Source organism: Paraglaciecola sp. 2405UD69-4 (genome assembly GCF_047525415.1).
Lineage (GTDB): Bacteria > Pseudomonadota > Gammaproteobacteria > Enterobacterales > Alteromonadaceae > Paraglaciecola.
Genome location: NZ_JBLIXM010000001.1, coordinates 403,699 through 449,089, shown reverse-complemented (window position 1 = coordinate 449,089; position 45,391 = coordinate 403,699). Strand labels below are relative to the sequence as shown.

General features: G+C 39.8%; 32 protein-coding genes (1 of these 32 cut by a window edge). 20 read left to right on the top strand and 12 right to left on the bottom strand.

All coding sequences use genetic code 11. From position 1 onward, the window contains the following. A partial coding sequence (locus tag ACMUMK_RS02010) for a PKD domain-containing protein (RefSeq protein WP_414699456.1) occupies positions 1-2,425 on the bottom strand: 2,425 nt, incomplete at its 3' end. 414 nt (positions 2,426-2,839) lie between these two features. On the opposite strand from ACMUMK_RS02010, the gene ACMUMK_RS02005 reads away from it, so the two are divergent. Then, the gene (locus ACMUMK_RS02005; protein WP_414699455.1) at positions 2,840-4,861 is read left to right on the top strand and encodes a tetratricopeptide repeat protein; all 2,022 of its coding nucleotides are present in this window, start codon (positions 2,840-2,842) and stop codon (positions 4,859-4,861) included. Between the two features lie 46 nt (positions 4,862-4,907). Here ACMUMK_RS02005 and ACMUMK_RS02000 read toward each other — a convergent pair whose 3' ends face one another. Beyond that, positions 4,908-5,840: a helix-turn-helix domain-containing protein gene (locus ACMUMK_RS02000; RefSeq protein ID WP_414699454.1), complete on the bottom strand. Its 933-nt coding sequence runs from the start codon at positions 5,838-5,840 to the stop codon at positions 4,908-4,910. A gap of 142 nt (positions 5,841-5,982) precedes the next feature. Between ACMUMK_RS02000 and ACMUMK_RS01995 the strand changes: the two genes are divergently transcribed. The 4 genes from ACMUMK_RS01995 (at position 5,983) to ACMUMK_RS01980 (ending at position 12,847) form a co-directional block, all read left to right on the top strand. After that, positions 5,983-7,503 carry an aldehyde dehydrogenase family protein gene (locus tag ACMUMK_RS01995; protein WP_414699453.1) on the top strand — a complete coding sequence of 507 codons (1,521 nt, stop codon included), beginning with the start codon at positions 5,983-5,985 and terminating at the stop codon, positions 7,501-7,503. A 260-nt stretch (positions 7,504-7,763) separates the two neighbouring features. Then, a complete protein-coding gene (locus ACMUMK_RS01990) occupies positions 7,764-11,054 on the top strand; it encodes a winged helix-turn-helix domain-containing protein (RefSeq protein WP_414699452.1) in 3,291 nt (1,096 codons plus the stop codon). Positions 11,055-11,069: 15 nt separating this feature from the next. Then, positions 11,070-11,423, top strand: coding sequence for a DP-EP family protein (locus ACMUMK_RS01985; RefSeq protein WP_414699451.1), 354 nt, complete (start codon positions 11,070-11,072; stop codon positions 11,421-11,423). A 431-nt stretch (positions 11,424-11,854) separates the two neighbouring features. Next, positions 11,855-12,847: a GGDEF domain-containing protein gene (locus ACMUMK_RS01980; RefSeq protein ID WP_414699450.1), complete on the top strand. Its 993-nt coding sequence runs from the start codon at positions 11,855-11,857 to the stop codon at positions 12,845-12,847. A 73-nt stretch (positions 12,848-12,920) separates the two neighbouring features. On the opposite strand, the gene ACMUMK_RS01975 is transcribed toward ACMUMK_RS01980, so the two are convergent. Continuing rightward, a complete protein-coding gene (locus tag ACMUMK_RS01975; protein WP_414699449.1) occupies positions 12,921-13,259 on the bottom strand; it encodes an FKBP-type peptidyl-prolyl cis-trans isomerase in 339 nt (112 codons plus the stop codon). 174 nt (positions 13,260-13,433) lie between these two features. Here ACMUMK_RS01975 and ACMUMK_RS01970 point away from each other — a divergent pair, with 174 nt between their 5' ends. Further along, positions 13,434-13,886, top strand: a complete 453-nt coding sequence (locus ACMUMK_RS01970; protein WP_414699448.1) for a hypothetical protein — start codon at positions 13,434-13,436, stop codon at positions 13,884-13,886. 81 nt (positions 13,887-13,967) lie between these two features. Here the strand turns inward: ACMUMK_RS01970 and ACMUMK_RS01965 are convergent, their stop codons facing one another. The 5 genes from ACMUMK_RS01965 to zntR form a co-directional block, all read right to left on the bottom strand. Further along, a complete protein-coding gene (locus ACMUMK_RS01965) occupies positions 13,968-15,260 on the bottom strand; it encodes an outer membrane protein transport protein (RefSeq protein ID WP_414699447.1) in 1,293 nt (430 codons plus the stop codon). Positions 15,261-15,491: 231 nt separating this feature from the next. Beyond that, entirely contained in the window at positions 15,492-16,400 is a 909-nt protein-coding gene (locus ACMUMK_RS01960; RefSeq protein WP_414699446.1) for a hypothetical protein, read from the bottom strand. Further along, positions 16,397-17,257 (bottom strand): ABC transporter ATP-binding protein, encoded by an 861-nt coding sequence (locus tag ACMUMK_RS01955; RefSeq protein WP_414699445.1) that lies wholly within the window; start codon positions 17,255-17,257, stop codon positions 16,397-16,399. Before ACMUMK_RS01955 ends, ACMUMK_RS01960 begins: the two co-directional genes overlap by 4 nt. Before the next feature lie 199 nt (positions 17,258-17,456). Beyond that, positions 17,457-18,512 (bottom strand): SO_0444 family Cu/Zn efflux transporter, encoded by a 1,056-nt coding sequence (locus ACMUMK_RS01950; RefSeq protein ID WP_414699444.1) that lies wholly within the window; start codon positions 18,510-18,512, stop codon positions 17,457-17,459. Between the two features lies 1 nt (position 18,513). Further along, positions 18,514-18,915 (bottom strand): Zn(2+)-responsive transcriptional regulator, encoded by a 402-nt coding sequence (zntR, locus tag ACMUMK_RS01945; RefSeq protein WP_414699443.1) that lies wholly within the window; start codon positions 18,913-18,915, stop codon positions 18,514-18,516. A gap of 181 nt (positions 18,916-19,096) precedes the next feature. Here zntR and ACMUMK_RS01940 point away from each other — a divergent pair, with 181 nt between their 5' ends. The 4 genes from ACMUMK_RS01940 to ACMUMK_RS01925 all read left to right on the top strand — a co-directional run bounded on the left by ACMUMK_RS01940 (position 19,097) and on the right by ACMUMK_RS01925 (position 23,084). Further along, the gene (locus tag ACMUMK_RS01940; RefSeq protein ID WP_414699442.1) at positions 19,097-20,368 is read left to right on the top strand and encodes a GGDEF domain-containing protein; all 1,272 of its coding nucleotides are present in this window, start codon (positions 19,097-19,099) and stop codon (positions 20,366-20,368) included. A gap of 164 nt (positions 20,369-20,532) precedes the next feature. Next, positions 20,533-21,816: a GGDEF domain-containing protein gene (locus tag ACMUMK_RS01935; protein WP_414699441.1), complete on the top strand. Its 1,284-nt coding sequence runs from the start codon at positions 20,533-20,535 to the stop codon at positions 21,814-21,816. Positions 21,817-21,830: 14 nt separating this feature from the next. Beyond that, entirely contained in the window at positions 21,831-22,268 is a 438-nt protein-coding gene (locus ACMUMK_RS01930) for a nucleoside deaminase (protein ID WP_414699440.1), read from the top strand. Positions 22,269-22,880: 612 nt separating this feature from the next. Next, on the top strand, positions 22,881-23,084 hold the full coding sequence (locus ACMUMK_RS01925; RefSeq protein WP_414699439.1) for a helix-turn-helix transcriptional regulator: 204 nt from the start codon (positions 22,881-22,883) through the stop codon (positions 23,082-23,084). A 123-nt stretch (positions 23,085-23,207) separates the two neighbouring features. Here the strand turns inward: ACMUMK_RS01925 and ACMUMK_RS01920 are convergent, their stop codons facing one another. Next, complete coding sequence (locus ACMUMK_RS01920) at positions 23,208-24,773, bottom strand: GNAT family N-acetyltransferase (RefSeq protein ID WP_414699438.1); 1,566 nt, start codon at positions 24,771-24,773, stop codon at positions 23,208-23,210. A 125-nt stretch (positions 24,774-24,898) separates the two neighbouring features. Between ACMUMK_RS01920 and ACMUMK_RS01915 the strand changes: the two genes are divergently transcribed. Both ACMUMK_RS01915 and speA read left to right on the top strand, forming a co-directional pair. Next, positions 24,899-26,239, top strand: a complete 1,341-nt coding sequence (locus ACMUMK_RS01915) for a magnesium transporter (protein ID WP_414699437.1) — start codon at positions 24,899-24,901, stop codon at positions 26,237-26,239. Between the two features lie 138 nt (positions 26,240-26,377). Beyond that, a complete protein-coding gene (speA, locus tag ACMUMK_RS01910; protein ID WP_414699436.1) occupies positions 26,378-28,303 on the top strand; it encodes a biosynthetic arginine decarboxylase in 1,926 nt (641 codons plus the stop codon). A gap of 64 nt (positions 28,304-28,367) precedes the next feature. On the opposite strand, the gene ACMUMK_RS01905 is transcribed toward speA, so the two are convergent. Then, on the bottom strand, positions 28,368-29,516 hold the full coding sequence (locus ACMUMK_RS01905) for a serine hydrolase domain-containing protein (RefSeq protein WP_414699435.1): 1,149 nt from the start codon (positions 29,514-29,516) through the stop codon (positions 28,368-28,370). Between the two features lie 260 nt (positions 29,517-29,776). Between ACMUMK_RS01905 and ACMUMK_RS01900 the strand changes: the two genes are divergently transcribed. The 3 genes from ACMUMK_RS01900 (at position 29,777) to ACMUMK_RS01890 (ending at position 32,597) form a co-directional block, all read left to right on the top strand. After that, entirely contained in the window at positions 29,777-31,123 is a 1,347-nt protein-coding gene (locus ACMUMK_RS01900) for an Ada metal-binding domain-containing protein (RefSeq protein ID WP_414699434.1), read from the top strand. Beyond that, complete coding sequence (locus ACMUMK_RS01895; RefSeq protein ID WP_414699433.1) at positions 31,120-31,596, top strand: methylated-DNA--[protein]-cysteine S-methyltransferase; 477 nt, start codon at positions 31,120-31,122, stop codon at positions 31,594-31,596. The genes ACMUMK_RS01900 and ACMUMK_RS01895 overlap by 4 nt, the downstream gene beginning before the upstream one ends. A gap of 116 nt (positions 31,597-31,712) precedes the next feature. Then, the gene (locus ACMUMK_RS01890) at positions 31,713-32,597 is read left to right on the top strand and encodes a DMT family transporter (protein ID WP_414699432.1); all 885 of its coding nucleotides are present in this window, start codon (positions 31,713-31,715) and stop codon (positions 32,595-32,597) included. Here the strand turns inward: ACMUMK_RS01890 and ACMUMK_RS01885 are convergent. Next, entirely contained in the window at positions 32,589-34,013 is a 1,425-nt protein-coding gene (locus tag ACMUMK_RS01885; protein WP_414699431.1) for a diguanylate cyclase, read from the bottom strand. The genes ACMUMK_RS01890 and ACMUMK_RS01885 overlap by 9 nt on opposite strands. Before the next feature lie 247 nt (positions 34,014-34,260). Here ACMUMK_RS01885 and glmU point away from each other — a divergent pair, with 247 nt between their 5' ends. After that, positions 34,261-35,619, top strand: a complete 1,359-nt coding sequence (gene glmU / locus ACMUMK_RS01880; RefSeq protein ID WP_414699430.1) for a bifunctional UDP-N-acetylglucosamine diphosphorylase/glucosamine-1-phosphate N-acetyltransferase GlmU — start codon at positions 34,261-34,263, stop codon at positions 35,617-35,619. Positions 35,620-35,978: 359 nt separating this feature from the next. Here the strand turns inward: glmU and ACMUMK_RS01875 are convergent, their stop codons facing one another. Beyond that, positions 35,979-39,653: a VCBS domain-containing protein gene (locus tag ACMUMK_RS01875; RefSeq protein ID WP_414699429.1), complete on the bottom strand. Its 3,675-nt coding sequence runs from the start codon at positions 39,651-39,653 to the stop codon at positions 35,979-35,981. 439 nt (positions 39,654-40,092) lie between these two features. On the opposite strand from ACMUMK_RS01875, the gene ACMUMK_RS01870 reads away from it, so the two are divergent. The 4 genes from ACMUMK_RS01870 to glmS form a co-directional block, all read left to right on the top strand. After that, positions 40,093-41,028, top strand: coding sequence for a polysaccharide lyase family 7 protein (locus ACMUMK_RS01870; RefSeq protein ID WP_414699428.1), 936 nt, complete (start codon positions 40,093-40,095; stop codon positions 41,026-41,028). Positions 41,029-41,270: 242 nt separating this feature from the next. After that, on the top strand, positions 41,271-42,785 hold the full coding sequence (locus ACMUMK_RS01865; RefSeq protein ID WP_414699427.1) for an acetyl-CoA hydrolase/transferase family protein: 1,515 nt from the start codon (positions 41,271-41,273) through the stop codon (positions 42,783-42,785). A 244-nt stretch (positions 42,786-43,029) separates the two neighbouring features. Then, the gene (locus ACMUMK_RS01860) at positions 43,030-43,797 is read left to right on the top strand and encodes a DeoR/GlpR family DNA-binding transcription regulator (protein WP_414699426.1); all 768 of its coding nucleotides are present in this window, start codon (positions 43,030-43,032) and stop codon (positions 43,795-43,797) included. A 16-nt stretch (positions 43,798-43,813) separates the two neighbouring features. Beyond that, positions 43,814-45,391: the 5' portion of a glutamine--fructose-6-phosphate transaminase (isomerizing) gene (glmS, locus tag ACMUMK_RS01855; RefSeq protein WP_414699425.1), read on the top strand. It continues 255 nt past the right edge of the window; only the first 1,578 of its 1,833 coding nucleotides appear in the window; the start codon lies at positions 43,814-43,816; the stop codon falls past the right edge of the window.

Sequence of the window (45,391 nt, the reverse complement as noted above, 5' to 3'; positions counted from 1 at the left end):
CTACATTTTCTACTGGTAGCGCTGATGTATTCCCCACCGTAATTGTATAAAGCACACGGCCATCACTTACTACTGGATCCGCACTGGTGCCTATATCAACCTGTATCGGTAAAGCATCTTCTGTGACGCTCACTGCATGTTCAGCACTATTATCTACTTCAAGACCGTCATCATGGCTTAGTGCCACACTCGCTACTAACGTAAACCCAGGCGCTAAATCATCACCAACGACTACCTCAACACTACGACGAATAGACTCACTGACAGCTACTGAGCCTTCAGTCCACACCACTACACCTGCGCTTTCCTCAACCCCTCCATCACTTATACTACTTACCGTTACTCCAGCTGGAAGTTCAACTCGCAACTCAGTCTCATCCAAACTACTTGAGTCAATGTTCCCTAGGTCAACCACATAACTGAAGCTTTCACCTGCTATCACTACATCCGTTGATGCACTAAGTGCTAACTCGGCCGATGGCTCGTTATTGATCGTTATAGTTTTTTCTACATGAGCAATATCAATATCTGTTCCTGAAATACTCGTGACTAAGGTAACTGTCTCGCCATCCAGCATAGTATTGTCAAGATTCCCATTTATTGTAATTGTCTGGCTTTCACCAGCTAGCATAGTGCCCAAACTCCAACTTACATTTGAGGTTGAAGTGACTGAACAATTGTCATTTAAGCAATTAGATGAGTTTGGTTCTACATGAGCAGAGTCATGAAAAGACAATCCATCAGGCACTACCAATGAGACCACCACATTATCAATAGGGATCGCAGATGTGTTACCAACCGTAATGATATACAGAATTTGTTTTCCGGCTACAGCATACCCCTTAGAAGTTACATTCATAAGCAAGTATGAATCGACTACAGATAAGGTTAACGATTGCAATACTGGGTCTGCATCGCCATCTTCCACTGTTAATATTGGCGAATAATCCCCCACCTGCGTATAGGTATAAGTTTGCGTTGTTGTAGTGTCGCAAGCATCGATTGTAATATCATTAGTCAAGTCACCATCAACATCTAGGTAACAAACTAAGTCATCACCATCAATATCACTTACATCCCAACTAAAAGTGACTTCACTATTTAACAGTGCAGGATTCGAGGAAACGTTAAACACAGAGATAACTGGAGGGTTATTTATATTAATTCCTGTTACCTCTGATGCTTCGCCACCTACTCCATCAGATACAGTAAGTTTTGCGGTATAATTATCACCTACATCATAGGTATGATTTTGAGAAATAGCGGTTAAACAATCAGTAAAGGTATATTCAGCAGAACCGTCATTATCAACATCCAGCTCACAATTTAAGCTATCACCATTAGCATCGCTAATATCCCAATTGAACATCACTTGAGTCTGGCTATCTCCAGTATTAGGAGTTGCGGCAAAGGTATTAATAATTGGAGCGTCATTATTTGCAGCGTTAACCTGAACCCTTACCTCAGAAGACGAGGTTAACTCACCATCACTCACAGTTAAATTTGCAACATAAACTCCTGCACTATCTACGTTTAAATCAGGGGTTGATAAAGTCGCATCACTGAATGTCGCGAGTGCTCCACTGGGTATTGAAGAAAGGGACCAATTAAAAGTTATGGTGTCACCATCAGGATCGCTTGAAGCCGAACCATCGAGCGTTATAGTATCTCCAAAATCAACAGCCTGATCAGTACCAGCGTTAGATACAGGTGCATTATTTGGTATGTCTACTGCATTAACTGTTAACAAAACGTAATCGACACTGGTGGCCACGCCATCACTAACTGTCAAACTTAATTCATATTCACCAACAAGGTCTACAGTAACTAGGGTGTTAACAGAGGTAGAATCTGAAAATGTTACACTTGCTCCATCTGGGATACTTGAAGCAGCCCATAAATAGGTGAGTTCATCGCCGTCAGAATCACTAGAACTACTACCATCTAAAGTAATTGACTCACCAAGACTTATTTGCAAGTCACTGCCTGCATTACTTGTAGGAGATGTATTTGGAATAACAATCTCCTCAATAGTGAGTGTTAAACTATCTGAATCAGATAGCTCGCTATCGCTTACAGTCAAAACAATAGTATACGAGCCAGACATGTCTACTGATAAAGTCGTAGTTTCACCAGTAATGTCACTAAAGGTTGCAACTGCACCTTGTGGCTGCTCAGTAATACTCCACTCATACGTTAAAGTATCTCCATCAAGGTCGCTAGACCCGCTACCATCTAAATTAATTGTATCGCCTAACGTTAAAGTTTGATCGACTCCAGCCACACTAGACGGCGCTCTATTAATACCACTATCGTCATCATTATCTGGACCTTTGCTGCATGCACTGACCAAAAAGCCAATAATTAAAATTTTAAGTGTAAGTAAGCTTTTCTCTAACAGAAATTCAGTTATCGAATATTTCATGACGTTCCTCTATCTCCAATAAACTCGCTTTTAGTTCAAAAACCTTTGAGAGTTTGCTCATCACGTTAAAACCCTAAAAAAGGGCTACGGACCACACCAGAACCAAGCTGACAAAGAAATTATATTGCTCAATTACAATTCCACTTGAAGCACATAATTTCATCTCATTTTAGAGTTTCAGATAGAGAGTTAACGCTACTTAACGATATTTATGATTTACTATTTTCAGATTACTTCGAATGAACATGTGTCAAATAATCGTATTATCTCTGGTCATTAAACAGCTTTTGAATTGAATAAATAATCGACAAAAATGGAATATTGAGGTAACTTTGAACTGCAATTTGGAAGCAAATTTAACTTTTTATATATTATTTTTTTCAAAAAATATAAGAACAACAAAAAGGTGTAAATATGTCTAGCGAAGCCAAGACAGTAAAGAGAAAAAGAGGGATTAAAGCATCGCGACAAAAGCTCGAAAAAGCTCTAACAGACTCTGGGTTCAACACTCAAGCCGCTTTAGCAGAACATATTGCCGATATTGAAAATTTAGAGGCTGCGCCTAAAGACTTAGTAAACCGAGTTTTTCGAGAAAAGTCTGTATCACATGGCTCCATTCAAAGAATTGCTAGGGCCCTTAACGTCGAGGCCTACACCTTATACAAATCAAACAATGACACCAAAGTAACTCCAAGCACAGATAACGATATTGAGCCAACTTCGAATACCGCTGAACCATTATTAAAACATCAGAAAAAAAGCATACTATTAGTGGCATTATTTTTTTTAATTATTGCTTCCCTTTTATATCTTTTGCTTCACAGCGAAACTACAAAAGAGTCGCCATCCCCAAACCTAAATGACTTAAGTTTTGCCGTGATCGACTCACCTAATCCTAGCATTGCTCCCTTTACTGAAGAGCTTAGAGCATATTTAAGTAAACGCTTTAAAATGGCAACTGCAGCATCTAGTGCTCTTGTGAGTAATGACCCTACATGGCAACAAGTTGATAAATTAGGGGTGGATTTTACGCTAGTTGGAGAGGTTATCGAAAAAGAACGTCATAAAGGTTTACTCGTCTATCTGGCTAGCTCTTCTAGTAGGGAGCTTGTAGCTTCTTTTGTGGGCCTAGATTTAGTACCCACTGCTCAGAATATAAGCAAATTTTCTCTTTTAGTCGAACTAGGTATTGAAGCTAGGCTTCAGCACAAAGCTTTACCCCTTGAAACCATGCTTACAAAAGAAGCGTTACCTTTTTACTTAGATACTTTGGCACACTTAGATGGTTCGAACATCACTCATACCATTCAGCTTGCCAACGATTCTTTACACAGAGTATTAAGAATAAGTCCACAATCTGCCAAAGCAAAGGCACTAGAATGCGATTTGTTAGTAAGACAAAGCATTGTTAACCAAAACAAAGAAATACTTGAAGATGCAATGAATGAGTGTGACCGAGCAAATATCCTTGATCCATCGTTACCTGAATTGAAATTCGCTTATGGCCAAGTGTACAGAAAACTGGGCCAAACAGATGAAGCAATTAAACGTTATCTAGAAGCCATAGCAGAATATCCAAACTATATCGATGCTAGGCTTGGGTTAGCTGAGTCGTACCTGAATAAATTTCAACAAACAAAAGACCACTCATACTTCGAACTTGCGCTAAGCCAAATATCAGAGGCTGAAAAACATCAGCCTAATTTTTGGAAAGTTTACCTAGTTAAATCCCGAATCCAATATTACAAAGGAGAGCCTGATAAAGCCATTGCATCTCTCAACCTTAGCCTGGAAATTAAAGAAACATATGCAAGCCTAGCAAACCTTGGAACTCTTTATTTTTGTAAAGGAGATTTAAAGAATGCTGAATCAAGCTATAAACGATTGGAAATCATCTCTGACCCAAGCGCTTATACTGACCATCTTTTAGGAGTGATTAGCTACTCATTGAGAAATTATGATGATGCAGCAAAATATCAACAAGCAAGCCTTAACAGAATAATGATGGATGGAAGCAGCGGGCTTTATATGGAGTGGATTAATTTAGGAGATTCTTTGTATGCGCAGGGCAAAATAGCAGAGGCTAAAGGCGCTTTTCAAAAAGCTATACTGGCTGCTGAAAACTACAGATTACATGGAGAAAACGACAACAACATTCAAGTTCATATATTCTACTCGAACCTTCGGCTACATCAAGTAACAGGAAAACCCTTAGATGAGAGTTCTAAGCGAAAATTTATCAAAGATTTTACTCCAATTGCTGAACACGCAACGGACCCAGAAGCTAAATTAAGGGAACTTCTAACGTGGACTGAATTAGGAAACGTTGAACAAGCTAATGAGATTTTTGATAGCTTTTACGATAGCTGCAAAGGTTATGTAACTTACCCTCAACTAGCTAAGTTTTATAAGCTACGTAATGGCTCTAGATTGTAACCCAAGAACACACGCATGCTAAAAATGGTAAACAAAATTCACTAATTTAGTGGGAAATATCTTGTTTACAAAACAAGGAAGGAGGCATATTAAATTGAGCCTGAAAACGGCGGTTGAAGTGACTCAAATTAGCATAACCCAACGAAAAACATACCTGACTCACAGACTCCCCAGCCTTTAGCCGTTCTGCGGCATTGTCTATTCGTAGCTGCTGCTGTAACGCTAAAGGAGTACACCCTAATTTCTGTTTAAAGCTTTGATAAAAGCGACTGCGACTCATACATGCCATTTTACACAAGTGTTCAATATCTAAATGCTCACTTAAATGAGTCTTTATGTAATGTACTGCGGCTTGCAAGCCACTGTTATCGGAATATTCCAAGGAGTTTTCTAATACTAAACCTCGAGCTTGATGCTTAAGTATTCTCGCCACCAGCTCAGAGACACCAAAGTCGATAACAATATTTCTCTCATTTTCGTTTTCTACAAAGCTGTTAAATAAACGCTCTAAAAGCATTTGAGTACCCTGGGAGTGCTGGGTATGTAAATGGGTATCAGATAACTGCTGCCAACTATCTAATGCTATTGGAGCCCCTAACTGAGCATCTAAGCGCTGGGCTAAATAGGCTATACGCTCTCGACTAATTTCAATTGTTAAACAACGTGTGGGCTTTTCCATACTTGCCTCAGGAAAATCGATAGCAACTGAGGTGTTAGCAGACATAACAAAAGATTGGTGGGGGATAAACTCTTGGGACTGCAATGTCTGTTGCTGAGGGTGCATCCCATGCAACACTTTTTTGCCCTGAATCATACCGCAATACAATAAGCCTGAGGATTTTAGCAACACTTTCTCTGCAGGTAAGTAAGTGTCGTAAATACTCAGCTCCGAATTAGGACCTGCAAAGCTGACCCTATTTTCTATTAATTGCTTAGGCTTATTTAAACCAATTCTACTGACAAGTGCATCGTTACTCATAGCGTTTTCACCCAAAATTAATCATGGATTTTCAGGTAAGTGATATGTACTCCCAGACAAGTACTACTCAATGACCTTGATTTATATTAACAACTGAAGCGATACAATTTAAATATTTTTTAACATAAATTAAGGAAACATTATGATTTACGCTAATCCCGGCACAGCCGGCTCACTTGTAACCTTTAAAGATCAGTATCAAAACTTCATAGGTGGAGAATGGGTGCCACCGGTTAAGGGGCAGTACTTTGATAACAGGAGCCCTATTGATGGTGAAAAATTCTGTGAAATCCCACGTTCAACTAAAGAAGACATTGATCTGGCATTAGATGCCGCCCATGCAGCTAAACAGGCTTGGGGCAAAACCTCTGTTACAGAGCGTTCTAATATCTTACTGAAAATAGCGGATCGCATTGAACAAAATCTAGAGTTACTAGCGGTTGCCGAAGCATGGGATAACGGCAAAGCTATTCGCGAAACATTAAACGCAGACATTCCTCTTGCTGCAGATCATTTTCGTTATTTTGCTGGCTGTATGCGAGCAGAAGAAGGCACACTAGGTGAAATAGATGCTAACACTGTGTCTTACCATATTAACGAGCCCCTTGGTGTTGTAGGGCAAATTATTCCTTGGAACTTCCCTATTCTCATGGCCGCCTGGAAACTAGGCCCAGCACTGGTAACAGGTAATTGCGTGGTATTAAAACCAGCAGAACAAACCCCTGCCTCTATATTAGTGTTGACTGAGTTAATTGCAGATTTATTACCACCTGGGGTGCTGAATATTGTCAATGGCTATGGCATTGAAGCAGGCAGCGCTTTAGCAACCAGTGACCGTATTGCCAAAATAGCATTTACAGGCTCAACCCCTGTAGGGATCCACATTTTAAAATGTGCAGCTGATAACATTATTCCTTCTACAGTAGAGCTTGGCGGTAAATCTCCAAACCTGTACTTCAACGATATCATGAATTTTGAAGACAATTATTTAAGTAAGTGTGTGGAAGGATTAGTACTGGCATTTTTCAACCAAGGTGAGGTTTGTACTTGTCCGTCTCGGGCTTTGATTCAAGAAGACATTTACGATTCTTTTATGGAGCTTGTAGTTGAGCGAACCAATAGCATTGTCCGCGGTAACCCACTAGACACAGAGACACAAGTGGGTGCTCAAGTATCGAATGAACAATATGAAAAAATACTAGGCTATATAGAAGTAGGCCGCAAAGAAGGTGCAAAAGTATTAACAGGTGGTGGCCCTGCCAATTTATCTGGGCCTTACAACAAAGGTTACTATGTGCAACCCACTTTGCTTGAAGGTAAAAACACTATGCGGGTATTCCAAGAAGAAATCTTTGGCCCGGTTGTCGGTGTAACCACCTTTAAAGATGAGGCAGAAGCCATCGCTATAGCCAACGATAGCATGTTTGGGCTAGGAGCGGGATTATGGACCCGTGACATGAACCGTGCTTATAAGCTAGGTCGTGAAATTCAAGCGGGACGTATTTGGACTAACTGTTATCACGCCTATCCAGCACATGCTGCATTTGGAGGGTACAAAAAATCAGGCATTGGACGGGAAACCCACAAGTTAGCCATTAGCAACTATCAGCAAACAAAAAACCTATTGGTAAGCTACGACACTGATCCTCTAGGCTTCTTCTAGTAAGCCCTGACTAAATCAAAATTGGCGAACTCCCATTCGCCAATTTTCTTTATAACTCAATCTATTAGCGACAAATACTTTATAACATTTCAAAGCTTATAAGTTTTACCTCCAAGGATGATAACACCACCACAATCAGTTATATTCGCTGTATACATGTTTAGAAATATTGTTGATTAATCCAACATCTAACCCCCAATGAATTTAAACATACCTGTTTTACAACATGCTTTGGCTGTTGATATTAAGTGGAGTAGAGCGTGTTAAAAAAAGGCCAAGACCTTTTCTTTTTGCAAGATTGGCAAGTAAACCCTAGCACCAACACTTTGCAACGGGGCGAGCAAACTAAGCAGCTTGAGCCAAAAGCCATGGATGTATTGTTACTTTTATGCAGCCAGCAAGGTCACGTATTAAGTGCCGATGAAATCGCCACACAATGTTGGGGCGGCGTAGATATTGGCGATAACCCAGTCCATAAAGCCGTAACGCAACTTCGAAAAGCTTTGGGCGACAAAGCCAGTGACCCAACCTATATTGAAACCATTCGTAAACGTGGTTACCACATTATTGCCCAGCTAGACTTTCCATTAGATGAAGAATTAAAAGCAGAAACATCAAGTTGGCATGATGCTTCTCCATTCCCCGGTTTAGTGCCATTTTCAGCAAAAGATGCTCAAGTCTTTTTTGGCCGAAATGAACAAATAGCGACTTTACTAGAAGTCATTTCAAATCAGGTAACGGCTAAACATGCGTTTACCTTAATTTTAGGCCCAAGCGGTACGGGTAAATCTTCTTTAGTTAATGCGGGCTTATTACCAAGGTTAATCAGTCAGTATGGTTACAATGGTATAGGGGTGGTATCCCATACCAGTATCGATTTTGCCGATATTAGCCAAGAACGACTTTTTATTGATTTAGCATCAGCCATGCTTGACTGGGATGTAAATGACCAGCCCGTTTTCGATGGCATGAGTGCAGAAAAGCTAGCAGAGCAATTACAAAATAATATCGCTGCATCCATACAGCAATGCGTCAAAGCCTTACAAGGAGCTAAAAATGGATATGGCACGTCGCAATTTTTGCTATTTATTGATCGCTTAGAAGTACTCTTATCTTCGCCCATATTTAGCAATAACGAACGCCAAGGATTCCTTAACTTAATTGAAGCCCTCACTGTCAGTGGGGCAATCATAGTTATCAGCGCATGTCGTAATGATTTTTACCCGTTAGTGGTTAACCATCCAAGCTTAATGGCCAATAAAGGAGATGGCGGACATTTTGACTTACTAGCCCCCAGCCGTGCAGAGTTGATGCAAATGATCCGCCTGCCTGCGGTCGCTGCCAACTTAACTTGGTCAATAGACAAAGATACAGCCATTCCACTTGACCAAATACTGTGTGACGAAGCTGCCAATAACCCAGACGCTTTGCCTATGTTGCAATACACGCTTCAAGAACTGTACTTACAACGCAGTAGCGCAAATGAACTTCAAATTGATGTATATAAAGCCCTTGGCGGAATTGAGGGGGCTATAGGTAAAAAAGCAGAAGAAGTTTACCAACAATTACCAAGTGAACATCAACCACATTTAGCCACTGTACTATCGCGCCTCATCACCTTAAGCCCGGATGGAGAAACCATCACCAGCAGGGCTGCTCGCTGGGCTGAGTTAACCGAGCCTAGTCAAACCGCTTTTATCGAAGCTATGGTAGACAGCCGCTTATTTGTATCCCATTTACAAAATGGTGAACCCTGTTTTAGTTTAGCCCATGAAGCCCTATTAAGAAGATGGCCCCGTGCAAACGAATGGATAAATCAACACAAAGACAGCTTAACCATAAAAGGCCGCCTGCAACAATTAACCAAACGCTGGGTTAATGAAGGCAAGAGTGCTGCTTATTTATTGCCTAAAGGTAAACCCTTAGAAGAAGCCATCAGTTTACGAGCAATGCCAATGTTTACGCTAGATTATGATGAACTAGACCTAATCAAAGCATCACAGCAAAAAATCACAACCAAACGTTGGTTAAACCGCTCTATTACAATTCTGCTTTGTTTATTGACCTTTACCGCCATATTTATGAGTGTAAAAAGCCAGCAAGCCGAAGCTCTAGCCCAACAAAAACGCCTTGAAGCAGAGAGCCTTTTAGGTTTTATGGTGGGGGAATTTGCAGACAAATTGCGCAGTGTAAAACGCATGGATTTGCTGGATGGGATCAGTAATAAAGCGCTAGAGTATTTTAGTCAGCAAAATGATAGTTATGACAGTGGTGGGCTTTTTTCTTTAGCTGATAGTGAACATAATTTTAAAGCTCAATTTCAGCACGCTCAGACCTTAGGAGCGATGGGCGAAGTAGCTTATTCTCGGGGTAAAAATGAAGAAGCTGCAAAAGCATTTTCGGCAGCTAAATTAATATTGAATAAACTTTATCAACTTAATTCCAATAATTTAGAGCTGCTAAAAACCTTAGGCGCAAATGCCTTTTGGTTGGGTCAGTTAGCTTATGACCAAAGTGACTACGATAGGGCACAGCCTTTGTTCGAGTTGTATCGGGATTATAGTACCCAGATGAATGAATTGGAGCCGAATAACGTGGATGGATGGGTGGAGTTGTCATACGCGCAAAACACCTTAGGCTCTTTATATCTGAAGTTACAAAAATATAATTATGCTAAAGAAGCGTTTACATCCTCACTAAAATTAAAAGAGAGAGCTCTGGCTCAAAACCCTGAAAGTAGTTATATATCAATTGATATTGCCGATACTTTTTCATGGTTGGCTGAAACCGAGTTACATTTTGGTAAGTTATCTGAATCATTAGAAGCAAGAGAACAAGGGCAGCGAATTCTAACTAAGTTACTTCAAACCTCACCGAACAATGCAAGAATAATGGAGCTACTTGTTCAGTCCCATCAAAAGCTAGCTTCCATATTTGAAATAAGACAAGAATATAATGACTCCCTATCAAATTTGTTAGTGGCCAAACAATTAATCCAGGCATTACTAGAGCAGGACCAAAGCAATGAGTACTGGCGTGATGACTTATTATTCATTGAACCAATGGAAAAATTTCTTAGAACCAAACTAGGTTTATACGTGAATAAAGGGTTGTCAGACCATGAAAACTTAACGAACGAGATTTTAAGTGATAAAGCTATTTCACTAGAATTACTCGTTAAAATCATTCGCTATTTACAAGTAAGTCATCAATGGAGTGAAAGTGATAGATATATTAGTTTAACAAACTCACAATTTTTAATTACTGAAAATATAGAAACCGTAAACCAAAAACGTGGGCGGTTTTTAGCGGAGTTGGAGATGTTAAAAGCTAAAAATTTCAGCTACAAAAATAACATCAAAAGTACACACAATGCCTGTCAAAAGGTTATTGAGCGCTTGGCTCCCATGGTTTCCAAAACCAATCATCCAAATTACCTTTTACCCTTTGTACAAGCTCATAGTTGCATCGGACAGCTAAGTAAAATAAACACTGAGCAAGGCAATTTGCAACGTATGGGTATCACAAACTTCAATTTTACTGTCCCTTAATAAGAAGGAAAACGAATGAGCAGCTCACCTATAAACGTTAGTGTAACAGTTACCATTAAAGAAGGAGTAGTAACCTTTAGTTATGACCCAGTAGGGCCGTACCAGGTTACAGTATCGACAGACGTGGTATTTACTTTAAGTAGCACTTGTAACCCTAACTTGTTATTTTTAGAGCCATTAATCTCTTATGTACCCGTTGATGCTCCTAAAGATATTAATCCAAGTATAACCCCAGATAAACAAACACTGACATTAAGTGATACTGATGTCGATGAAGAGACCATAGGAGTTCAGCTTGTGGTGCAAGACAGCCACCAGAATACTTACGCAAGTCCAGATCCTCAAATAATTAACCGAGGTAGAGACTAAAAAGCTCTAGTTTCTGTGGGGGCAAAGCTATTGATAGATCAAGGTATCAATAATCAAGCGTAAACGTTGGCACTTAAGCGCCGGCGTTTTATTGTCTACTAACATGGAATAATTTAGATTCTCTGTCGCCACATTGTGACAAGAAACTGGCTCTTCAACAAATGACTCACTAGCTCATTGGTAAGCAACTGCTATAAACCCACCACCAAACCGATTAGATATTTAACCCTAGCACTTTTTAAAGCCCCCAAATTAGTTACATAGTAACGCTTAAGTCTTTTTTAACATAAAAACACGACACTGCAGAAACCCAATAAAACCAATTAATTCAATAAGTTAAAATCAGAAGGTTACCAGAAGGTTCACACCAACCTTTTTCATTAAAGTATTTGACATCTATCGCACACCATTATTAAACATACGGTATACATATGTCTCACTCTAAGAAAATTAGGCAACTGAACACTCCAAACACAGAGATGTGCTCCATAGTCGATAAGTTTTCAATTCCACTCTCTAATGAAAAAATGGACGCCTTAGTAAACATGATAAATATCATCGCCGAAGGTATTTTTGTTGTTAATGGTGATGGAGTAATCGAGATAATTAATCCGATGGCCGCTAAATTTTTTGGTGGCTCGCAAGAGTCTCTTGTGGGTCAACGCTGGTTCAATTTTCTGCATGACCGCTATCGTGAACAATATGAATACATTTTCCTAAATTGGAAAGATAACAAAAAGCCTGCCCTCTCCCATGGCCCCAAAGAAGTACTATTAACCCGTACCGACGGGACATGGTTAGAAGTGGATTTATCAATATCATGTTTACCTGAATCACTGACTGATGGTAGCCCTATGTTTATAGGAGTGGTGCATAACCTAACAAAACACAAAACCGAATATAGTGAGTTACGCAGACAAGCCAGTACAGATCATCTAACCGGTTTAGCCAATCGTTTCAACTTAGAGAAAACCTTAAATAAAAGTTGGCACGAAAGCATAATCAACAGCCAACCAATCAGCTTGATCTTAATCGATGTGGATTACTTTAAACAATTTAACGACCAGTTTGGCCATGTTAACGGGGATAAGTGTTTGCAAAGAATAGCGAAAGTGATTGAAAGTTGCTTACCCTCAAATGAAAGTTTAGCAGCCCGATATGGGGGGGAAGAATTTGCGGTTATTATGCCGCACATGCACTTAGAAGACGCAAAAGCAGTGGCTAAAGATATTCAACGGCAAATTGGCATTATTAACTTTGCGGATTTACATTTACCTACTACTTTTAGAGTAAGTGTCAGCCAAGGAATATCTTGTGAGCATGATGGACAATATCGTACTCCAGAAGCACTTATTTGCGCAGCCGACACGGCTTTATACAGAGCCAAAGAAGAAGGCAGGAATAGAATTAATCTAAGTAACTAATTTCAATAGTTTTACTCCAAGAAGCGGACAAAAAAACCTCGTATTTCGCTTCTTGGCTTTTTATATTTCTTAATTAATCTCGAGTCAAAATCTCTAGTAACTCTATTTCAAATATCAAATTAGCATTTGGCGGTATCATAGTTCCTATTTTACGCTCACCGTAAGCTAAACTTGCTGGAACCCAAAGTTTACGCTTGCCACCAACCTTCATGTCTTTTAGCCCTAAAATCCAACCTTGAATAACTCGCTTATTGCTAAGCACAGTTTGAAAAGGAGCTCCTTTTTTAAAAGAAGAGTCGAACTCGGTACCATCTTCTAACCAACCTCTGTAATGGGCGGTTATCAGTGCGCCTCGCTCTGCGGTCTTTCCGGTACCTATTACCATATCCTCAATTCGTAACTCTTGTTGCATCTGTAAACTCTTATATTTGCTACTTATTATTGAATTATAACCTTTTACAAAACCTAAATAAGCCATTGAGAAGTAAATTTTCCATATCAAATAAGCATTTGTTTTTTCCAACACCAGCACAAAAAGGGTATATTAACTACCCTTAAAGATTTGATATTTTAGTAGGATTAACACTTGGGTGAACATGGGCAATATGTAAGCAATCGCTCTAAACAATTAATGCTGTTTTCAGGTAGAGGGCCATGGAACGATGAAGCACTTTATTATGGAACTCAAAGCACAGAGCGAGATATTCAAGCAATAAAACAAAGTAAACCTTGGGGGCAAATTGGCTTTTTATATGGTGAAAGCTTAATGCCTCCCACTGCCTTTAAACTATTCTCAGATATTATCTGTTATCGACAAACCATAGGTTTAAAAGCTATTGCTATTATGATCCAAGACTCAGATATAACTTTCACCATAAAAACGCAACTCAAAGTAGCCTACAACAAAGCTGGTATTGAGAGTGATTTTTTTGATGATTTCGATACGGCTATAAATTGGTTAAAAAGCTTTGATATTGAATTTGATTATCAGGAAGTCCATAACTTCTACACAAATCATCAATTTATTGCAAAACAATAAAACTTTTTTCAGGTAAGGATTAACCGCCTTCAAATAAAAAAGCCAGCACTAGGTGCTGGCTTTGAAAGAACATATACTTACTTAGAAAACGTAATTGTATTGTGCTCCAGCTAAAGCGGCATCACCTTGGCTAGTGTATTCCCAATCTCCACCAAGATCGTCAGACTCCACAAATGTGCGCTCTTTACCTTTAATAATAGTAACGCCAACATCAATAGTAGAATTGTCACTAAAAGCGTAAGTAGCACCAGCACTTAACCAAACTCTATCGGTATCAGGAATAGAAATAGATAAATGGTTAGGGTCGGTTGGAGTTTTATCGTATGCAATACCTGCACGCAGTTTAGTTTGCTCGTTTAACTGATAATCACCACCAATTGAATAGCGGAAACTATTAGAGAAGTTCTCTGTTTTTGAAAAAACAGGAGTGTCACTTCCTTCAACATAAGCTTCTAACTGTTTAAAGCTACTCCACTCAGTCCAATTAATACTGTAGTGAAGGCCGTATTTTTCATTTAATTGGTGGCTACCTGAGAACTCTGCCATAGCTGGCAACTCTAAGTCTAATGAGCCTGGTAGCACTACACCTTCTAATCCACCAAGGGCTGCGGGCAACTCGTTGCTATATTCACCGTCAAAAGCAATATCAGTTGAGCTACGGTAATGGAAACCAAAACGAGAGTTTTCATCCAAATCATAAGCTACACCTATGTTCCAGCCAAAACCAGTATCGTCACCTTCTAGGTAAACAGCTTCTGTATCACTGGTTACACCTAAAGTAGAGCCAAAGTTAGCTTGTAAATAGGCAGGCAATCCAACACCAGCATGACGCGTAACTTGTGCTTCTGCATAAATAAAGTTTAAGCCTGCAGCAACAGTTAGCGCATCAGTGACTTTGTAAGATGCACTAGCGTTAAGGTTTACGGTAACAATTTCAGTTTTACCGGCAATTTGACCTGCGTCGTAATCTTCTGGGAAGTCAGTGGCTAAGCCAAAGTTAGAGAACAAACCAAACCCTACTGCAACCTTGTCGTCTATTGGCATAACGTAATACGCAGCAGGGATAAAGGCATTAGGAGCGATACTATCATCATCAATGGCTTCGGCTGATGAATAAACTGGGGCGCTTTCACCCTCAAGGCTTACATCAGGAAGAACAAAGGTACCAACGATTGATAATTGGTCTTCAGTAAATTGCGACATCAATGCAGGGTTACGAGCCACTACAGAGGCGTTTTCTGCGATCGCAGCATCACCAGCGAAAGCACGACCTAAACCTGAGGCACTATGCTCAGCTAATTGAAATGCGGCAGAAAATGCATTAAGTGAAAAAACGCTTAAGCCAGCTGCAATAAAAGTGCGATTTAATTTCATGGTATCTCCAATACGCTCAGCCAAACATAATAAAATACTGCATGGCTACTTAAATAAACTTGTTGTTAAAGTACCCAACACACGGGCACAAAAACGGGCAGCGCATAATATAGACTTACAAGCTAAATACCAGAAAAAGTTACAAAAAATGCAAAAAATTCACTAAAACCACACCAAATTAACATTATAAAAACCAAAACCTAACAAAAATTGAACACTCGTTATTGTTAGTTACGAATGGCTTCTACTTATCCTTAGCCAGTAAACTAGGCTAATAAAACCTACACCTAGCAAGGTACCCACAATGGATATTTTACTCCATAAAGCGGCGAGCAAAACCTCTTTAGATGAGTTTATATCTTGCATACTATCGGGGATTAACTGTTTCGCTAGGGCAAAATAATCCCATAAGGCTTCCCTTAGAAAACGCGACTCAATGTTTGCATAATCCATAATGTAAGTTTCAAGTACCAGTAACATGGCAACCGGCAAGACAGCCCATAAAAAAGGTGCCTTATTGGCAAACATTGATGCCAGCATTAACCAAGAAAATAAAGGAAACATCCACAAAGCATAAAACAACAAGTTCAACCATATTGATGCCAAAGAACTTACTATGTCAGCACTCCCCCACAATCCCCAGAGCGAAATATCATATCTAATGTCTAAAATGCCACTACCGATGAAAGCCAAAAATAAATAAACCAAAACAACGGCAGTGGCCGCAAGCATAAATACCGCAGGCACAACTAGCGCTCCCGTTAATAGCTTTATTAAGATACTTTGCGCGTCAGAGACAGGTAAAGAGCGCCAAAAATAAATAGACTGATCTCGCCTTTCATCGAATAAACAGGTAGTGAAGTAATATAGTTGTAGAATCAAACCTATTAAAATAAAAGGTGCAAACACCCCCATAATGGCGCTCAGAAAAAGCCTAGCAAACCCTTGAATCCCCGAGAGATTATCATTATTGGACAGGCCTTGAAGTAACATTTGAGTTTGCTGACTCTCTAATAATAGCAGCTTCAGTAAAGGCCCAGCAATCATAAATAAGGCTATAACAACGGGCACCCAGAACAGGGTTCTTTTAAATTCCCATAACTCTTTTCTAAACCCCATAACAACTTGAGCTGGGTTCATTGGCCTTTCTCCTTGCTCATGATCCCCACGAAAACGTCAGCTAAACTTGGCGAGCTAACCTCCCCTAAGGACTGCAACTCATTAAGATCCCCATCATCAAATAACATACTGGTTAAGCCCATTAGTTGATTCGAAAAAACAGGTTGTAAAGCACTGGCAGCGGCAATATTTTCGTTTGCCACCGTTAGTAATTTAAAACGACATCGCACCCCCTCAACACTTTCATCGATAACTATTTCGCCGTCTCGAATAAATGCTACATGGGTAAGAATGTGTTCAATCTCTTCAATCTGATGGGTGGTGATAACAATACACCTGTGATCGTTATGAAAATTCTCAAGTAAATGGCTGTAAAACTGACGCCGAGTTAAAATATCTAACCCTAAAGTGGGTTCATCTAACACTAATACTTTGGCATCCACTGCCAGTATTAAAGCTAAATGTAATTGCGTCACCATACCTTTCGATAAGGTTTTTACCTTGGCATTAAGGGGAATATTGGTTTTAGCTAAAAGGGTATGTGCTTTTTCGGCATCAAACTTAGGGTGCACTCCCTGCATGTAAGACATTAATTGCGAGACTTTTATCCATTTGGGTAAAACAGCAACATCAGAAATATAAGCAACGCTCTCAAGCATTTTAGCTCTGTCTTTAGCCGGATTATGCCCCAGAACTCGAATATTCCCTTGATAACCCGTTAGTCCTAATAAAGCCTGCAAACACGTGGTTTTACCTGCGCCATTAGGGCCAACAAGTCCAATAATTTGCCCAGGCTCTACAGTTAAATTAATATTTTTGAGAACCTGCTTTTTACCATAAGCCTTGTTTAACCCTGAAATAGATATTAATGCAGACAATACTTGTTTTCCTTGTGCCCAAGTGGGAATTTGGTAACAAGGTTACACTCATAGAAATAATATTCTATGAATTAAATTTAATAGCACACTGGCACTAGTTAGCTATAACCGTCCTAAAACGTCAATAGAAAAACGCAGCATTGTTTGGGTGTTATACCCATCCATCTTGATAATTGCTCTCTCGCTGAGTCACTACTTATTAATCTTGATTGGTATTAGCTAGCTTTACTATCCAATACTTAACACCAAGCTTTTTAAAATATTGAAACAGTATTAACGTCATTAAAATAACACCGCACCCTTGATAGACCCAGCCCATCATCTCTGAGTGCTCACCATGACTTAAAGCCAATTGCCAATCAAACATTGTTAGTATTTTGTCAAATACAACACCAGATACTAGCGCAGCGCTGATAATGCCTAATAGATAGAGGAAGAGCTCCTTTGTACCTAGTTCATTTTTAATCACCATAAGGGTAGCAATATTGGTAGCAGGTCCAGTTAACATAAAGACCAGAGCTGCACCTGGGGTTATCCCAGACATCAACAAACCTACCGCAATGGGTGTAGAAGCAGTGGCACATATATACATAGGAATTGATACTAAAACCACTAAAAGCATAGTGCCCACACCTTGGGCATGCTGGGCTATAAAGTCTTGTGGTAAATAAGTGGTAATCAATGCTGCAAAAAATAACCCAATTAAAAACCACCCCATAAAATCCCTAAGTAACTGCCCATACCCAAAGGTAAATGCCGCAGTTAGTTTTTCATTAAAGGTCAGAGTTTTAGGTTTAGCATGACTACAGCAAGAAGGCGCAGCTGCGCTCTGTGCTTCTGTGGTGCTAACGGCAGTTTTGTTGTCACTAAACAAGGCAATTAAACTACCGGTAAAAATTGCAGATGATATTGCGGCTATCGGTCTAGCAATTGCCATAACCGGCCCCATCAATGCGTAAGTAACACCAATGGAGTCTATACCTGTCTCTGGCGTCGCTACCAAAAAACTAGCCGTACTTGCCTTAGTTGCTCCGCTTCGCCTGATCCCCATTGCTACCGGAATGACGGAACAAGAACATAAAGGAAGTGGTGCACCAATAACGGCAGCATTAACGACAGAGCTGTTTTTACCAAGTGTTTTTTCAACCCACGTTTTAGGAACCAGCTGGTTAATTACCCCGGCAATTAGCATTCCCAATAGCAAAAAAGGAGCTGACTCCACAAAAAGGTGAATAAAGTTAACGATTAAATCCACATTACACCTCGCTCTCTAAGGTTGAAATAATAGAGCAAAATACCGCGCTCTCTTGCCCGCCGCAACAATATTGCGCTAACTGCATCAAGGTGCCCTGCATTTTCTTTAGCTGTTCTATTTGCTCGTTAATTGTTTCAATTTTTAAATTAGTAATAGATTTTGCTTCAGCACAAACATGTTGGCTTTTGTCATTTTTTATAGCCAGTAATGAGGCAATCTCTGACAAACTGAACCCACACTCTTTACTTCTTTTAATAAACTTGGCAGTAATTAGATCATCTTCAGAGTAGACTCGGTAGTTACTTTCACTGCGACCTGATGGAGTTAACAAGCCTTCTTTTTCATAATATCGTAAAGTATGGGTACTTAAATTTGATAACTTAGATAGTTTACTTATCTTCATTTTATTTAACCCTATATTGCTTAGAGGTATCATGATAAACCTTAATGTAACATCTAAGGTCAATAGGTTTGTAAGCAATAGTTCTAAAATTTGTAGATAAAACGACCGATGGTCACTATTATACCCAGTTGTAAGTTACGTTTTGAAAGCTAGGTATAAGATTTTCGATCATAAGGCCGTAATGACAATATTCTCCAGAGTCTTTTTTATAGTAAAGTTGTGCGCATCTATTGCGACGCTTGGTGCTCTATTATTTTATGACTCCATTCCCAAACGCACACTTCAGCTTTACCCCCAGCCCAACCTTTACGTAAATGATTTTGTCGATTCAGCAAAAAACGGCTTATCAGAGATAACCTGGATTAACACAGACAAACTACATTGGGTCTGTGAACTAAAAGAAAGCAGTGTTTATCGTTATTGTGGGGTATCTATATCTTGGTCTCCTCCTCCTCATCAAGCTTTAGACTTATCAATTTACGATGGCTTAAAGATTGGTCTGCAATACCGAGGCAAATCAGACTACGTCAGAATATTCATCCAAAACTCCCATCCTCAAATGAGTGCCAAGAACAACCTAGAGTTTGCCAAATTTAACAGTACTACCACTGCAGTCCCTAACGATAACAACACAATTGACATTCACTTTAGAGAGCTACGTGTGGCTGATTGGTGGGTTGATAACTTTCAAATCGCACCAGAAAATACTAAACCTGATGTTAGTGAGGCTCTTTCGGTAGGGATTGACCTACCATACTTGGCACCACTGGGGTTTCATGAATTTTCATTGCAATCAATAACCGCAGAAGGGGTCATAATTGATAAAGAGTCAATGTACCTAGCAATAATATTAATCTGGGCTGCCCTCATTTCATTAGAGGTCGTTAGCAAAAATGTGCAACTCAATAAACGTTTACAAGTAGACTCCCAAAAATTTAGCGAAATGAAACAACAAACAGCTATTTATAAAGAGAGGGCAGAGACAGACATGCTAACAGGAGTCTATAACCGCGACGGTTTGAATCAAGTAGTCAATAATCTCAAATCAATCAAGCTACTGCACCAATACGCACTAGTCGTGTTGGATCTCGATCACTTCAAAGCGGTAAACGATGAACATGGGCATACTAATGGTGATCGTGTTTTACAAGAATGCGTACAAACTTTAAAACAACACATGCGCTCATACGATATTTTAGCTCGCTGGGGAGGCGAGGAGTTTGTCATCCTATTTCACAACCAAAATAAAGTCGACATAATCTCATTTATTGAAAAGACTCGAATTAACATCGAACAAGAAAGATTTTTAAACGGAAAATGTGCAAGTACAACAATAAGCATAGGCGCCACCCAAATATGCAAATCAGATTTATTCGAAAACGCTTTTTTACGTGCAGACAAAGCCTTATATCAGGCTAAAGAAGAAGGTCGTAATCGATTTATCATTCTATAGCTCCCCACAACTCGATTTCATCCCTCTGATTTTTGTAAATATCACTCACCATAACGGCAAAAACCTAAAATAAATTTATTATTCTTGTATCCACCCAAGTAAAGAAGAATTAGACTAAAGTAGTAATTTTACTTAAATGCTGATCTTAGAGAGCCCATGATTTGATGATAGCTTTTACAAAAATAACGTTATTAAAAGGAATTAAAGCATTAGCTTTTGTAATAACGATAGCACTATTAATCGGGTACGAAGCTCTTCCCAAACGTACTTTAGATATACACCCCAAATTAACCAGTTATATATACGAATCTGTTGATAGCGAAATTGGCGGGGGCTCAGAACTAACTTGGATAGACAAAGATAATTACAGCTGGGAATGTAACCTCGCCGAAGGCACAAGTTATCCTTATTGTGGTATTTCTGTTATCTGGTCAGAAAAAGCACCATACGAACAAATTGACCTATCCATTTATGACGAGATAAAAATCGACTTAGATTATATTGGTGATGCCACGTACCTACGTGTTTACCTGCGTAACTATTATCCAACTACGGATAATAAAAATATAATAGGCAAAGCCAAATTCAATAGCATGTCCAAAGTTATTGATGACTTTAATGTAGTAACAAGCATTCCCTTCAACAGCTTGACCGTCGCTGATTGGTGGATAAATAACAACCGCATTCCTCCTGATGGCGTTACTGTGGATGTGAGTAAAGTAATTGGCATAGGGGTAGATATTCCCTACCCTAGCCCCTTGGGGCCCCATCAATTTTCACTTAACTCAATAACAGCTTCTGGGCATTACTTTTCTAAAAATACCTTATACCTATCGATCATTATTTTCTGGACCACACTGTTATTTTTAGAAAGCATTATTCGCCAAACTAAGCTATTAACAGAAGTAAAATTAAGTGGTGAACAATTAAAAGAACTGAGAGCTAAAAACGAAATATATCAGAAAAAAGCAGAACACGACCGACTGACAGATATATTAAACCGAGAAGGCCTAAACAGGATTATCGAAGACCTGTACGCATCGAAAACCCTAGAAAGCTATTCATTGCTAGTGCTGGATTTAGACTACTTCAAAACAATCAATGACAAGCATGGCCATGCAACTGGGGATTTAGTACTTAGAGAAGTGGCAAATACCCTTAAAACCTTTATTCGCTCCTATGACATAGCTGCCCGCTGGGGAGGCGAAGAGTTCATTATACTGTTTCATTGTGTAAGCAATGAAAACATCCTACCTTTTGCAGAAAAGCTCCGCAAAAGAATAGAGTCCACCTCATTCGAAGAGGTAACAGTAAACAAAATTACAATGAGTATTGGTGCCACCAACATAATGCGAAACGAATTATTTGAAAACGCCTTCATTCGCGCCGACAAAGCCCTTTACAAGGCCAAAGAAACTGGTAGAAATAAGACAGTAGTCTATTTATAACCTAAGGAAAATTCATGGATAAGTTTATGGCTGCAGCTATTGCAGAAGCACAAAAAGGTCTTGAAGAAGGCGGCATTCCAATTGGTTCGGTGATTGTTCACAACAACAAAATAATCGGACGTGGGCATAACCGGAGAGTCCAAAACGGTAGCCCTATCTTACATGGAGAAATGGATGCCTTTGAAAATGCTGGACGCCAAACCGCTGCCACCTACAAAGATTCCACTATATATACAACCTTGTCTCCTTGCTCAATGTGCTCTGGCGCTATTTTGTTATATGGAATACCTAATGTAGTCATTGGTGAAAACACAACATTCATGGGAGAGGAAGCATTATTAAAGTCTAAAGGTGTTTCAGTTAACGTTTTACAAAACCAAGAATGTATAAATTTGATGAAAACCTTTATAGAAACTAACCCACACCTTTGGAACGAAGACATTGGCGAATAACGCCAATAAAACACAACTTTAAGTTAACTATCATTTACATAAAGTAATAAAATTTAAACCATAAGATATATTAACCTTCCATCATCTGCTTTATAATTTAGCCTCAGAGTGACGCGAATATAAGCTGTCATTGATTTAACAGCACTGTAATACAGTGCTATTCACAAGCTTATAGGCTCAATTTACACCTATCAGGGATTCGGAAGCAGCTAAAGCCCCTAAAATCTCATGGTACTAAAGGGTACTGTCTCTGAAGGTGGTTATAGCAGGGTTAAACTCATGTCTGTGTAAACAATATGAGTGATTTACCCAATAAAGATATAAATGACATCTAACGGTGTTCGTTGATAGGAGTTTTTAACAAGATAGCTACTCGAATAAGTTAACTGCCTGCTGGAAACAAACAGTGGCGCTGTTAATTTGCTACTAGTTGTTTTTATCAATCCTGCAGATATAAACTAAAAGTTAAGAGTGAAAACTGAATTAATTACCAAGTAAACACCTGTAATGCAGAGAGTAAAATTTATAGTTAATGAGTGATTTTATTGGTGTAATAGTCAGTGGTTTTTTCTTGATAATGTTAGCAATTAATAAACAATTTAAGTGAAGTAAATGATTAAAAATAAAATCAGAGAACTACGTTTTTTTGCAGACGAAATGACGCAAAAAGAGTTGGCAGAATTGCTTGGAGTGACACGACACACAGTAATGGCAATTGAAAAAAGCAAGCACTCACCAACACTTGAAATGGCATTTCAGATTGCAGAAATTTTCGGCCAACCCTTGGAAGATGTTTTCGAATACCATAGCTCATAACATCACTATTTTTACTTCAAAAAAAATGACGTAATAGTTTTCCTACTACGTCATATTCAATCATACAAAGATCTTTTTTATTTAGTTTAAATAAAAGCCAAAAAACAAAAAGCAAATACTTACTTACTTCTCACCTATCCATTCTACTCGGTATAAATCTCGTCTTCTATCTAAGTAATTCCTCACTGACCCTTCGTTTTGAAGCTGCGTTAATTTGTCAAAGTCTAAATCTACAATCAAAGTCATTTCTGTATTTGGGGTGGTTTCAGACACGATAGCATCGTGAGGAAAAGCAAAGTCTGATGGTGAAAATACAGCGGTTTGACCATACTGAATATCAACGTTATCCACCTTAGGTAGGTTACCTACACTGCCGGCAATTGCCACATAACACTCGTTCTCAATAGCTCTCGCTTGGGCGCATCTTCGCACTCTAAGATAACCATTTTTAGTGTCTGTCCAAAAGGGAATAAATAAGACTTGGATCTCTTGCTCGGCGAGTAATCTTCCTAGCTCAGGAAACTCAACATCGTAACAAATTAAAATTCCAATTTTTCCAAAATCAGTATCAAATGCTTGGAGTTTATTACCTCCTTGCATGATCCAATCTTTCTTCTCATGGGGTGTTGGATGCAACTTGTATTGACTATCAATTTGACCATCTCTATGACACAAGTAACTAATGTTATATAACTCACCCTCTTCAACAACAGGCATAGAGCCAACAATCACATTGATATTATATGACACAGCTAACCTAGACATTTCGGTAAGAATTTCTTCACTGTAAGTTGCTAAGTTCCAAATCGCATCTATCGAGGTTTCTGCTGATTTGATCCCCATTAAAGGGGCATTAAAGAACTCTGGAAAAAGCGCCACATCACATTTGTAATCAGATAAAGCATCAATAAAATATTCCGCTTGTTGTAATAGCTCAGCTACATCATGGAAATATCGCATTTGCCATTGCACACACCCAATTCTTGCAGTGTTTCTATGACCACCAAATAGCTTTGGAGATTCTGCGTTGTAGTAAATGTTGTGCCATTGCAAGAGAGTCGCATACCCCTTCGAAGCTTTGTCTTCTGGCAAATAAGCCTTAAGAATTTGCTTAACTTCAAAGCCGTTGGATATTTGAAAAGTTAAAATGGGATCATATAAATCTTTAGACTTAACTGCCTCTACATATTCATAGGGAGTCATATCTTTAGCATGGTTGACGTAATTAGGAATGCGCCCACCAGCCATAATCGACTTAAGATTGAGGTTTTTGCATAACTCTCGTCTAGCTTCATACAGCCTGCGGCCTAATCGCAAACCTCGATATTCTGGTGAGACAAACACATCAACACCATAAAGCACATCTCCATTTGGATCATGGGTCCCTAAATATGCATCTCCTGTTATCTCGTCGTAGGTATGCTTATCGCCAAATTTGTCGTAATCAACAATTACAGACATGGCAGCGGCAATCACTTTGCCTTTGTCTTCAATGCAGATTTGCCCCTCTGGAAAGGTATTTAACTGAGCCTGATAATTCTTAAGAGGCCAGGCTCCACCTACCTGTGCATACACCACATCCATCAACTCTTTAACGTCTTGATAATCCTGTATTGTTAAATACCGCAATTCAAAAATATGTTCTGGAGTATCAATCGCTGGCGCTGGGTTTGTTTCTCTATCTTGCATATAATTTATCCTATCCATTCAACTCTACTTAGACTAAAGCCACTGTATAAAATAAATGAGTAATGTATAGATAAATTTTCATTTATATCTATTACTATTAAGCCCTCGTTTACTGGAGGGTTAATATGGTTAGTCAAGAACAAAGAGAAAGTGCATTTTTATGGATGCTCGACCTATTAAATGAAGGCACAGTTGCACTTCCTCTAATATCACAAGGCTTTTCCCCTGAAGATTGGGCATTTGTGTTCGAAGGCTTACCCCAAGATTTACGTTTATCGTTATGGCAAACCCTAACAGACGACAAAAAGTCATCTATTTTAGCCGCCATGCGAGATGATTCTAGAGAACAGTTAATTTCTTTATTGTCTAATCAAAATATTGAAGATGTAGCACTCGCCAGTAGCACAGAACATTTAGTCGAAATTATTGATGTATTACCTAAACGTTTAGTAAAAGGATTGATTAAGAAGCTCAATCCTGAAGACTCAGGACTTTTAGAAGATGCATTAAATTATACTGACGACCAACTGGGGCGCTACGTAAACCATGAAGTGTACAGTGTTAATAAGTCAGCCTTAGTAGGTGATGCATTACAAGAGCTGCAACTAGAAGACCTGCCGCCTTTTACCGATAGTATTTTAGTGGTAGATGACGCTGACCACTATCTTGGCCAAATAGATATTAACCGTTTGTTCAACAGCCCCCATGATTTAAACGTCATGGAATTAGCAGAGTTTTCAGACAATGTGCTTGCAGCCGACATGACCTTACTAGATGCCTCTGAGTCTGTTAAAAGCTGTGGGCGCTCAATGCTACCCGTATTACACAAGGGCGGTAGACTGTTAGGTAGATTTAGCATTAAAGATGCCATAGACGTGTACCAAGAATATTACGAAGAGCAGCTATCGCACATGGGACGAGTTAGCGACGAGGATTTGTTTGCCCCTGTTCTGATTAGTGCTAAGCGCAGAGCAAGCTGGTTGGGTATTAATCTGATTACAGCCTTTGCAGCCTCTTTTGTTATCGGGATATTTGAAGAAGTCGTCATGCAGGTGGTTGCGCTAGCTGTGCTTATGCCAATAGTAGCCAGTATGGGAGGCATAACAGGTAGTCAAACTTTAACCCTTACGATTAGAGGACTTGCAACAGGGCAACTCGCCAGCTCCAATCTTAAAGCCTTAGGTAATAAAGAAGTCAGAGTGGCTTTTTTAAACGGTATTTTATGGGCCTTGGTTGTGTCTGCAATTACCTCAATATGGTTTGATAACCCTTGGCTATCAGTCATCATAGCCGTCGCCCTTGTGGTTAACATGTTAATAGCAGCTCTATCAGGCATTTTTATCCCTGTTCTACTAGACAGAATAGGCATAGATCCAGCACTTGCAGGCTCGGTCATACTAACCACAATAACCGATGTAGTGGGTTTCTTCGTGTTCTTAGGCTCGGCTTCATTTTTACTGGTTTAAGACGTCATAAAACAATTAGAAATCATTACCCTATTTTGTACAAAAATATGCCACTAAATTGCAATTTATTGTTAGCTAGTTGAATAGTTGTTAATTATACTGCGGGACTTTCAGACCCCCTTAAATTGGTAATCCAAAATGCCTAAATCAAAAAAATGGACTATAGAAGATTCAGAAAACCTGTATCGTGTAAATCGATGGGGAGCAGGCTATTTCGAAATTGGTGAAAATGGTAATCTACACGTTACCCCAGACCCTTCTAATACTAATATGCGCATTGACTTCAAGGCGGTATTAGACGAAATCAAACAAGAGGGAATTCAATTCCCGGTTGTAGTGCGTTTTCATGACATATTACGTACTCAAGTATCTATGCTTAACAGCACTTTTCAAAACACCATAGCTGAAGCCAACTATCAAGGCCAGTACATGGGGGTTTACCCGGTTAAAGTTAATCAAATGCGTGAAGTGGTCGAAGAAATCGTAGATGCAGGCACGCCTTTTAACTATGGCTTGGAAGCTGGCTCAAAAGCAGAATTACTCACAGCTATGGCCATGAATACTAATCAAGACTCATTGACAGTATTAAATGGTTACAAAGACCAAGAGTTTATGCGCCTTGCCTTACTTAACCTAAAGTTAGGCCGTAAAACCATAGTGGTTATCGAGAAATTTTCTGAACTCGTGTTACTGGTAAAAATTGCCAAAGAATTAGACATAGCTCCTCTTGTTGGTGTGCGCTCTAAGATGACAGTTAAAGGCCGAGGTAAATGGGAAAGTTCAGGCGGTGATAGAGCCAAGTTTGGACTTACAATTAGCGAAATCATTGGGGCTGCACGTTACTTAGAAACTCACGGTATGGCAGATAGTCTTAAGCTATTGCACTTTCATATCGGCAGCCAATTAACAGATATACGCGCCGTAAAAGAATCCATTAGTGAAGGCGCAATGATATATTCAGAACTCCATAAAATGGGATATAAATTAGAATATGTCGATGTAGGTGGCGGACTTGGAATTGACTACGATGGCAGTCAATCAACCAATGACTCATCTCGTAATTACAGTATGCAAGAGTATGTTGCCGATATCGTTTACGGCATGCAACAGGTCTGTGATTTAGAAAAAGTTCCTCATCCTACGTTAGTAAGCGAAAGTGGCAGAGCGATAACAGCTCATCATAGCTGCGTGATCACTCAAGTAGTTGGAGAGATAAAAGCTCACAGCACAGGGATCCCCACAGATAAAGAAGCCGGTGAGCACGTATTACTCACCGATATTCGGGAGCTTTCGGAGTTAATTGAAACCCATGACAATCTTCAGGAAATATTTAACGATGCTTCGCAATTTAAAGAGCAAGCCCTAAACGCCTTTAAACTGCGAGTAATTTCCTTAGAAGAGCTAGCCAAAATAGAAACCTTATATTGGAAAATAATGGAAGAATTACAAGTCAGGCTTAAGACTGCCGAGTTCATTCCAGAGGAAATGAAAGAGCTATCTTTTGATTTGTCTTCACAATATTTGTGTAACTTTTCGGTTTTCCAATCTGCAGCTGATACCTGGGCAATTGATCAAGTTCTTCCAGTTGTTCCATTAACTCGAATGAATGAAAAGCCAACTATTAACTGTTCTTTAGTGGACATTACTTGTGATAGTGACGGTAAGTTAGACCAGTTTATTAGCGAAGAAGGTATTTCAAATGTTATCCCTATGCATAACATTAAACCCGATGAAGACTATTACGTTGGCCTATTTTTAACGGGAGCTTATCAAGATGTAATGGGAGATATGCATAATCTATTTGGACGTTTAAATGAGGTGCATATTTTTAGTTATGACGACGATCCAGAAGACTTCTATATTGAAGAAATAGTAGCAGGCTCTTCAGTAGAGGACGTACTGTCAATTATGCAGTATAACCCAAGCTCAATGGCACAAAGTATTAAAAAGCTAATAGATAGTCACGTTTCTAAAGGGGAAATTAAACCCAGAGAAGGGGTAAGATGGACCGACTTTTACGAGAACTGCCTAAAAGGTTATACCTACTTAAAAACATCTGACTAATAGCAATATTCGTCACTCTCAATTTAAAAGGTAAGTATCAGCTGAGATTTTGATGCTTACCTTTTTAGTTTTTCTGTTGTGCTTTTGCAGTTAATTGCATTTTCTCTAAATGCTCGAAACACCTAGACCAAAAATCTGGGGTGAACTCATTGATTAAGTTTGACTCAGCATTCATCAACATCACATAACCCACACCATATTCAGGAGAAAAAGCAACTTCAGCACGGTAGCCTTTTACCCACCCCCCATGATAATTCAACTGATGACCATTAAAGTCATATATGCGCCAACCTAGACCATAATGAGCGTCTGACAAATATTTACGCCACTGGCGCCTGTAAAGCTCTTTTTTACTTTTTACTCTAGGCTCAGTAACTTGCTCAATTAAGCTTGGCGCAATAACATTTGGCTCTTCGCCTAATAAAGCACGCATCCAAACAATCATATCTTCAATACTTGCATTAACACCAGCTGCTGGCGAATACCGGTAATAATCATCTCTTACTTTAGTGGTATGCCATCTATTTCTAGAAATCGCCACATGGGGCTTAGCCCATTTTTCAGAAGCCATCAATGCTTGTTTACCAACACTGGCATGGGGCATACCCAAAGGCTCGATAATGGCTTTGTTCAATGCTTGTTGATAGGAACTACCTTGATGTGAAAAATACTCTTCAATCACAGCAAACAAGGTATTTTGGTAGGTGTAACATTTACCTGGAGAGCACAACGGCTCTAAGTCTGACAACATGTTGAGCACACGTTTTACTGAATAATTTGCTTCTATTAAATTATCATAGGCATTAGGGGTATAACCACTTGACTGGCCCACCACATGCTGCAATAACAAAGGCGCTTCTGCAGTTTTAGAAAAAGGGTATTCAGGAACTAGATTATCAACAGGCATTTGCCAACTCAATTGATTTTGTGCAACGTATTTTGCCATCAACATTGAGGTAAATGTTTTCGACACAGACGCCAATCTAAATACAGTATCAAGCTCAATAGCAGGGCCTGTTTTACTTTCTTTTCCGTATAAGACGACAGACGCAGGGCCATCTTTTTCAATATACGCAAATGCATAACCAGGCAAGTTATTAGCTTGGGCTTTGGCCTGAATGTCTGCTGCATAATCTGTTAGCCATTTATCAGCCGACCAAACAGGGCTACAAGCTCCATAAGCTGCAAAGCATAAACAGATAAACCTAAACATAGTCAAACCAAGCTAAAAACATAAACCTCTTCACGCTACCCTCTAAGCAATGTACAAACTTCAGTATTAAAGTAGTACATAAATATAATTTTTATTGTTAAAAGACATTATCCTCTGACCTGTATCTTAGAATCAACCTAGATAACTAAGTAAGTTGTTACATTTAATAAATGGCAGGCCAAACCATTGGGTTCCGCTTTTGTCGTATTTCCCTTAAAAAATTCATTACAATAGAGATACGAATTACACTAAAAGTTCCTATGCACTCTATTAGCTACCAACAAGCGAGAATGTCCCGAGATCCAAGATTTGATGGAATGTTTTTTATCGCGGTTAAAACCACCAAAATTTTTTGCCGGTCGATATGCCCTGCTAACCTCCCCCATGAAAAAAACGTAGAGTATTTTCAACATGCCCAACAAGCTATGGATAAAGGTTACAGGCCTTGTTTACGCTGCAGACCCGACAGTGCTCCCCAGTCCTATGCTTGGAAAGGAACAGACACCACAATACAAAGGGCGATTACTTTAATTAGAGAGTACAACCAACTAAATATTAATGAGATCACTACAAAATTAGGAATTTCAGACCGTTACTTACGTCAACTTTTTGCCCAGTACTTTGGCTTATCTCCAAAGCAGTACCAGTTGTTCAGTAAGGTTTTATTTGCAAAAAAACTATTACACCAAGGTGCGTTGCCTATTGAAGAAATAGCCATAGCTAGTGGTTTTTCAAGCGCTCGTCGGTTGCAAGATAACTTCAAAAAAGTCACTGGATTAACACCCTCTCAAGTCCGAAAAAGTAAGCTTGCCAGCAATCAGAATATCTTTCTAAAACTACATTTTAGGCCGCCATTTAACTGGCCACATATGCGGGAGTTTTTGGCCAAAAGAGCCATAGAAGTAGTCGAGCTGGTAACACCAAGGGGTTATTCTCGCAGCTTTAGCATCAATGGTAACCAAGGATGGTTTGCCGCGACCTATGAACCCAATGAGCATTGTTTTTTATTAGAAATTGACCTACCTAAGCTCGAAGATTTAAGTGCAGTACTTTGTAACATAGAAAGAATATTTGATGTAAATGCCCATTCTTATCAGATTCAGCAACAACTCATTAAAAGCGGAATACCTGAAATAAATGTTGTAAACGGTATTCGGCTGCCTGGTGTATGGGATACATTTGAGGCAGGCTGTAGAGCTATTCTTGGGCAACAAATTTCAGTTAAAGCAGCCATTTCTATCTTGTCTCTATTGACTAGTACTTTAGGTGCAAGGGAAAAAGATAAGCTTTATTTTCCAACACCAATCTCCATTGCCAATTCAGATTTAGACTTTTTACCCATTCCTAATAGTCGTAAACAAACCCTAAGGGACTTCGCGCAATTTATGTTGGCTAATCCTAAGCACTCACTTGATGCTTGGCTAACAATAAAAGGCATTGGCCCTTGGACTGTAGCCTACGCAAAAATGCGTGGCTTATCAGAGCCTGATATCTTTCTAGAAAAGGATCTCATCATCACAAAACAACTCACCAAATACAAAATTGAGTCTGCCAATTCAACGCCTTGGCGCAGTTACCTAACCTTGCAATTATGGAGTATGTCATGAAAAATCAATTGGCAACTGAATACCTAACCACAGCTGTTGGGATCTTAAAAATAGAAGCGGACAATGTGGGTATTACCGCAATAGGCTTTGTTTCTCAAACAGATAAGGTCTTTGTTGCAAACCAACATACACAACAAGCTGCATTGGAATTATCTGAATACTTTGCTGGAAAACGAACTGAATTCAATGTCGCCCTTAACTCTAAAGGGACAGAGTTCCAGCAACAGGTTTGGTTACAACTTTCAAAAATTCCCTATGGACAAACCTGTAGCTATGGCGATATAGCTAAAAATATAAATAACCCTAAAGCCGTAAGGGCGGTAGGAGCAGCCAATGGCCGCAATCCTATTACCATAATTGTCCCCTGCCATCGTGTTATTGGTAGCAACGGTAAACTTACAGGGTATGCTTGGGGAACCTCAATAAAATCAGCTTTATTAACCTTAGAAAGTAACCCTAAGTGTAAACCCTAAAATAAAGCACAAGACAAGGCAGGTACAATTTCGTTATGCTTAAACAGGTAAACTCTTGTATCGCAGTCGACAAATAATCTAACAAACCAAAGCCCTATCAAAAGGAAAGGTAAGCTATGCCCTTTAAATATTTCTGTGAGCTCGTTTTACTGTCAGCTTTATGGGGCGGATCATTTTTATTTATGCGAACTACAGTCGAAGAGTTTGGCCCCGTAATGTTAGTCACATTAAGGGTTGGTATAGCCGGTTTGGTTCTACTTCCATTATTATTCTATAAAAAATTAGGTAAAGAATTGCTAGAAAATTGGCGACCCATCATGTTTGTTGGTATCACCAATAATGCTATTCCCTACTTTTTGTTCAGTTATAGCACGATTTATTTAAGTGCTGGCTACGCTTCAGTATTAAACGCCACAGCTCCAATGTTTGCCGCCATCATTGCCTTTTTCTGGTTAAAAGACAGATTAGTTCCTATGGCACTAATAGGGTTAGTAGTAGGTTTTTTAGGGGTGTTTGTACTTAGTATGGCCAAACTAGTACTGCAAACTGAAAATACGTTTCAAGCCATATTAGCAGCACTTGTTGCAACGTTTTTTTATGGCCTTGCAGCGTGTTTTACAAAACGTTCATTGCAAGGAGTCAAACCCTTAACGGTAGCTGCGGGAAGCCTAATGTTTGCCACTGTATTTTTATTTCCCATTAGCCTTTTTTACTTACCAAATACATCCCCCAGCTTAGATAGCTGGCTTAGTGTTTTGGTATTAGGGGCGTGCTCTACTGGCTTTGCCGCCCTATTGTTCTTCAGGTTAATTGCAAATGTAGGAGCCTATAAGGCAATTACCGTGACGTATCTTGTACCCGTATTTGGCATTATTTGGGGCATGATTTTCTTAAGCGAGCAATTAACACTTAATATGTGGATTGGTGCAGCTATGGTGTTAATTGGAGTTGCACTTACCACTGGCGTCTTCAAAAAACGTATGGCAGCAAAGCTAGGATGACTCAATCAATTTTGTTCTCACCAAATTACGGCCGTCCCTTTTGGCAAGGAATAATGCATCGTCAGCTGCAGTGATAACCTCTGACATTGTTCTGGTAATAGCAGTGTAAGATATTCCAAAACTTGCAGTGATTTGAATAGAAGTTGTACCCGTTGTAATAGTCATATTTGCCAACTTTTTACACAGCTTTTGGCACAACTCAGCGGCCTCATTCGGTCCGGTTTCTGGCATAAGCAGTATAAACTCTTGGCCCCCCCAGCGGCCTAGGGTATCACTATCCCGAACCTCACTTTGCAACATACTCGCAATTTGCCTCAATACTATGTCGCCGGCTTTTCTGCCATGGGTTTCGTTGATAGGTTTGAAGTTATCTAAATCAATCAAAACTAAGCTGACACTTTTGTTTTCATACATGATTTCTTCAAATTTTTGCGTCAAATTACTTTTATTTGGTAACTCTGTAAGTATGTCTATTTGCTTATTTTTTTGCATGTCCTTCTTGAAGTAATACAAGAGGTTGTAAATCATAATAAACAAACCAAAAATAACAGTTAGCAAAGTAACAATACTAATTATAAAACCTCTACTTATTTCTGTTTGTCGAGATTGTAGCGGTGTAATAATGTACATGGTCCAGTCAAACGGCTGAATATTTAGCTCTGCGATTAACGCCTCTTGCCCTTCAATGGGTAATAGCAGATTGTTTAAAGAAGACGCTTGTTGCTCGGGCGTTAAATCTTTAAACCAAGCAAGATCCTTAAGGTTTTTAAAGGTAACCCCTTTTATTAATAATTCAGGATCGGACGTTAGCGTAATATCTTTATTTTGGTCTACAAAAATAAAATCATAGCCGTAGGTTTTCTTGTATTCACCAAATACCTCTGTGAATGCTTTCAGGCTTTTACCAACACCAAACACCCCTAAAAAATTGTCATCCGCATCGTAAATTTTTAAATCGATATAAAACTGGGGGTTTTGCCACTGGCCTATATCAGCCATGGCCTTTTCTGGTTGCGCTTTATAAGAAAAGTACCAATTAACTTTTCCCTCTACCAAATCTAACTGTTGTCTTTCTGAATTATATTGTTTTCGACTGATATCACTTGCGATAAAAAAGTTAAGGTTAAACTCTTTGTTTAATCTCTCTAACGTTAAAAATATTTGCTCTTCATTTTCTTCTGGATATTTCATTAGCTCTATTAACTCTTGCGCTTTGGCAAGGGTTTGCGCTATGTGCAGAGGCTGCATCAACTGTTCTACAACCAATTGAAAAGCCGGTGAATTGGACTGCTGTTGAGCGCGACTTTGCTCTGCGACAATATTAGAAATACTGATATGAGTTAAAGTGACAATAGCGACAACAACGATCGCAAACAGTAATAAAAAACTTCTGTGCAAAGTACGGAAAATATTCACTAGTAGCTTTATTCCTAGTCAAGATTCGATCTTAAATTTAATGCCTCATAATAGCTGAAAAAGCACTTTTTAGTCATTACAGATAACAATTATTTTTATTTAACTTTGCTTTTACTATGTAAAGTACTACTAAAGTTTTAGTGCTAAATATTTGAAATTAGCCGATTGAAATACTGGTACTGTTTGAGCTTATAAGTAGAATAACGGCATCATTAAGGTCAATGACCCACATTTTATAGGACAATATATGACGTTTTCAGTAGTTGTATTAGCTGCAGGCAAAGGCACAAGAATGAAATCAAGCCTACCAAAGGTGTTACACCCTATTGGTGGTAAACCTATGGTGCAGCACATTATTGATACGGTTAATGGCTTAGGTGCCTCTAATATACATTTAATATATGGACATGGAGCAGAACAGCTTAAATCACAACTTAGCCATAACAAGCTATCTTGGTGTTTACAGTCCGAACAGTTAGGTACTGGACATGCTGTACAACAAGCAGCACCCTATATTTCAGATGACGAAGATGTGCTTATTTTAGTGGGAGATGCGCCACTTATTAAAGAAAGCACCCTACAAGAACTAATTAACATTAAACAAAGTGCAGATTTAGCTTTGTTAACCGTACATTTAGACGACCCAACAGGTATGGGTAGGATCATACGTGAAGGAGACCAAGTCACCGCAATTGTTGAACATAAAGATGCCAGCGAAGCCCAAAGAAAAATAACTGAAATTAATACAGGCATGATGATAATGGCGGGTCGTGATCTCAAGCGCTGGTTAAGTAACCTCAATAGTAATAACGCTCAAGGTGAATTTTACCTGACAGATGTAATTGCAATGGCGGCCGCAGAGGGTAAAACCATTAAAGCTTCACACCCAAGCTCGGCTATTGAGGTAGAAGGCATTAATAACCGTATGCAACTTGCCAATATAGAGCGCGCTTTTCAGTTTGAACAAGCCCAGAAAATTATGGCTCAAGGTGTAAGTCTAGCCGACCCCCATAGGTTTGACTTACGAGGCGAACTAACCCTAGGCCAAGACATAAATATTGACATCAATGCTGTCATTAAAGGCAAGGTATCCATTGGCTCTAATGTCAACATTGGCCCTAATTGCGTACTCATTGACTGCGATATAGCAGATGGCGCAACCATTGAAGCCAACTCTATAATCGAGCAAGCACAAGTCGGTGAAAACTGTAGCGTAGGACCTTTTGCTAGATTACGACCTGGTGCTGTAATGGCTGAAAAGTCCAAAGTGGGTAACTTTGTTGAAATGAAAAAAACAACTCTAGGCAAAGGCTCAAAGGCGAATCACTTTACCTACCTTGGTGATACACAAGTTGGTGAAGGTGCCAACATTGGTGCAGGCACAATCACTTGTAATTACGACGGCGTAAATAAATTTAAAACTATTATTGGTGACGGTGCATTTATAGGTTCTAACAGCTCTTTAGTCGCGCCCGCTAACATAGGTAAAAATGCCACAGTTGGAGCGGGTTCAGTTATAACTAAAGAAGTAGCAGACAACGAACTTGCTATTGCCCGTGCGAAACAAAGAAACCTAAGTAATTGGGAAAGACCAACTAAGAAGTAATAGCATTAAATTAAAGCTAAGCTTAGGTCTTCCTTAAGAGAAAACTTAGGCTTAGCAACTCATCCTCACTATGCTTCATTATTATTCCCCATATAACTAGTTAGTATCCCAGATATAAAAAATATATGCCCCTGCCTATAAAGTTAAGGTCTTAGTTAGAATAGCTTAGACTCGAGCTATTTATAGCTACCACAAAAGGCTTTGCTTAATCTTGATTGCAATTGAAAACTTTATAATACAAATAAAAAACCCCGTAAGAGTCAGTCTTACGGGGTTTTCATTAAGTTGTACTAGTTGTTTAAACTGCACCTATGAGTATTCAAGCAAAGTCTAAATACTCATAAGGTTGTCTACGTGTTTTATTCAACACCTACTACAGCTTCAGAAGTGTTACTGTGATACGGAGATGCAGCGTTATCAGTATCTAGCGAATCACCATCAGCATAAGCTTCGAAGTCATCAGAGAAAACTTCAGTTGTGCCATCAGTATCCGAGTAAATCACTAAGTTATCTACCGAGACAATCCCAGTTGCAGCTCTTACTCCATCGTTATCACCAAATCTAACAGCAACATGTGTTACACCACCTGTAGCATCATTCTCTGGTGTAAATCCATCAGTCGTAAAGCTAACTCCATCTACTGTGACTGTCACTAATGGAAGTTCTGTAGTATCACCGCCAGGGTATTCCCATGTAACTACAACATTCATGAACTGATCTAAGACAACAGATGCGGCTGATGTATCAACTGAACCTGGGCTACGAACACCAAAACTGTCGTCTCTTATTCTCAAGTCAATTATTGCACCATCATTATTTGTTGCTGAATTAAATAGAGTGATGAAAGCATCGCCATCGCCAAGCTCATCATCTAAACGTTTGATAGCAACTTCAAATCGGCCTGCAGCTAGTGGACCGTTATCCCCTAATGCATAACGTAGTTCACCTGTGTCATCAGTAGTATCAGTAATAGCGGCAAATTTATTACCCTCTGTACCTGGACCACCTGTAGCTTCTAATGTTTCCACTGTCGCTTCAGATGTATTGCTATGATATGGAGATGCTGCATTGTCAGTATCTAATGAATCACCATCAGCATAGCTTTCAAAGTCATCAGAGAATACTTCTGTCGTACCATCTGTATCAGAGTATATGAATAAGTCATCAAGGCTAAACTTGCCTGTTGCTTCTCTCACACCGTCATTATCACCAAATCTAAAGGCAACATGAGTTACACCGCCTATGGCGTCGTTTTCAGGTGTGAATCCATCAGTGGTAAAGTTCACTCCGTCTACTTGCACAGTCACTAATGGAAGTTCTGTAGTATCACCGCCAGGGTATTCCCACGTGATCACTACATCCATGAAGGTGTCTAACACTACAGTAGCTGAAGACGTATCAACACTACCAGGACTACGCACACCAAAACTGTCGTCTCTGATTCGAAGGTCTAAGATAGCACCATCATTGTTAGTGTTTTCATTAAACAGTGTAATAAATGCATCACCATCACCTAGTTCATCATCAAGACGTTTCACTTTTACTGCAACCCTACCTGCAGCTAACGGACCATTATCACCTAATGCGTAACGAAGCTCTCCCGTATCGTCTGTGGTATCAATAATTACTGCAACATTATTTGCACCTGTTGCTACCACTACAGTTCCAGAAATCGTGATAGTCAATTCTGCAGTCGTACCATCAAGAGATTCAATAGTGAAAGTATCTGTTTCACGCTCACCAACAATTAAAGCAGCAATAGTTGCGTTATTAGTATCTAGTGTGTAGGTCCACGAACCGTCTTCTAGAATAGCAAGAGTACCGTATGTTCCCGTTAAAGATGATTCTACAATAAAGGCCTCACCCTCATCAGGGTCAGCCACAATCACTGTTCCTGTAGAAGTCGCTTCATCACTCGCTATAGCACCAGTTAATTCAGAGAACACTGCTGGACTTGGCTCGCTTGTGCCATCTCCCACATCATATACAGCGACTTCAGTGTAAACAGCTAAGCTATAAATGCTTCCTGTTCCATCAAGAGTTTCCCCTTCATCATAACTTTCAAAGTCATCTGCAAATACGCTCACGGTACCTTCTGTATCAGAAAACACTTCAATGTTATCTACATAGTAAGAACCGAAAAGAATCGTTCTGTCGTTATCACCAAATCTGAATTGAATAGTTTGTATACCATCTACAAACCACTGGTCTAAACCAGTGAAGTCAGTATCAACTACTGCAGCTGTAGAAAAAGAGCCACCGCCAATCACTTCACCATCAATGGTTACTGTAATTTGTTCGGCTGCATCTAAATCCCAAGTAATTTCTACATCATAAAACTGACTTTCCACAAATGGTGCAGTAATCATGTCACCAGGGTATGAATCACTATCGGTATTTCGAACGAAGAAACGTGGGTCAATGACGTTTCCGTCACCATCAGTTTGCTCACCTTGTATACGTAAATCAATTAGTGACTCACTAGAGCTGCCAGAAGAACCATATAAAGTGATGTAAGCATCTTTATTGTTACCATCACTACCAGGTGCAGCATCTTTAGCAAAAGATGCACTTAACTTACCTTGGCGTAAGTTATCTACGCTAAATCGAATTTCACCTGTGTCTCCACCGATATCGTTAATCTCAGCAACCTGAGTTAGGGCTGCAACACGGATGTCTATTTCAGCAGTTGTGCCGTCGATTGACGAAATAGTTACTAAATCATTAACTGAATTTCCTAGTTCAAGTGCAGCAACAGTTTCATTTGCTACATCAACCGTGTACGACCAGCTTCCGTCAGCATCAATGCTAAAGGTACCGTAATCTAAGGTTACATCAGTTTGAGCGATAACAGCATCTTCTTCAAAGTTAGGATCGGTAACTGTTACTGAACCAGTTAGTGGAGTAGTTGATGTACTGTTAACCGTACCACTTAGTGTACCTTCAATAATAGCTGTTACAGGGTCATTGTTATAACCAACAGCAGAACCAATTACATCTAACAAACTTGAGTCAACATCTGCAGCAACTTCAGAAGACGTTTCTAGGTTTTCTTGAGCAATCTCAAATGCGGCTAGTGTTGCTTCTGAATAAGCACCGTCATCAGCTAAGTCAGTAACTAGTTCAGATAAAATAGTAGCAATGTCACTATCAGCATCATCTGCATCTAATTGTGAAATTAGGGCCAATACCGAGCCATACCTGTCGGCATCTTCAGCGTCATCTGCGCCCAGTGCATCTACGCCAACAGTAGTAGGGAAAGTTTCTGTCGTATCAAAACGAATGCCAAAGCGTCCGTTGATAATATCAGCTTGTTCTGCATAGGTAGTTAAGTCTGCAGAAGCAGCTTGAACTACCATTTCTGTCAATGGAGAAACAATATAGTCTGGCGCTATGATTGCTCCTTCTGCTGTAACATCAGCGTCACTTTCTACAACGTCAACTACAGCTCTTAGTGTAGGTGCGTCTAAAGTTTCACCCGTAGATTCGTCAGTATAAGTACCGCCGGTACATGATATTAAACCTGTGCCTGTAAAGTGCACATCAACAAAAGACACAGCACCTGTGGCATCAGAGGTAGAAGATGCTTGAACACTCGTGTCTGCTACGCCGCTATCATCTACTGAGACAATATCACAACTAGCACCACTTACAGGGCCTTTAACAACAAAAGCAGAAACATTTAAAGTAGGAAGTATTTCAGTAGTAGCCGCACCTAGCGCTTGGTAAAAACCAGCTTCATCTGTATATAAAGCTGAGGCTGTTAAAATAGAACCTTCATCTTCTTCAGTAATAGTATACGAAGTATCTGTTCCAACAGTTTCACCGCTATCTCGGGTCCATGAATAACTAACAGAGTCTGCTACTATTCCATCTGGATCAGATAGGGTTAATGATAATGTAGTGCCAGCGATGAAATCGCTACCCACAATTTCGATGGCTCCGTTACTATTACCTCGCAACTTAGCCTCGTCGTCCCCACACCCAACTAAGGCTGTCGCAACGACTATGGGTATTAGTGATTTCTTAAACATGCTTTCTACTCCCGAAAGTTTTACTTATTAAATGGTGCTGCATAGCAAACCAACTGGTAAATGTATCTAAAGTGCAAACCAAATTGGTATGACAGAAAAATAAATCTTTAGCCTTTTGGTATTACCAATGTATTTGATAAAGTAAGATACAACGAACATGAAACCATAAAACCACCGATCTTACTAGCCAATTTTAACGTATTTATACAATTTTTTTACAAAACGAACGAATGCTGGTAACTTACATCCCCTCTATATTTAATGACGTTGGCAATAAGTGTATGGCTCACCTGTAATACCAATTATCTAGCCACAACATGACCAATTAAAACCAAACGCACTAGCTGTATCCTTACCAACTACATAATAAAGCTATTCGTTTATTACTTTTACTCCATTACCAAGGCTCAACATTCAAACACTTTTTTAAAGGTTATTTATGTATTTAATCAAACCCATCAAAGCTACATTACTTTTGGCCTTATTAAGCCTCAGCTCCCTTGCAGCATACGCCCAGCAAGTAAATGAGTTAAATCCCAAACTTCCTCCGGGGCACAACTTTGAACTTATAGATTGGAATGTTAGCTTACCTGTAGATACCAACAAGGATGGCAAAGTCGATACCATCCCAGAGATTTACCTAGAAAAAGGATTTGAATATAAGCCCTACTTTTATACTGCAGATGATGGAGGCATGGTTTTTACAGCCTTTGTAGATGGTGTAAAAACCTCTAAAAACACTAAATACACCCGTACCGAGCTAAGAGAAATGTTAAGAAGAGGTGACAACTCGGTTAAAGTAAAAGGCATTACCAAAAACAACTGGGTGTTTAGTACGGTTCGCGGTAAAGAGAAAAGAAAATCAGGGGGAGTAGATGGCCGCCTTGAAGCTACCCTTGCAGTAAATAATGTTACGGTTACCGGAAAAGACTACCAAGTAGGAAGAGTAATAATTGGTCAGATTCACGCTAAAGATGATGAACCAGCCCGCTTGTACTATCGAAAGCTACCCAAAAATAACAAAGGGGTAGTATACCTTGCCCACGAGCCACGTAAGGGTGATGAACAATATTACGAATTTAACGGCTCAAGAGCCAATGACATAGACGATCCTATTGATGGTATCGCCCTAGATGAAAAGTTTAGCTACAGCATAGATGTTAAGGGCGACATATTAACCGTAACACTTTCAAGGGAAGGTAAAGCAGACATCACCCAAGTGGTTAACATGAAAGACAGCGGCTACCACAAACGAGACCAATATATGTACTTTAAGGCGGGAGTCTATAACCAAAACAACTCAGGCGATCCTAAAGACTATGTTCAAGCGACCTTTTATCGACTAAAAAACAGCCACTCTGGTTACAACCAATAAGCTTCTTACAGCATGGGTAACTATTATCAGGCACCCATGCTTTCTACAACTCTTTTTTAAAAATGTCATCCTAACTTTTACCCCTCTTGCTTCCACTGGGTAATAATACAACCAAGCAATAATATACGACTAAAGTCTAATATTTGCTTTTTCTGTATTTGATTGTATCAGCTAACTATCTTGTTTATTCTGCTGCCCCTTTCCGTTTTACATATAGACCAAACAGCAAGAGAGAAACATCAATGTCAGCATCAAATAGAATTCTTTGTCCGACACTAAAACAGCGAGTTATGAGTGCAGAACAAGCCGCTGAATTGATACCCGCGGGTGCAAATGTAGGCATGAGCGGCTTCACCGGAGCCGGATACCCCAAGGGGGTACCAGAGGCATTAGCTAAACGTATTCTTAAATCAAACCAAGAAGGTAATGGCCCATTTCGTATTAGCCTTTGGACAGGTGCATCTACAGCACCAGAACTAGATGGCGCTTTAGCGGAAGTAGACGGCATAGAACTGCGCCTGCCTTTTCAAAGCGACCCCAAATGTCGAAAGCGCATCAACAATGGCACCATGGATTACGTAGACTTACACCTTTCTGAAGTATCTCAATATGCTTGGTCCGGTTTTTTAGGCAAGATGAATATCGCGCTCATCGAAGTTGCAGGGATCCGAGAAGATGGTAGCTTAATCCCCTCTTCATCAATAGGTAACAACAAAACTTGGATAGAACAAGCAGACAAAATCATTCTAGAAGTTAATAGTAAGCAAAATATTAAACTAGAGGGTATGCACGACATCTATTACGGTACGGCTCTTCCACCTAACCGTAAACCTATTATGCTTACCGATCCTGCTGATCGAATTGGAGAATACTATTTCGAATGCCCAGCAGACAAAGTTATAGCTGTAGTTGAAACCCATGCAGAAGACCGCAACTCTCCATTTAAAGAGCCAGACGAAATATCTAAAAAGATCGCTCAACATATCCTAGACTTTTTTCAACAAGAAATAGAGTTAGGCCGACTTCCTAAAGAGCTATTACCTATTCAATCCGGTGTGGGTAATATCCCTAATGCAGTATTAGAAGGGCTAGATTCAGGTCCATTTAAAAACCTCACGGCATTCACTGAAGTCATTCAAGATGGCATGTTAAAAATGCTTAAGTCAGGCACACTCGCCACAGCGTCTGCCACAGCGTTTTCACTTAGCCCTGCAGGCATTAAAGAGTTTGATGAAAATATCGACTTGTATCACGACAAAATAATTTTGCGACAACAAGACATTAGTAATAACCCAGAACTAGCTCGTCGCTTAGGCGTCATTGCCATGAACGGCATGCTCGAAGCCGATATTTACGGCAACGTAAATTCTACCCATGTTATGGGCACACGTATGATGAATGGTATAGGTGGGTCTGGTGACTTTGCCCGTAACGGCTACCTTTCTATATTTGTTTCACCTTCAACAGCAAAAGATGGCGCCATCTCATCTATCGTACCTATGGTGTCTCATGTTGACCACACCGAACATGATGTAAAAATCATAGTCACTGAGCACGGCTTAGCTGATTTACGAGGACTATCACCTAGGCAACGAGCCAGAAAAATCATTAATAACTGTGCTGATCCATCTTTTCGACCTGCATTGCAAGACTATTACGAAAGAGCTTTGCACTCAGGCCGAGGCATGCACACGCCGCATTTATTAAGTGAAGCGCTAAGCTGGCATGAGCGCTTCGAACAAGAAGGCCACATGTAACGTCTGCTAGGTAGCCATCTTGACTTCACCACACCACTATCAGGCTCTAGCTTCAGACTATATCAAAGCAAGTGAGTAAGCCTCATTTACTGAAAAACCAGTTACAGTCAGTCTGTAACTGGTTTTTTATATCCAATCAGCCCCTTAGGTACTAGAAAATATACTTACACTTCGAAAGAAATACTTGAAATTCGAAAGATAACAACTAAAATGCATTTCAAAATGAAACTTATTGTTTTGATAAATGCAAAAACGTAATACCCAACAAAGACGCAGAGCCATAATAGAACGCCTAAACAATGAAGGTGAAGTGTCTGTTGATCTGCTTTCAAAAGCATTTTCTACCTCAGAAGTCACTATTCGCAAGGATCTAGCTGAGTTAGAAAACAACGGCTTATTATTACGAAAGTTTGGCGGTGCGGTATTATTACCAAAAGAGTCTTCCGAATTATCAAGCGAAAAAGTTTCGACTCGAAAGATAGCCATTGCAAAACTCGCTGCGACCTTAATAAAAGATCATAACCGCATCATAATAGATAGCGGCAGCACTACATCAGCACTTATTCCAGAATTAAAAAGCAAACTCGGCCTAGTGGTGATGACTAACTCCTTGCATGTAGCGAATTCAGTATTAGAGCAAGAAAACGAACCTAAAGTTCTGATGACAGGTGGCACCTGGGACAGTCAGTCACACTCTTTTCAAGGGCAAATGGCCGAACAAATGCTACAAGCATATAACTTTGACCAAGCATTTTTAGGGGCCGCAGGGATTGATATAGAAAGAGGCACCACTACGTTCAACGAGCTTACTCATTTAAGCCGGGTTATGGCGCAAGTATCAAACCAAATTATCGTGTTAGCGGAATCAGAAAAGTTACAACGTAAAATCCCCAATGTGGAACTACCCTGGCAATCAATTTCGGTATTAGTTACCGACGACAAAATTGACGCCAAATCAAAACAGACAATCGAAGAATACGGCGTGAAGGTTATGTGCGCCGCAACGCAATAAATACGGAGCAAAATGTATGTGTGGAATAGTAGGCGCAATCGCAGAAAGAAACGTAGTACCTATTTTATTAGAAGGCTTAAGACGCTTAGAATACCGTGGCTACGACTCAGCTGGCGTAGCATTATTAGACGGTCAAGGTAACTTACAACGCACCCGCAGAATAGGCAAAGTTAAAGAACTGGCCGACGCACTACAAGATAACCCAATCAAAGGCGTAACCGGCATAGCTCACACCCGCTGGGCTACCCATGGCGGCGTAACCGAAGCCAACGCCCATCCGCACTTCTCTAGCGAACGCATAGCTGTAGTTCACAATGGCATCATAGAAAACTACGAAAGCCTACGTACAGACCTAACTGCAAAAGGCTACGGATTTACATCAGACACAGATACCGAAACCATAGCCCACCAAGTACACTTTGAATTAGACAACTGCGACGACTTACTAACAGCAGTTCAAAATGCGGTTAAAAAATTCCATGGCGCTTACGGCACCGTCATCTTAGATAAGAACGACCCAGACCGCGTAATCGTTGCCCGCTCTGGTAGCCCCCTTGTAATTGGCCTTGGCCTAGGCGAAAACTTTATCGCGTCAGACCAAATGGCACTATTTCCAGTGACCCGCCGCTTCATGTTTTTAGAAGAAGGCGACGTAGCAGAAATTACCCGCACCAGTATCAAAGTATTTGACAGTGCAGGCCTGCCAGTTGAGCGCGAAGTTAAAGAATCAAACCTAGAGCACGACGCAGGCGACAAAGCCGGATACCGTCACTACATGCTCAAAGAAATTCACGAGCAACCTACAGTTATTCGCAACACCCTAAGTGGCCGCCTTCAAGACAACGGCATCAGCGCAAACATATTTGGCCATGGCGCAGACGAATTACTGGCTAAAATTAAACACGTACAAATCATAGCCTGTGGTACCAGCTACCACTCAGGCATGACAGCGAGATACTGGTTAGAACAATACGCCAATGTCTCATGTAACGTCGAAATTGCCTCTGAGTTCAGATACAGAAAATCCTATGTACACCCCAACAGCTTAATCGTGACTATTTCACAATCTGGAGAAACCGCCGATACATTAGCAGCACTGCGCTTAGCAAAAGAACAAGGCTATGCCGCAAGCTTAACCATTTGTAACGTGCCTGGCTCATCATTAGTGCGCGAATCAGACCTCGCATTTATGACACTAGCAGGAGCTGAAATAGGCGTAGCCTCAACCAAAGCATTCACTACCCAATTAACAGGCTTTTTGATGCTAACTATGGCACTTGGCAAGCACAACAACATGAGCCAAGACGATCACCAGCATATTGTCAAAGCCCTGCACAGCCTACCTGCAAAATTAGAAGAAACCCTGCAACTTACAGATGGCATAAAAGCACTAGCAGAAGAATTTGCAGACATGCACCACAGTCTATTTTTAGGCCGAGGCGACCAATACCCCATAGCTATGGAAGGCGCCCTGAAGCTTAAAGAAATCTCATACATACACGCCGAAGCCTACGCATCTGGCGAGCTAAAACACGGACCATTAGCCCTAATAGACGACGAAATGCCCGTAATAGTGGTGGCACCAAACAATGAA

Bases quoted from the DNA above. Each gene is read 5' to 3' on its own strand.
- ACMUMK_RS02000 (WP_414699454.1), bottom strand. From the start codon at position 5,840: ATGAGTAACGATGCACTTGTCAGTAGAATTGGTTTAAATAAGCCTAAG.
- speA (WP_414699436.1), top strand. From the start codon at position 26,378: ATGCCTAAATCAAAAAAATGGACTATAGAAGATTCAGAAAACCTGTAT.
- ACMUMK_RS01985 (WP_414699451.1), top strand. From the start codon at position 11,070: ATGAGCAGCTCACCTATAAACGTTAGTGTAACAGTTACCATTAAAGAA.
- ACMUMK_RS01975 (WP_414699449.1), bottom strand. From the start codon at position 13,259: ATGCAACAAGAGTTACGAATTGAGGATATGGTAATAGGTACCGGAAAG.
- ACMUMK_RS01980 (WP_414699450.1), top strand. From the start codon at position 11,855: ATGTCTCACTCTAAGAAAATTAGGCAACTGAACACTCCAAACACAGAG.
- zntR (WP_414699443.1), bottom strand. From the start codon at position 18,915: ATGAAGATAAGTAAACTATCTAAGTTATCAAATTTAAGTACCCATACT.
- ACMUMK_RS01920 (WP_414699438.1), bottom strand. From the start codon at position 24,773: ATGCAAGATAGAGAAACAAACCCAGCGCCAGCGATTGATACTCCAGAA.
- glmU (WP_414699430.1), top strand. From the start codon at position 34,261: ATGACGTTTTCAGTAGTTGTATTAGCTGCAGGCAAAGGCACAAGAATG.
- ACMUMK_RS01925 (WP_414699439.1), top strand. From the start codon at position 22,881: ATGATTAAAAATAAAATCAGAGAACTACGTTTTTTTGCAGACGAAATG.
- ACMUMK_RS01875 (WP_414699429.1), bottom strand. From the start codon at position 39,653: ATGTTTAAGAAATCACTAATACCCATAGTCGTTGCGACAGCCTTAGTT.
- ACMUMK_RS01865 (WP_414699427.1), top strand. From the start codon at position 41,271: ATGTCAGCATCAAATAGAATTCTTTGTCCGACACTAAAACAGCGAGTT.
- ACMUMK_RS02005 (WP_414699455.1), top strand. From the start codon at position 2,840: ATGTCTAGCGAAGCCAAGACAGTAAAGAGAAAAAGAGGGATTAAAGCA.
- ACMUMK_RS01870 (WP_414699428.1), top strand. From the start codon at position 40,093: ATGTATTTAATCAAACCCATCAAAGCTACATTACTTTTGGCCTTATTA.
- ACMUMK_RS01960 (WP_414699446.1), bottom strand. From the start codon at position 16,400: ATGAACCCAGCTCAAGTTGTTATGGGGTTTAGAAAAGAGTTATGGGAA.
- ACMUMK_RS01905 (WP_414699435.1), bottom strand. From the start codon at position 29,516: ATGTTTAGGTTTATCTGTTTATGCTTTGCAGCTTATGGAGCTTGTAGC.
- ACMUMK_RS01890 (WP_414699432.1), top strand. From the start codon at position 31,713: ATGCCCTTTAAATATTTCTGTGAGCTCGTTTTACTGTCAGCTTTATGG.
- ACMUMK_RS01940 (WP_414699442.1), top strand. From the start codon at position 19,097: ATGACAATATTCTCCAGAGTCTTTTTTATAGTAAAGTTGTGCGCATCT.
- ACMUMK_RS01965 (WP_414699447.1), bottom strand. From the start codon at position 15,260: ATGAAATTAAATCGCACTTTTATTGCAGCTGGCTTAAGCGTTTTTTCA.
- ACMUMK_RS01930 (WP_414699440.1), top strand. From the start codon at position 21,831: ATGGATAAGTTTATGGCTGCAGCTATTGCAGAAGCACAAAAAGGTCTT.
- ACMUMK_RS01900 (WP_414699434.1), top strand. From the start codon at position 29,777: ATGCACTCTATTAGCTACCAACAAGCGAGAATGTCCCGAGATCCAAGA.
- ACMUMK_RS01935 (WP_414699441.1), top strand. From the start codon at position 20,533: ATGATAGCTTTTACAAAAATAACGTTATTAAAAGGAATTAAAGCATTA.
- ACMUMK_RS01915 (WP_414699437.1), top strand. From the start codon at position 24,899: ATGGTTAGTCAAGAACAAAGAGAAAGTGCATTTTTATGGATGCTCGAC.
- ACMUMK_RS01860 (WP_414699426.1), top strand. From the start codon at position 43,030: ATGCAAAAACGTAATACCCAACAAAGACGCAGAGCCATAATAGAACGC.
- ACMUMK_RS01995 (WP_414699453.1), top strand. From the start codon at position 5,983: ATGATTTACGCTAATCCCGGCACAGCCGGCTCACTTGTAACCTTTAAA.
- ACMUMK_RS01895 (WP_414699433.1), top strand. From the start codon at position 31,120: ATGAAAAATCAATTGGCAACTGAATACCTAACCACAGCTGTTGGGATC.